Here is a 56,678-nt window from a genome sequence, read left to right on the forward strand (position 1 = left end):
ACACGAGGTCGGGCTTCCAAATCGGCCGCAACCGCCGCGAGGCGGTTGCGGCACCTGCAAAAGCCGCGCGCTTACGCTGCGAGCAGCGAGCGCAGCACGAACGGCAGGATACCGCCGTGCTTGTAGTAGTCGACTTCGATCGGCGTATCGATGCGCAGCAGCACCGGCACGCGGGTCGTTTCGCCGTTCTTGCGGTGAATCACGAGCGTGACGTCCTGCTGCGGCTTGAAGTCGTCGCCGAGGCCTTCGATGTCGTAGGTCTCTTCGCCGGTGATGCCGAGCGACTGGATGCTGTCCGCGCCCTTGAACTGCAGCGGCAGCACGCCCATGCCGACCAGGTTCGAGCGGTGGATCCGCTCGAAGCTGCGTGCGATCACGGCCTTCACGCCGAGCAGCTGCGTGCCCTTCGCGGCCCAGTCGCGCGACGAGCCCGTGCCGTACTCTTCGCCCGCGAACACGACGGTCGGCGTGTCGGCGTCGACGTACTTCATCGCCGCATCGTAGATCGACAGCTGTTCGCCGCTCGGCTGGTGAATCGTCAGGCCGCCTTCGACGCGCGTGCCGTCCGCCTTCGCCGGGATCATCAGGTTCTTGATCCGGACGTTCGCGAACGTGCCGCGCATCATCACGTCGTGGTTGCCGCGGCGCGAACCGTAGCTGTTGAAGTCGGCCTTCTGCACGCCGTTCTCCTTCAGCCACTTGCCTGCCGGCGAGTCTTCCTTGATCGAGCCTGCCGGGCTGATGTGGTCGGTCGTGACCGAGTCACCGAAGATGCCCAGCGCGCGCGCGCCCTTGACCGTCGGGATCGAATCGGCCGGCTCCATCGAGAAGTCGTTGCCGAAGAACGGCGGCTCCGCGATGTAGGTCGACTTCGGCCAGTCGTAGACCTGGCCCGTCTCGCCCTCGATCTTGCTCCAGAGGTCGCCCTTCTTGGTCAGCTTCGAGTAGTTGTCCTCGAACTTCTTCGGGTCGAGCGCGAACTTGAGCAGCGCGTGGATTTCCTCGCTCGTCGGCCAGATGTCGCCGAGGTAGATGTCGTAGCCGTCCTTGCCCTTGCCGACCGGCTCGGTCATCAGGTCGCGCGTGATGTTGCCGGCGATCGCGTAGGCGACGACCAGCGGCGGCGACGCGAGGAAGTTCGCGCGGATGTTCGGGTGGATGCGCGCTTCGAAGTTACGGTTGCCCGACAGCACGGCTGCCGCGACGATGTCGTTCTTCGTGATCGCTTCGTTCAGTTCCGGCGTCAGGTCGCCCGCGTTGCCGATACAGGTCGTGCAGCCGTAGGCGGCGACTTCGAAGCCGAGCTTCGCGAGGTAGGGCAGCAGGCCCGTCTTCGTCAGGTATTCGGTGACGATGCGCGATCCCGGCGCGAGCGACGTCTTGATGTGCGGCGCGACGGTCAGGCCGGCTTCGACGGCCTTCTTCGCGAGCAGGCCGGCAGCCAGCAGCACGCTCGGGTTCGACGTGTTCGTGCACGACGTGATCGCGGCGATCAGCACGTCGCCGTTCTTCACGTCGACGCCGTTGCTCGTCGTGTACTGCGTGCCCAGGTCGTCCGCCTTCTTCGCGAAGCCGTTTTCCGCGACCGGCTTCGAGAACAGTTCGGTGAACGTCGACTTGACGTTGCCGATCTCGATGCGGTCCTGCGGGCGCTTCGGGCCGGCCAGCGACGGGGCGACCGTTGCAAGATCCAGCGTGACCGTCTTCGTGTAGTCGATGTCGCCGGCCTTCGGAATGCCGAACAGCTTCTGCGCCTTGAAGTAGTTCTCGAACGCGGCGATCTCCGCCTTCGTGCGGCCCGTGCCTTCGAAGTACTCGATGGTCTTTTCGTCGACCGGGAAGAAGCCCATCGTCGCGCCGTATTCCGGCGCCATGTTGCCGATCGTCGCGCGGTCCGGCAGCGACAGCGACTTCGTGCCTTCGCCGAAGAATTCGACGAACTTGCCGACGACCTTTTCCTTGCGCAGCATTTCGGTGATCGTCAGCACCAGGTCGGTGGCCGTCACGCCTTCGCGCAGCTTGCCCTTCAGCTCGACGCCGACGACGTCCGGCGTCAGGAAGTACACCGGCTGGCCGAGCATGCCGGCTTCGGCCTCGATGCCGCCCACGCCCCAGCCGACCACGCCGATGCCGTTGATCATCGTCGTGTGGCTGTCCGTGCCGACGAGGGTATCCGGGTAGTACACGGTGTCGCCGCCGTCCGTCTTCTTGTGGACGCCGCGCGCGAGATATTCGAGGTTCACCTGGTGGACGATGCCGACGCCCGGCGGCACGACCTTGAACGTGTCGAACGCCTGCATGCCCCACTTCATGAACTGGTAGCGCTCGTTGTTGCGCTGGAATTCCAGCTTCATGTTCAGGTCGAGCGCGTCCTTCTGGCGGAAGTAGTCGATCTGCACCGAGTGGTCGACGACGAGATCGACCGGGACCAGCGGCTCGATCTTCTTCGGATTCTTGCCCGAACGCTCCGCGACGCCGCGCATGGCCGCGATGTCGGCGAGCAGCGGCACGCCCGTGAAGTCCTGCAGCACGACGCGCGACACCACGAACGGAATCTCGTCGACGCGCTTCGCGGTCGGCTGCCAGTTCGCGAGCTGCTCGATGTGTTCTTCCGTGATCTTCTTGCCGTCGTAGTTGCGCAGCACGGACTCGAGCACGATACGGATCGACACCGGGAGGCGCTCGATCTTCGTCTTCAGTTCCTTGCCGAGCTGCGGCAGCGAGTAGAACTTGCCTTTGCCGGAACCGCTGTCGAATTCCTTGAGGGTCTTGTGGAGATTGTGGGCCATGGTGATTTTCCTGGGTTTAAGGCTAGGAAACAAAGAGTCCTGTAGATGACGGCTATATCACATACAAGTCGACGTACTCATCGACCGGCATCGCTTCGAGCTTTGCCTGGTCCAGCGACACGTCGAGAATCGCTTGTTGCTGCTTTGCCGGGAAACGACGGGCGAGGTTGGTCCGGAACTTCTCGACCAGGAGCGGGATGCCGTCCGCACGGCGTCGCTGATGGCCGATCGGGTATTCGACCGCTACTTCGGCAAGCGTCGACCCGTCCGCGAATTCGATCGTCAGCGCATTCGCGATCGACCGCTTGGCCGGGTCATGGTAATCCTTCGTGAACTGCGGATCCTCGACGCACACGGTTTTCGCGCGCAGCGCGTCGATGCGCGGATCGGCGGCGACCGCGTCTTCGTAATCGGCCGCGGTCAGCCGGCCGAACAGCAGCGGCACGGCGACCATGTACTGGATGCAGTGGTCGCGGTCGGCCGGATTGGCGAGCGGGCCCTGCTTGTCGATGATGCGGATCGCGGCCGCGTGCGTGCGGATCGTGATCCGGCTGATCTCGTCGGTCGTGCGGCCCGCCGCGGCGAGCTGCGCGTGCAGCTGCAGCGCGGCCTCGGCGGCCGTCTGCGCATGGAATTCGGCGGGGAACGCGATCTTGAACAGCACGTTCTCCATCACGTACGTGCCGTACGGGCGCTGGAAACGGAACGGCTTGCCGTCGAACAGCACGTCGTAGAAGCCCCAGGTTTTGGCGGTGAGCGCCGACGGGTAGCCCATTTCACCCGTTTTCGCGATCAGCGCGAGGCGCACCGCGCGGGACGTCGCGTCGCCGGCCGCCCACGACTTGCGCGAACCGGTGTTCGGCGCGTGGCGGTAGGTGCGCAGCGCGTGGCCGTCGACGAATGCGTTGGATACCGCGTTGATCAGCTCGTCGCGCGTGAGCCCGAGCAGGCGGCCGACGACGGCCGTCGACGCCACTTTCACGAGCAGCACGTGGTCGAGCCCGACTGCGTTGAATGAATTCTCGAGTGCGAGGCAGCCCTGGATCTCGTGGGCCTGGATCATCGCGACGAGCACGTCGCGCATCGCAAGCGGCTTCCTGCCGGCCGCGACGGCCGTGCGGGACAGCCAGTCGGCCGTCGCCAGGATTCCGCCGAGGTTGTCGGACGGATGACCCCATTCGGCGGCGAGCCAGGTGTCGTTGAAGTCCAGCCAGCGGATCATCGCGCCGAGGTCGAAAGCGGCCTGGACGGGATCGAGCTGGAAGGACGTGCCGGGCACCTTCGCGCCGTTCGGCACGATCGTGCCGGGCACGACGGGGCCGAGCAGCTTGGTGCAGGCCGGGTAGGACAGCGCCTCGAGTCCGCATCCGAGCGTGTCGATCAGGCAATGACGCGCCGTCACCAGCGCGAGCGCGCTGTCGATGCCGGTGTTCAGCACGTAGTCGACGATATCGACGAGTACCGTATCCGGAGCGGGGCGGACGTTGGAGACCGAGGCGGACATCGAGGAGCTCGGGAGAGCGCGCTTAGTTCGTTGCCGGCTTCAGCTCGTTCGATTGCGTCGGAGCCGGCGTGCCTTGCGCCATTTCCGCCGTCATGCATTCGTCGGCGAGACGCTCGCCGCCGTTCGCGTCGCTGAACAGCATCGCCTTGCTCGGGATCACGACCAGCTTGAAGCCCGCGGCCGGATCGTAGAACGTGTCGGCGCCCGTCGTCGTGGCCTGACGCGGCAGCTTGTAGTTCTTCTTCGCCCAGTGAACCGTGACGACCTGGTCACGCTTCATGTCGCCGGCGAGGTCGAACGACAGGCCGTCCTTGCACGACCACTTGGCCGCGCCGTCCGGTACCGGATCGACCTTGGCCGCGGCACGCGCCTGCGCCTTCTTGCTGCGCGGAACGATGCGCTTGGCCGGCGCCGGGCGCTTGGCCGTCTTCTTCGCAGTCGTCGCCGTATCCTGGGCGAACGCGCTCGGAGCCGACACCAGCATCGTGGCGGACAAGGCGCCGATGGCGGTAGCGATCAGGAGTTTCTTCATGGAGTCAGAACCTTTCGATAATCAGTTGACAAGGGCCGGCAGCTGACACCGCCGGCCGGTTTGAAACTGCACGCGCCCCGGAAGCGCGCAGCGGCCGCTATTTTCACCTATTTGGCCGCGCTCATATCAGGTTTTCGGGCTCCGTTACGTTTTTTGTCGTTTCGCCAACCCGTCTCGGGTTCGCGCCCCGGTGATTCGATGAAATTCGTGTGCCGGCGCGCGCTCACCGCGCGTCTCCGGCGGCCGGGCCGAACAGCGGCGCGGCCTCGGCCGGCACCGGCTGGCCGGTCGCCCGTGCGCGGCGCAGCACCGACCAGTAATAGCGGTAGCTCGCGCGATCGTGCAGTGTATCGCCGTGGCGCGTCGGGCCCCAGTCGGCGGCCTGCGCCGCCAGCAGGATCTCGGCGGCCAGCGCGACTTCATCGGTGCGCGGCGCGAACGCGTCGACGATCGGGCGGATCTGCGCGGGATGGATGCTCCACATCCGCGTGAACGCGAACTCGTCGCGCGCGCGGCGCGCGTCGCCGGCGACGACGGCCATGTCGCGCACTTCCGTCGTCACGTTGTGCGACGGCGTCTTGCCGTGCGCGTGGCAGGCGGCGGCGATTTCCAGCTTCGCGCGGCGCACGAGCGGATGGTCGAACTGGCCGGGCGAGCGCATCGCCGCATCGGGAATCGCGCCGTGATGCGCGGACACGAAGTCCATCAGCCCGAAGCTCAGCGTGCCGACCAGCGGCAGCGCGGCGAGCGCGGCCGCCTGGGCGAGCGCGCCGTGCGTCTCGACCAGCACGTCCACCGGAATCGGCTGCGCGAGGCCGAGCTCGCGGCGCGTGCCTTCGATGAACGCGACCATCTCGGCCGCGTCGGCGGCGCTCGCGATCTTCGGCAGCGTGATGTAGGCCGGCGCGCGCGCGGCGCGCAGCACGATGCGCACGTCGTCGCGCCAGTGGGGATGGGAAAAGTCGTGGATGCGGACGCCGACCCGCCCGAAGCGGTTCTCGGCGCCGCCGAGGCATTCGGCGACGAGCTGCGCGTGCGCGGCTTCCTGGCCGACGGCCGCGCCGTCCTCGCAGTCGAGCGTGATGTCGAACACGGGGCCGAGTTCGGCCTGGAGCGCGAGCGACTTGCGCATCAGCTTCTCGCTGCCCGCGTAGTGATCGCAGCAGGGCAGGATCGCGGGCGGGGACGCCCCGTCGTACAGCACTTGTGCAGGAGTGAGCGCGGACATCTCTTCTACGTCAAGGAAGCGGGCAACGTGGAGAAAATCGGATTCGGGCACGTTCTGGGCCGGCGCGCGGAGCGCCTGGAGCGGCAAAACGTGCGCGGATCGGATCGGGCGGCGGGGCCGGCTGCAGCCCCGCCGCCCGTGCCGTGGCCGGCCCGCCCGGAGGCGGCCCGGCCATGCAGCCTGCTTAGTTCTTCAGCAGGTGGGCGACGCCGTCGCGCTCTTCGAGCAGCTCGGCCAGCGTGCCGTCCATCTTCTCGCGCGAGAACGCGTCGATTTCGAGGCCTTCGACGCGCTTGTACTCGCCGTTTTCGCACGTGACCGGCACGCCGTAGATGATGTCTTCGGGGATGCCGTACGAGCCGTCCGACGGGATGCCCATCGTGACCCACTTGCCGTTCGTGCCGAGGACCCAGTCACGCACGTGGTCGATCGCCGCGTTGGCTGCCGACGCCGCCGACGACAGGCCGCGCGCTTCGATGATCGCTGCGCCACGCTTGCCGACGGTCGGGATGAACGTGTCGCGGTTCCACACGTCGTCGTTGATCAGCTTGAGCAGCGACTCGCCTTCGGCGGTCGCGAAGCGGAAGTCGGGGTACATCGTCGGCGAGTGGTTGCCCCACACGGCGAGCTTCTCGATCGACGCGACCGGCTTGCCCGACTTGGCGGCGAGCTGCGACAGCGCGCGGTTGTGGTCGAGGCGCAGCATCGCCGTGAAGTTCTTCTTCGGCAGATCCGGTGCCGACTTCATCGCGATGTACGCGTTGGTGTTCGCCGGGTTGCCGACGACCAGCACCTTCACGTCGCGGCTCGCGACTTCGTTCAGCGCAGCGCCCTGGACCGTGAAGATCTCGGCGTTCGCCGACAGCAGGTCCTTGCGCTCCATGCCCTTCGAGCGCGGACGTGCACCGACCAGCAGCGCGACGTCTGCATCCTTGAATGCAACCTTCGGATCGTCGGTGATCACGACGCCCGCGAGCAGCGGGAACGCGCAATCGTCGAGTTCCATCACGACGCCTTTGACGGCGGCTTGGGCTTGCGGGAGGTCGAGCAGTTGCAGGATGACCGGCTGGTCCTTGCCGAGCAGGTCGCCGTTCGCGATGCGGAACAGCAGGGAGTAAGCGATTTGACCTGCGGCGCCGGTGACGGCAACGCGCTTTGCGGGCTTAGCCATTGAAAATCTCCAGGACGGGTGAAGCGGTGGACGCTAGGCAAAACGCCATTCTATGCGCGTTACGCGTAGCGTTGCATTGAAGCAGGGCGGAGGACTCGCGAAAGGCAGACGCGGTGAACCTGGAGACGGCCGTGGCACGTAGCCGGGGACGCATTTTGCACCCGCGAACCCTTGCTCGCCCCGGAGTGTAGGAGCCGATGGACCCAAAGTCAAACGGTATCATATGTCTTATATAAGACAGATGTTTTGCGGAATTTGAGTGGACGGAAAAGCGCGGTTTGTGATGAAATGCGCGCCATGACATCGAACCAGGCGAACAACGCGAATCCGACCGGCGCAGGCGGCCCAGGGCAGCCGGGCGCGGGCGATTCCGTGCCGGCGCCTGCGCCGGCCGCTTCGCCGTCGCCGACCTTCAGTCCGTTATACCAGCAGATCAAGTCATTGATCACGCAAAGTCTCGAATCCGGCGAATGGAAGCCGGGCGAGATCATCCCGAGCGAGGTGGAGCTGGCTGCTCGTTACAAGGTCAGCCAGGGCACCGTTCGCAAGGCGATCGACGAACTGGCCGCGGAAAACCTCGTGGTCCGGCGGCAGGGCAAGGGCACTTTTGTTGCGACGCACAATGAAGATCGCGCGCAGTTCCGCTTCCTGCGGCTGCTGGCCGACGACGGTGCCGAGCATCCGCACGTGAGCCGCCTGCTCGAATGCCGGCGCCTGCGCGCGCCGGCCGAGATCGCGCGGCAGCTCGACCTGAAGCCGGCCGATCCGGTCGTGCAGGTGCGCCGCCTGCTGGAGTTCGAGAACGAAGTGACGGTGCTCGACGAGATCTGGCTGCCGGGCGCGATGTTCCGCGGGCTCACGTTCGAGCGGCTGAGTGAATACAAAGGCCCGCTCTACGCGATGTTCGAGACGGAATTCGGCACGCGGATGATCCGCGCGACGGAGAAGATCCGCGCGGTGGCGGCGGAGCCGGCGGTGGCCGACCTGCTGCACGTGCCGGCGGGTTTTCCGTTGCTGTCGGTCGAGCGCGTGTCCTATACATACGGAGACCGGCCGGTGGAAGTGCGGCGCGGCTGGTATGTCACAACCGGGTATTACTATCAGAATGACTTGAGCTGACGACGGATCGGCACAAGCAGCGTGCACGCGGGTTTCCCGTTTTCGCGTAGCACGTTTCGGGCCGCCTTTATTCCCGTTCGCGTAATGATCCAGAGCAGACTTTCGCTGCAGCGCGATATAAAAAGGCGCTAAAATCGCGGATTAGTGTGACAACATAGTAGGGGTCTAGCATGACTGACGCAGTAAGAAAGCCGAGGCCGGAATACCGGAACATCGGGATCGGCGACATCACGTTGAAATATCGCATGCCGCTGGCGGCGACATTGTCGATTCTCCATCGAGTCAGCGGCGCGCTGCTGTTCCTGTTCCTGCCGTTCCTGCTGTTCCTCTTCGACCAGAGCCTCACCTCCGAGCTCAGCTTCGAAGGCTTCAAGCTCTTCCTCTCCAACATCGTCGTCAAGCTGATCGTCCTCGCGTTGTCCTGGGCGTTCCTCCACCATTTCTGCGCCGGCATTCGCCACCTGCTGATGGACGTCAACCACGACGCCGTCTCGAAGGAAGGCGGCAAGCGGACGGCCGTCGTCGTCTTTGTCGTCTCGATCGCGCTGACGATCGCCATGGCACTCAAACTGTTCGGAGCATTCTAAGAAAATGGCAGCCAATAACCGAATCGGCTCGAAGCGCCTCGTCGTCGGCGCTCACTACGGCCTGCGCGACTGGCTCGCGCAGCGCGTCACCGCCACGATCATGGCGGTCTACACGGTCATTCTGCTCGTCCTGTTCTTCGGCGCGCATGACTTCTCGTACGAAGGCTGGGCATCGATCTTCGCCGCGCAATGGATGAAGCTCGCGACCTTCGTGACGCTGCTCTCCCTCTTCTACCACGCATGGGTCGGCGTGCGCGACATCTGGATGGACTACGTGAAGCCCGTCGGTGTGCGCCTGCTGCTGCAATCGCTGACCATCGTCTGGCTGCTCGCATGTGCGGGCTACGCCGCGCAGATTCTCTGGAGAGTGTAAAGAATGGCTGCAATCAAAACTTCCCTGCCGCGCCGCAAGTTCGACGTGGTGATCGTCGGCGCGGGCGGCTCGGGCTTGCGCGCAGCGCTGCAACTGTCGCGCGCGGGCCTGTCGGTCGGCGTGCTGTCGAAGGTGTTCCCGACCCGTTCGCACACGGTGGCCGCACAGGGCGGCATCGGCGCGTCGCTCGGCAACATGAGCGAAGACAACTGGCACTTCCACTTCTACGACACGATCAAGGGTTCCGACTGGCTCGGCGACCAGGACGCGATCGAGTTCATGTGCCGCGAAGCACCGAACGTCGTGTACGAACTGGAACACTTCGGCATGCCGTTCGACCGTAACGCGGACGGCACGATCTACCAGCGTCCGTTCGGCGGCCACACCGCGAACTACGGCGAGAAGCCGGTCCAGCGCGCATGCGCGGCCGCCGACCGTACCGGTCACGCGCTGCTGCACACGCTGTACCAGCAGAACGTCGAGGCGAAGACGCAGTTCTTCGTCGAATGGATGGCGCTCGACCTGATCCGCGACGCGGACGGCGACGTGCTCGGCGTGACGGCCCTCGAGATGGAGACGGGCGACGTCTACATCATGGAAGGCAAGACGACGCTGTTCGCGACGGGCGGCGCAGGCCGGATCTTCGCGGCATCGACGAACGCGTTCATCAACACCGGCGACGGCCTCGGCATGGCTGCCCGCTCGGGCATCGCGCTGCAGGACATGGAGTTCTGGCAGTTCCACCCGACCGGCGTGGCCGGCGCGGGCGTGCTGATCACCGAAGGCGTGCGCGGCGAAGGCGGTATCCTGCGCAACGCGAACGGCGAGCGCTTCATGGAACGCTACGCACCGACGCTGAAGGACCTGGCGCCGCGTGACTTCGTGTCGCGTTCGATGGACCAGGAAATCAAGGAAGGCCGCGGCGTGGGTCCGAACAAGGATCACGTGCTGCTCGACCTGTCGCACATCGGCGCCGAGACGATCATGAAGCGTCTGCCGTCGATCCGCGAAATCGCGCTGAAGTTCGCGAACGTCGACGCGATCAAGGAACCGATCCCGGTCGTCCCGACGATCCACTACCAGATGGGCGGCATCCCGACCAACATCCACGGTCAGGTCGTCGGCACGTCGCGCGGCCACAAGGATCCGGTCAACGGCTTCTACGCAGTGGGCGAGTGCTCGTGCGTGTCCGTGCACGGCGCGAACCGCCTCGGCACGAACTCGCTGCTGGACCTCGTGGTGTTCGGCCGTGCGGCCGGCAACCACATCGTCGAGCACGTCAAGAACCAGAAGGAACACAAGCCGCTGCCGGCCGATGCAGGCGAATTCTCGCTGGCGCGTCTGAACAAGCTCGACAAGTCGAGCTCGGGCGAGTACACGCAGGACGTCGCGAACGACATCCGTGCGACGATGCAGAAGCACGCAGGCGTGTTCCGCACGTCGGCGCTGCTGAAGGAAGGCGTCGACCAGATGGCCGGCCTGAAGGCCCGCGTGGAAAACATCCACCTGAAGGACAAGTCGAAGGTGTTCAACACCGCGCGCGTCGAAGCGCTCGAGCTGGAGAACCTGATCGAAGTCGCCCGCGCGACGATGGTGTCGGCGGAAGCGCGCAAGGAAAGCCGCGGCGCGCACGCCCACAGCGATTACGAACACCGCGACGACGACAACTGGCTGCGCCACACGCTGTGGTACAGCGAAGGCGATCGCCTCGACTACAAGCCGGTTCAAATGAAGCCGCTGACGGTCGACTCCGTGCCGCCGAAGCCGCGCACGTTCTAAGCCGAGTCAAAGGAATCCGAAATGGCAAAACGCATTTTTGAAGTCTACCGCTACGATCCGGACAAGGACGCGGCACCGCGCATGCAGACGTACGAGCTCGAGATCCAGCATGAGCGCATGCTGCTCGACGCACTGGTCAAGCTGAAGGCCGTCGACGAGACGCTGTCGTTCCGCCGTTCGTGCCGCGAAGGCGTGTGCGGTTCGGACGCGATGAACATCAACGGCAAGAACGGTCTCGCGTGCCTGACGAACCTGAACGACCTGCCGCAGAAGATCGTGCTGCGGCCGCTGCCGGGCCTGCCCGTCGTGCGCGACCTGATCGTCGACATGACGCACTTCTTCAACCAGTATCACTCGATCAAGCCGTACCTGATCAACGACGCGCCGCCGCCGGAGAAGGAACGCCTCCAGTCGCCGGAAGAACGCGACGAGCTCGACGGCGTGTACGAGTGCATTCTGTGCGCGAGCTGCTCGACGTCGTGCCCGAGCTTCTGGTGGAACCCGGACAAGTTCGTCGGCCCGGCCGGCCTGCTGCAGGCTTACCGCTTCATCGCGGATAGCCGCGACACCGCTACCGGCGAGCGTCTCGACAACCTGGAAGACCCGTACCGTCTGTTCCGTTGCCACACGATCATGAACTGCGTCGACGTTTGCCCGAAGGGCCTGAACCCGACGAAGGCGATCGGCAAGATCAAGGAACTGATGGTTCGCCGCGCGGTTTAAGTTTGTGATGAGCGACGATTCGCATCAATCCGACCCGCACCGTCGCGCGCGCCTCCGCTGGCGCGCGCGGCGGGGTCTGCTGGAAAACGACATCGTATTCGAGCGTTTCTTCAGCAGATACGAGCATGACCTCACCGATGCAGACGTAGGCGCGTTGTCGCGCCTGCTCGATCTGAGCGACAACGACCTGATGGACTTGCTCCTCGCGCGCAAGGAACCAGAGGGCGACCTAGACAGCCAGGATATTCACCGGCTGTTGGAGATGCTGCGCAACGTGTAACGCCAAGGTGTAACGCGCTGTGCCCGTTATCGAATCCCGTTTCTATTTTCGATTGAGGATGTGCCATGACTCCGTCTGATGTTAAAGCCACGCTATCGTTCAGCGACAACTCGCCGAGCGTCGAAATGCCGATCTACAAGGGCACGATGGGCCCGGACGTGATCGACATCCGCAAGCTGTACGGCCAGACCGGCAAGTTCACGTACGACCCGGGCTTCATGTCGACGGCAGCTTGTAATTCGGCGATCACGTACATCGACGGCGACAAGGGCGAACTGCTGTACCGCGGCTACCCGATCGACAACCTCGCGCAGAACGCCGACTTCCTCGAGTCCTGCTACCTGCTGCTGAAGGGCGAGCTGCCGAACGCCGCGCAAAAGAAGGAATTCGTCGACACCGTCACGAAGCACACGATGGTGCACGAGCAGATGCACTTCTTCTTCCGTGGCTTCCGCCGCGACGCGCACCCGATGGCGATCCTGGTCGCCGCGGTCGGCGCGCTGTCCGCGTTCTACCACGACTCGCTCGACATCAACGACCCGCGTCACCGCGAAGTGTCGGCGATCCGCATGATCGCGAAGCTGCCGACGCTCGTTGCGATGGCGTACAAGTACAGCATCGGCCAGCCGTTCGTGTATCCGAAGAACTCGCTGTCGTACAGCGCGAACTTCATGCACATGATGTTCTCGAACCCGTGCGAAGAGTACAAGGTCAACGACGTGCTCGTCCGCGCACTCGACCGTATCCTGATCCTGCACGCCGATCACGAGCAGAACGCATCGACGTCGACGGTCCGCCTCGCCGGCTCGTCGGGCGCGAACCCGTTCGCGTGTATCGCAGCCGGTATCGCGTGTCTGTGGGGCCCGGCGCACGGTGGTGCGAACGAAGCCGCGCTGAACATGCTCGAGCAGATCGGTTCGCCGGACAACATCCCCGAATTCATCAAGCAGGTGAAGGACAAGAATTCGGGCGTGAAGCTGATGGGCTTCGGTCACCGCGTGTACAAGAACTACGACCCGCGTGCGAAGCTGATGCGCGAAACGTGCTACGAAGTGCTGAACGAACTCGGCCTGCACGACGACCCGCTGTTCAAGCTCGCGATGCAGCTCGAGAAGATCGCGCTGGAAGACGAATACTTCGTGTCGCGCAAGCTGTACCCGAACGTCGACTTCTACTCGGGTATCGTCCAGCGCGCGCTGGGCATCCCGACGTCGATGTTCACGTGTATCTTCGCGATGGCACGTACGGTCGGCTGGATCGCGCAGTGGAACGAAATGATCGCGGATCCGGAACAGAAGATCGGCCGTCCGCGTCAGCTGTTCATCGGCGACACGCCGCGCGAAGCGAAGCCGATCGACGCACGTTAAGTCGTGCGCGGCGCGAACGGCCGCAAGGCCGCTCGCGTCCGGCAACCGCAACGCCCCGACACCCCGGTGGGACATCCCGCCGGGGTGTTTTCATTTGCGCGGCCGACGCTGGCCCGAGCCGGCGCGGCGTTCCAGCGACGGCGGGCGTGTGTCGAGCGGCGGCGCGTCGGTGCCGGTGTCGCTGTCGGGCGCGTGGCCGTGTTGCGCGAAGAACTGCCGGTATGCGCCGGGCGTCATCCCGCGCGCGGCGAGGAACTGGCGGTTGAAGTTCGCGGCGTTCGGAATGCCGCAGCGCGCGGCGACCGTCGCGATCGGCCAGTCGGTGCCGACCAGATGGCGGCACGCATGCGCGAGCCGCAGCCGCTGCACGTAGCGGCCGACGCTTTCGCCGAGGTGCCGTACGAACAGCCGCTGCAGCGTGCGTTCGGACATGTGCGCGACGGCCGCGAGCGCATCGATCCGCAGCGGCTTGTGGAACTGCCGGTCGATCGCGTCGAGCACGCGATCGAGGCGCTCGGCTTCGGGCGCGGCCGGGTCGGCCGCTGACGCTGCTGCATCGGGCCGGTCGTAGGCCTGTGCGGTGGCGAGCGGTTCGCCGCCGGCTTCCGCGAGATCGGCGAGCGTGTCGAGCGCGGCCGCGAGGCGAATGCGCGGCGAAGGGTCGAGCAACTGCGGCAGCCGCGCGCGCATCGCACGGGCCGTATCGGCGTCGAATGCGAGGCCGGGCGCCGCGCGCCGCAGCAGCGAGCGCAGCGGCGCGTACTCGGGGCAGCAGTCGGCCACGCGTCGTGCCCAGTCACCGTCGAACCAGACGACGAGCGCGACTTCCGGCGCCGCGCGATCGATGCGCGCATTCGACGACCACGTATGCGGCAGGTTGGGCGGCACGAGCACCAGGTCGTCGTCCGCATAGCGCGCGACGTGATCGCCGATGAAGCGCTGGCCGCGGCTGTTCAGCGTCAGCGTCAGTTCGTACTCGGGATGACGGTGCCATTCGAACGGAATGCGCGCGAGCTGGCGGTGGTACACGCGGATCGAACAGCCGGGGGCGAACGTCACGTGCTCGTACTGCGGTTTCATCGCGGCCTCCGGGCGAGGGCGGGCAGCGCGCCGTGGCATGATCGTGATCGATCGTCACGACGGAGCGATGCCATGTTTTCACATGTTTGCGTGGGCGTCAGCGATACCGCGCGCGCGTACGACTTCTACGCGCCGCTGTTCGCGGAACTCGGGCTGCGGCTGAAGTTCAGCGAGCCGGACGGCTGGTCGGGCTGGATGCCGGCCGATACCGACCGGCCGCTGTTCTTCTTCGGCCGGCCGCTCGACGGCCGCGCGCCCGAACCCGGCAACGGCCATACGATCGCATTCGACGCGCCGACGCGCGCGCAGGTCGACCGCTGCCACGCGCTCGCGCTGCAGCAGGGCGGCACCTGCGAAGGGCCGCCGGGCCTGCGGCCGCACTATCACCCCGACTACTACGGCGCGTATTTCCGCGACCCGGACGGCAACAAGCTGTGCGTGGTCTGCCATCGTCCCGAGTAGCGCGCGGTTGTCAGGATTGTATCGATAGTTGGCCGGATAGTGTCGATGGCGGTGATGCGTCCGCCGTACGCTGAATGCTCATCACGACACGATTCAGCGAGGAGACGACGATGCACCTGACGATTGACGATCTGCCGGTTGCGATCCGCACGGCGAAAAGGGCGCTGCGCGCCGATCTGCCCGGTTACGCGGCCACGTTCCGCGAACTGGAGGGCGATATCGCGCGGCAGGTCGACGCGATCCGTCGCGCGCACGCGCACGGCCGCGACGTGATCCCGGTGTTGCGATTCGCGGATATCGCGAACGGCACCGTCGATCCGCGGGCGATCGCCGCGATCCGCACGCACGGCGCCGCAGTGATCCGCGGCGTGTTCGACGCGCAGCAGGCGCACGACTGGAACGACGAGATCGGCGCCTATCTGGATGCGAACCGCTTCGCCGAGCGGCTGCATGCACGCGCCGAGGATCGCTACTTCGGCAATCTCGCATCGGGCAAGCCGCAGATTTACGGCGTCTACTGGTCGAAGCCGCAGGTGGCCGCGCGGCAGTCGCCGGCCCTCACGCAGGCGCGCGTGTTCCTGAACCGCCTGTGGCGTCATGCGGACGCCGCGCGCAGGCATTTCGACCCGGACCAGGTGCCGGCCTATGCCGACCGGATCCGCCGCCGGCCGCCGGGCTCGACGTCGCTCGGGCTGTCGCCGCATGTCGACGGCGGCTCCGTCGAGCGCTGGCTCGGCGCGAATTTCCGGCAGGTCTATCGTCACGTGCTGGCCGGCCGCTGGCGCGATTACGATCCGTTCGACGCGGCGTTCCGCCCCGACGTCGAGGAGATTCCATCGCCGGCCGTGTGCTCGATGTTCCGTACGTTCCAGGGCTGGACCGCGCTGACGCCGCAAGGGCCCGGCGACGGCACCCTGCAGCTGATTCCGGTCGCGAACGCGATGGCGTATGTCGTGCTGCGCGTGCTGCAGGACGACGTCGCCGACGACGACCTGTGCGGCGCGCGTCCGGGCCGCGCGCTGTCGATCCTGCCCGAATGGCATGCGCTGCTGCTCGACGCGCTGGTGCCGATCCCGCATATGGCGCCGGGCGACGCGGTGTTCTGGCACGGCGACGTCGTGCATGCGGTCGAGGATGCGCATCGCGGCAGCGGCGACAGCAACGTGATGTATATCGCGGCCGCGCCCGGGTGCGCGAAGAACGACGCGTACCTGCAGCGCCAGCGGCTCGCGTTCCTGCGCGGCGACAGCCCGCCGGATTTCCCGGCCGATCATTTCGAGGTCGACTTCGACGGATGCGGCGGCGAGGGCGATCTCACGCCGCTGGGCCGTGCGCAAATGGGGTTCGCGCCGGTAGCCGCCTGACTGACGCGCCGCATGCATCGGCCGCATCCGCACCGCGCGGAACGGCCGTTTGCGCCGCGCCCGGCGGCCGTCTGCCGAATCCGCTGCATCCTGCCTGCAATTCGACGCGATCGGCTGCGGGCGCGCCCGAATTCGACGCGAATTGCGCAATTTGGCTTCCGATAATGGTCCGGACACAACGCAGCTGCCCCGTGCGCCGCACGGGGGCAGCGTGACCATGGAGAAGTCGATGCAATTCACGCAAGCGATCGTTCGCCGTCCCGCGCCGTCCTGCGGCGCGGGTCTCACCACCGCGGCGCTCGGCGCGCCCGACTACGACAAGACGCTCACGCAGTTCCACGCGTACTGCGACGCGCTGCGCGGGCTCGGCGTCGAGCTGACCGAGCTGCCGCCGCTGGACGCGTTTCCCGATTCGCACTTCGTCGAGGACGTCGCCGTCGTCACGCCCGAATTCGCGGTGATCACGCGTCCCGGCGCACCCGCGCGACGCGGCGAGACGGTGCACATCGAAGCGGCGCTCGCCGCGCATCGCGACCTGCTGCCGATGCAGGAAGGCCGTCTCGACGGCGGCGACGTGATGCAGGTCGGCAAGCGCTTCTACATCGGCCTGACGGGCCGCACCGATGCCGAGGGCATCGCCGCATTCGAGTCGCTGGTGGCGCGCTACGGCTATTCGGTCGTCGCGGTGCCGGTCGGCGCGGGGCTGCATCTGAAATCGGTCGTCAACGCGCTCGGCGACGACACGCTGCTCGTGACCGAGGCGCTGGCCGCGCATCCGGCGTTCGCCGACTATCGCCGCATCGCGATCTCGGCCGCCGACGAATACGCCGGCAACACGCTGCGCGTGAACGGCACGCTGATCACGCCGGCCGGCTATCCGCGCGTGCACGACGCGATTCAGTCGCTCGGGATGCCGCTGCACGTGATCGACACGAGCGAGTTCCGCAAGATGGACGGCGGCCTGACCTGCCTGTCGCTGCGGTTCTAGCCGATTGGCGTGCGGCCGCTTCGGCCGGATAATGTGGCCCCCGCGCGGAACCGGAGGAGACGCTCCGCGCACCAGCCACGACCCGACCGGAGCGAACGCGGATGACCGACAAGAAGATGCAGCTCGACAAGATCGATCTCCGGATCCTCGACATCCTGCGTACCGACGGGCGGATTTCCTACCGGAAGCTGTCCGAGCTCGTGAACCTCACGCCGCGGCCCTGCCAGGCGCGCGTGGAGCGGCTCGAGGCGCTCGGCGTGATCGAAGGCTACCGCGCGGTGATCAAGGCGCCGCGCGCGACCAAGCCGATCGTCGTGATCGCGCAGATCGTGCTGGCCGACCACGGGCGTTCGCAGGCCCCGTTCGAGGACGAGATGCGGGCCAATCCGGCCGTGCTCGATTGCTGGCTCGTCAGCGGCACGTTCGATTTTCTCGTGCGGCTCGCGTGCGAGGATCTCGACGAATACCGGCGAATCGCGAACGCGTGGCTGGAAAGCCCGCGGTTCCGGATCGAGAAGATCGTGACGACGGCCGAGCTGCAGGCGATCAAGCGCAGCGTCGTCTGACGCGGCCGTGCCCGGCCGTGCGCATCCGGGCCGCCGGCATCGGACGCGCGACCCGGCGGCAGGACCGTTTTTTGACGCGAATAACCGGGCCGATCGATCGGTATTCCGAATCAATTCGAGCGGCCCGAATCCAACAGGGTGAACACTATGGATGCTTTGCAAGCGGCGGCGCAGACGGCCGCGCCGTCCGGAACGGCGCTCAAGCGCCGGCTGCGGAGCCGCCACATCGCGATGATCGCGATCGGCGGCTCGATCGGCACGGGGCTGTTCGTCGCATCGGGCTCGTCGGTCGCGCAGGCGGGGCCGGGCGGCGCGATCGCCGCGTATATCGCGATCGGGCTGATGGTCTACTTCGTCGTCACCGGGCTCGGCGAGATGGCCGCGCTGATGCCGGTGTCGGGCTCGTTCGCGATCTACGGCGAGAAGTACGTCGACGCAGGCTTCGGCGTCGCGCTCGGCTGGACCTACTGGTACAGCTGGGCCGTGACGATCGCGATCGAGCTGGTCGCCGCGCAGATCGTGATGCGCTACTGGTTTCCGGCGGTGCCGGGCGTGTGGTGGGGCGCCGGGTTCCTGGTGCTGATCTTCCTGCTGAACACGCTGTCGGTGCGCGGTTTCGGCGAATCCGAGTACTGGTTCTCGCTGATCAAGGTCGTCACCGTGATCGCGTTCATCGCGGCGGGCTTGCTGATCGCGGCCGGCCTGCTCGGCAACGGGCAGCCGGTCGGCTGGCGCAACTTCAGGACCGGCGACGCGCCGTTCGTCGGCGGCGTGCACGCGATGATGAGCGTCGCGCTGATCGCGGGTTTCTCGTTTCTCGGCACCGAGCTGGTCGGGATCACGGCCGGCGAATCGGAAAACCCGCGCAAGACGATCCCGCGCGCGGTGAAGCAGATCTTCTGGCGGATCATGCTGTTCTACGTGCTCGCGATCTTCGTGATCGGCCTGCTGGTGCCGTACACCGATCCGAACCTGCTCAAGAGCGACGTGACCGATATCGGCGTCAGCCCGTTCACGCTCGTGTTCAGCCATGCGGGCTTTCCGCTCGCCGCGGGCGCGATGAACCTCGTGATCCTGACGGCCGTGCTGTCGGCCGGCAACTCGGGCACGTATGCGGCCACGCGGATGCTGTACAACCTCGCGGCGGAAGGCCGTGCGCCCGCGATGTTCGCGACGCTGTCGCCGGGCGGCGTGCCGCGCAACGCGCTGTACGCGACGATGGCGGTGGGCGGGCTGTGCTTCCTCACGTCGCTGACCAACAATCAGCGGATCTATCTGTGGCTGCTCAATACGGTCGGCATCACCGGCTTCATCGCGTGGCTCGGCATCGCCGTCTGCCACTACCGGTTCCGCAAGGGCTTTCTGAAACAGGGCTACCGGCTCGAGCAGCTGCCGTATCGCGCGAAGTGGTTCCCGTTCGGGCCGCTGTTCGCGACCGCGGTATGCATCGTGATCTCGCTCGGGCAGGATTACCAGGCGTTCTTCGCCGCCCGCATCGACTGGATGGAAGTGCTGTCGATCTACGTGTGGATCCCGCTGTTCGTCGCGATCTGGTGGGCGTATCGCCGCGTGCGCAAGAGCCGGCTCGTGCGGTACGAGGAGATGGAGATCGGGCCGTGGCTCACGCGCTCGGTCGAGGCCGTCGATGCGGCGGTCGCGCGGCACGGGCAGCCGCACTGAGCGTGACGCGGCGCATGCCCGGTGACGGGGCCGGCTCGCGCAACGCGGCCGGCGCCGGTGAAGCAAGCGTGACGACGCGCAGCGGGCAGCACGCGTGCTACCGCTGCGCCTTCATGAAATCCACCCACGCGGGAGGCGTGGCGCCGCTACTTGTCCAGCTCCGGGTAGTGCCGGAAGATCCCCATGTCGTTGAACGGGATGCGGCGTTCCGACTCGAGATAGCGCGCGACGGGCGGATGCGCCGCGATGCGGTCGTGCAGGCCGACGAGCCCCGCGACCTTGCGTTCCTCGCGCTTCATCGCCTTCGGGAACGCGTAGCGCAGGCCTTCGATCAGCTGGAAGATCGACAGATCCACGTAACTGAGCGCGCTGCCGGCGATGTGCCCGCCTTTGTGCGGATTCTGCGCGAGCACGCGATCGAAGTAGCCGAGGAACTTCGGCAGCCGGTGTTCGAGAAAATCGGCCGCGCGCTCGGCGGCTTCGGCCTTCTGGTCCTCGTAGTAAAGGCCGCTGCCGATCGGGTGATGCGTGTCGTGGATCTCGGTGACGAAATCGGCGACGGTCAACTGAAGCTGATGCACCCACAGCCGGCCGGCTTCGTCGTCGGGCGCGAGCCCGAGCCGCGCGCCGAGAAACAGCAGGATGTTAGCGGCCTGCCCGACGACCATGTCGCCGGCCTTCAGGAACGGCGGCGCGAACGGCACGCATTCGGCCTTCGTGCTGTCCATCAGACGCATCATCGCCGACACGCCCATGCCGCGCCCCGATTCGCGCGCGACGTCGACGTAGTCGGCCTCGGCCGCTTCGAGCGCGAGCCGCACGTACTCGCCGCGGCCCTGGATTTCGGGCCAGTAATAGAGTTCGTATCGCATGCAGTGCTCCTGTCCGGTCGATGCGTCGGGCGATGCCCGCATCGTGATGGCGGGAAGGGCGGCCGCGCGCCGCCCGTTGCGAATAGACAGTCTAGGAGATCGTGCGGGAAGTGCGGTGCTTGTCGCGCGTCATGCGCCGCGTTCGTCGCGCTCGCCGCCTTCCGGGCCGTAGAAGAACACCCAGGCCGAGAAGTCGTCGGAGAAGCCGACGAAGCGGTGCGCCGCGAATGCGGGGACGAACAGCACGTCGCCCGTCGCGACACCACATTCGCGCCCGTCGACGATGAACCGCGACGTGCCGGCGGCGATCACGTAGACCTCGTCGCGCGTGTGCGGCGTCTGCAGATCCTCGCCGCGCGGCCGGTACAGCTCGACGTCGAGCGTGCCGTGGCGAAACAGCGTCGTGAACAGCGTGCCTTCATCGTCGAGGCGGGCGAGCGATTCGTTGATGCCGAGCTTCATCGTCGTGGGCTCCGGGTTGCGGATCGTGGGAACGAGGGCATGCGGGTTGCACCATCGTAGCGCGAAATCCGCAGCTCGGCCGGCGGTGCGACCCTGCCTGCGAATCGTGTCGCGCGCCATCGATGAAACGGCGGCACCACGATCTCACCACCGATGAAACGAATCGGTCCGCCGGTGAAACGGCGCGGCGATCGTCGGCATGCGTGCGACAGCTTCACCGCAATTTAATAAACGCGCACTACGATCGCGCATCGTCAATCGATGGAGCGTCGTGCTGCGTTTCACGCTTCGACGCTGCCGCCCGTCGCGGATCTCCGCGATTCGCCAGATTGCCATTTCCCGTGACCCCGCGATTTGCACCGCCGCGCCATGCCGCCGCATGCGATTCGCATTGTTTCGTATTGCTTATGAATTCGAATGCATCGACTGCTTCACGCAGAAAATTCCTTGCCGCCGCACCCGGCATCGCAGCGGTGCCGCTGTTGAGCGCATGCGGTGGCGACGACGTCGCATCGGCGCCGCTCACCGATGCAGCGCTGGCCGCGCAGATGTCCGCGAAGCTGAACGCGCAGCTCGGCGATGCGGCGACGGTCGACGCGATCCTGCCCGCGCTGGCCGATGTCGGCTTCACCTGGGACCTGCCGACGGTCCCGGCCGCGCAGATCGGCGCGATCGTCGCGTACAGCTTCGGCAATCGCCCGAACGCCGCGAGCGGCAACACGTCGAGCACGGGCGGCAACCAGTCCGCGCTGCCCGATCCGGGGCCCGTCAACGAAGCGCTCGCGGACGTCGTGTACCGCATCCGCCAGCTGAAGCCGGTCAAGGTCTACGCGCAGTGGGAAATCGCGCGCTTTCTCGTGTCGAAATACGGGATGGGCGCCGACGTGCTGTCGTCGGTCGAACCGGTGATCGCGAGCGACGGCACGATCGTGTACCTGAGCACGGCCGGCGTCGCGGCCGAGGCGGTTACGCGCGCGGGCGGCGCGGCTGCGATGGGCACCGTCGCCGTGGTCGGCCATCGCGACCATGCGAAGCGCTGCATCCAGACCTCGCAGCAGGCCGGCATGAAGGCGGCCGCCGTCGCCGAGGTGCCGCTCCCGACCGTGTACGACCCGCAATCGGGCCAGCCGTGGACGCGCAACCGCAGCCTCTACCTCGTGCACGACATGTATGCGCAGATGCTGACCCGCGCGATCGCCGCGACGATGCAGGCGTTTCCGAAGGGCTGATGCCTGCCGTTCTCCACTCGAATCTCATGACCATGACGACCCGCCGCCATTTCCTCGCTTCCTCTTCGCTGCTCGCTGCATCGTGCGCCGCCGTCGCGCCCGCGCGCGCGATCGGTGCTCCCGTGTCCGATGCGGAACTCCAGCGCCAGATGCTCGGCAAGCTGACCGACGAACTGAACGATCGCGCGACCGCGGCCGACGAGACCGGCTACCTGCTCGACACGTTGTTCTCATGGACGCCGCCGGGCGTCGATGCGGCCGCCATCAACACGATCGCTGCGTTCGGCTTCGGCAGCCGCGCGGGCGCGTCCGGTGCCGCGCCCGTCCCGGGCCCGGTGAACGAGGCGATCGCCGATGCGGTGTTCCAGCTTCGGCAAAAGGCCGCGGCGCCGATTTACGCGCAGCAGGAAGTCGCGAGCGTGCTCGCGTCGAAGTACGCGCTGACGGCCGGCGTGACGTCGATCGCGACGCGGGCACCGGCCGCCGGCAGCCCGATCCCGACCCCCGACGGCGTCGTCGCCGCGATCGTCCGGCAGGCCGGCTCGGCCGCGGCGCTCGGCAAGGTCGGCATCGTCACGCATCGGGATCAGGCGTCGCTCGCCGTGCGCGTGTCGAGCGCCGCGGGGATGCAGGCCGCGGTGCCGGCCGGGCTGACGCTGCCGGTGTTCTACGACGCCGCCGCGCAATTGCCCGCATTGCGGCGTCGCGATCTCTACCTGCTGAGCAGCGCGGGCGTGCAGCTCGGCATGCTGCGGCTCGCGCTGATCAACCGCGAATACCCGAACGGCTGACGTTCCCCGTTTGGCTGGTAATGCCGATACAGGTATTGGCACTACCAGCCAAACCACTGTTTTTAATGGGTTTTTTCGCGCCGCGCCCGCGCCGCGGCGCGTTCTGCGTGGCATAATCGACCGCATCCGCAAGGCTTGTAGTCACAACGACCCCGCATACCCATGGCACAGACTCTCTACGACAAACTGTGGAATACCCACGTCGTCCACACCGAGGACGACGGCACGGCATTGCTCTACATCGACCGTCAGCTGCTGCACGAAGTCACGAGCCCGCAGGCGTTCGAAGGGCTGAACGTCGCGCACCGCCCGGTGTGGCGCATCAGCGCGAACCTGGCCGTGTCGGACCACAACGTCCCGACCACGGATCGCAGCCACGGCATCGCCGATCCGGTCTCGAAGCTGCAGGTCGACACGCTCGACGCGAACTGCGATGCGTTCGGCATCACGCAGTTCAAGATGAACGACGTGCGCCAGGGCATCGTGCACATCATCGGGCCGGAGCAGGGTGCGACGCTGCCGGGCATGACGATCGTCTGCGGCGACTCGCACACGTCGACGCACGGCGCGTTCGGCGCGCTCGCGCACGGCATCGGCACGTCGGAAGTCGAGCACGTGCTCGCGACGCAAACCTTGCTGCAGAAAAAGAGCAAGAACATGCTCGTGAAGGTCGAGGGCACGCTGCCGCGCGGCTGTACCGCGAAGGACATCGTGCTCGCGATCATCGGCAAGATCGGCACGGCCGGCGGCACGGGCTACGCGATCGAATTCGGCGGCTCGACGATCCGCGCGCTGACGATGGAAGGCCGGATGACCGTCTGCAACATGGCGATCGAAGCCGGCGCGCGTGCGGGCATGGTCGCCGTCGACGACACGACGATCGACTACCTGAAGGGTCGTCCGTTCGTGCCGACCGGCGCGGAATGGAACCAGGCCGTCGAGTACTGGCGCGAATTCAAGTCCGACGAAGGCGCGCAGTTCGACCGCGTCGTCGAGCTGAACGCGGCCGAGATCGTCCCGCAGGTCACGTGGGGCACGTCGCCGGAAATGGTCACGTCGATCGATGGTCGCGTGCCCGATCCCGAGCGCGAGAAGGATCCGGTCAAGCGCGACGCGATGGAGCGCGCGCTGGCCTACATGGCGCTCGAGCCGAACACGCCGATCGAGTCGATCAAGGTCGACAAGATCTTCATCGGTTCGTGCACGAACGCGCGCATCGAAGATATCCGCGCAGCCGCCTACGTCGTGAAGAAGCTGAACCGCCGCATTGCATCGAACGTGCGGCTCGCGATGGTCGTGCCGGGCTCGGGCCTCGTGAAGGCGCAGGCCGAGCGCGAAGGCCTCGACAAGGTGTTCACCGATGCGGGCTTCGAATGGCGCGAGCCGGGCTGCTCGATGTGCCTCGCGATGAACGCCGACCGGCTCGAGCCGGGCGAGCGCTGCGCGTCGACGTCGAACCGCAACTTCGAAGGCCGGCAGGGCGCGGGCGGTCGCACGCACCTCGTGAGCCCCGCGATGGCGGCGGCGGCGGCGATCGAAGGCCATTTCGTCGACATTCGCCAGCTGGGGTAACGCGTGACGGCATCGAAGCTCATCGCGCGGCTGGTGGCCGCGCTGGCGCTCGCGGGGCTGGGCTTCGGCCTCGCGGGCTGCAATACCGTCCGAGGCTTCGGCCAGGACGTCAACGCCGCCGGCAATGCGCTGCAGCGCGCCGCGGACTGACGCCCACCGAGAATTTGTCGATGTGCGCCGGCTGACTGCCGGCCCTCCAACCGGATAGACGGATCATGGAAAAATTCACTGTACATACCGGCGTCGTGGCGCCGCTCGATCGCGAGAACGTCGACACCGACGCGATCATTCCGAAGCAGTTCCTGAAGTCGATCAAGCGCACGGGCTTCGGTCCGAACGCATTCGACGAATGGCGTTACCTCGACCACGGCGAGCCGGGCCAGGACAACTCGAAGCGCCCGCTGAACCCGGACTTCGTGCTGAACCAGCCGCGCTACCAGGGCGCATCGGTGCTGCTGGCACGCAAGAACTTCGGCTGCGGCAGCTCGCGCGAGCACGCGCCGTGGGCGCTGCAGCAGTACGGCTTCCGCGCGATCATCGCGCCGAGCTTCGCCGACATCTTCTTCAACAACTGCTACAAGAACGGGCTGTTGCCGATCGTGCTGACCGAGCAGCAGGTCGATCACCTGTTCAACGACACGTATGCGTTCAACGGCTATCAGCTGACGATCGACCTCGATGCGCAGGTCGTGCGCACGGGCGACGGCCGCGAGTATGCGTTCGACATCACCGCGTTCCGCAAGTACTGCCTGCTGAACGGTTTCGACGATATCGGCCTGACGCTGCGTCACGCGGACAAGATCCGCCAGTTCGAAGCCGAGCGGCTCGCGAAGCAGCCGTGGCTCAACAACAAGCTGGTCGGCTGAGATTGCCTCCGGGCGGGCGCGCATGACGCGCGCTCGCCGACCTGCCACCCATACCTATCCAGTCAGGAATAACGCATGAAGATTGCAGTGCTGCCCGGCGACGGCATCGGTCCGGAAATCGTCAACGAAGCGGTCAAGGTGCTGAACGCCCTCGACGAGAAGTTCGAGCTCGAGCAGGCGCCGGTCGGCGGCGCGGGCTACGAGGCGAGCGGTCATCCGCTGCCGGACGCGACGCTGAAACTCGCGAAGGAAGCGGACGCGATCCTGTTCGGCTCGGTCGGCGACTGGAAGTACGATTCGCTCGAGCGCGCGCTGCGCCCCGAGCAGGCAATCCTCGGGCTGCGCAAGCATCTCGAGCTGTTCGCGAACTTCCGCCCCGCGATCTGCTATCCGCAGCTCGTCGATGCGTCGCCGCTGAAACCGGAACTGGTCGCGGGCCTCGACATCCTGATCGTGCGCGAACTGAACGGCGACATCTACTTCGGCCAGCCGCGCGGCGTGCGCGCGGCACCGGACGGCCCGTTCGCCGGCGCGCGCGAAGGCTTCGACACGATGCGCTACTCGGAACCGGAAGTGCGCCGCATCGCGCACGTCGCATTCCAGGCCGCGCAAAAGCGCGCGAAGAAGCTGCTGTCGGTCGACAAGTCGAACGTGCTGGAGACGTCGCAGTTCTGGCGCGACATCATGATCGACGTGTCGAAGGAATACGCGGACGTCGAGCTGTCGCACATGTACGTCGACAACGCGGCGATGCAGCTCGCGAAGGCGCCGAAGCAGTTCGACGTGATCGTGACCGGCAACATGTTCGGCGACATCCTGTCGGATGAAGCGTCGATGCTGACGGGCTCGATCGGCATGCTGCCGTCGGCGTCGCTCGACAAGAACAACAAGGGTCTGTACGAGCCGTCGCACGGTTCGGCGCCGGACATCGCGGGCAAGGGCATCGCGAACCCGCTGGCGACGATCCTGTCGGCCGCGATGCTGCTGCGCTATTCGCTGAATCGCGCGGAGCAGGCCGATCGCATCGAGCGCGCGGTGAAAACGGTGCTCGAACAAGGCTATCGCACCGGCGACATCGCGACGTCGGGCTGCCAGCAGGTCGGCACGGCGGCGATGGGTGACGCGGTGGTCGCCGCGCTGTAAGCGCGCAGCAAGGCAACAGGCAGTCAAGATGGAAAAGGGCGCGAACGGGCCGCGAAATCGGCCGGTTCGCGCGCGGTTGGCCGTTGTGCGGGCAACCGGCTTTGTGTAGACTCGAACGATGGCGCTGATTTCCCTGATCTCCCCGGTCCTGAAACTCCACGGCAACACTGCCCGTGTGGGTACGCGCGCCATCGTCATCACGAAAACCATTACCACGAAAACGATCATTAAACGCTGATCGCCGTCGTGCCCGCCTGTTTCCCCGCGCGGTCACGCGGGGACGGAAATGGCGGGGAAGCTCCATTCAAGCAAAGGGTTAGTCATGAACGTAGGTCTCGTAGGTTGGCGCGGCATGGTCGGCAGCGTGCTGATGCAGCGCATGCAGGAAGAAGGTGATTTCGACCTGATCGAACCGGTGTTTTTCAGCACCAGCAACACGGGCGGCAAGGCGCCGTCGTTCGCGAAAAACGAGACCACGCTCAAGGACGCGACCAACGTCGACGAGCTGAAGAAGTGCGACGTGATCATCACGTGCCAGGGCGGCGACTACACGAACGACGTGTTCCCGAAGCTGCGCGCGGCCGGCTGGAACGGCTACTGGATCGATGCGGCCTCGTCGCTGCGGATGAACGACGACGCGGTCATCATCCTCGATCCGGTCAACCTCGACGTGATCAAGGACGCGCTCGTCAAGGGCACGAAGAACTTCGTCGGCGGCAACTGCACGGTCAGCCTGATGCTGATGGCGCTCGGCGGCCTGTTCCGCGAGAACCTCGTCGACTGGATGACGGCGATGACCTACCAGGCCGCATCGGGCGCGGGCGCGCAGAACATGCGTGAACTGCTGTCGCAGATGGGCACGCTGCACGGTTCGGTGCAGGAACAACTCGCCGATCCGGCTTCCGCGATTCTCGACATCGACCGCCGCGTGCTCGCGACGATGAACAGCGACGCGATGCCGACGAGCCACTTCGGCGTGCCGCTCGCCGGCTCGCTGATTCCGTGGATCGACAAGGATCTCGGCAACGGGATGTCCAAGGAAGAGTGGAAGGGCGGCGCGGAAACCAACAAGATCCTCGGCAAGCCGGCCATGGGCGAGCCGGGCTCGATCCCGGTCGACGGCCTGTGCGTGCGGATCGGCGCGATGCGCTGCCACTCGCAGGCGCTGACGATCAAGCTGAAGAAGGATGTCCCGCTCGACGAAATCAACGGCATCCTCGCGTCGGCGAACGACTGGGTGAAGGTCGTGCCGAACGAGCGCGAAGCGTCGATGCGCGACCTGTCGCCGGCGAAGATCACCGGCACGCTGACGGTGCCGGTCGGTCGCCTGCGCAAGCTCGCGATGGGCGGCGAATACCTGTCGGCGTTCACGGTCGGCGACCAGCTGCTGTGGGGCGCGGCCGAGCCGCTGCGCCGCATGCTGCGCATCCTGCTCGACAAGTAAGTCGGGCCGCGCCGCGCAGTGCGCGCGTGACGCGAAACGCCTGCCAGCCCTTTGCGGGGCGGCAGGCGTTTTTTTTGTCCGGCGTCAGGTCTTGTGCGGACCCCCACTGCGCGAAAGTACCGAACCGCTCGCGCGGCCGGGGCTTTTCCTGCATTGCCATCCGTTGGCACGAGGAATCGATGCGACGCGAAGTACAAGGAGGGGCCGAATTCGTTCCGGAACCCGATACCGTCGTCCGGTTTTTCATCGATTGATGATCCTCTTTTGACAAAACCGGCGCGTGCGATTCAGTGCCCGGATCGGCGATGCCTTCGCGCGATTCGCACACCGACGGCCCGATGCGATCGGCCGCGGGGTTACGGCTCGGGCGCGGACGGCCGCATCCGCAGGCGACGAATTCGGCCGGAACGCGATCGTGTGAAGTAAACTATGCGGCTACGACGCGCAGAGCCGCCCAAAGCGTCGCGTTCTGCGCGACGCTTTTGCATTTCTGCGGCGACTTTATTGACGCTTTCCTACGCGAATCCGAGCCGCGCCCGCGCGCGGCGATAGAGCCTACGATGTCCCGAATTTCCTTGTTTCCGCGTCAGTCCCGTCTGGCGTGCGCCGTGCGTGGCGCGCTGGCGATCCTGGCGCTCGGCGCGGCCGCTTCGGCCTGGGCGGCCGGGGCCGGCGAGCTGCCGGCGTCCGCCGCCGGCGGTGCCGCGCCGCTCAACGTGACGGTCCAGCCGGGCCAGTCGTTGAACGACCTCGCGAAAGCCGCGACGCAATCGCACGATCCGGGCGTGCTCGCGCGCGCCGGCCGCGCGCTGTTCGACGCCAATCCGCAGGCGTTCATGAAGCACGACCCGAGCCGCCTGAAAGTCGGCGCGACGCTGACGGTGCCGGCGCTCGATGCGACCGGCGCGGCGCTCGTGCCGGCTGCTGCGTCGGGGGCGTCGGCTGCGTCCGCGCCGGTTGCCGCGTCGGGCACGGCGGCGGTCACGCAGCATGGCGCGTCCGCGCCGCATCCGGGGGCGGCCGTGCAAACCGCGCCGGCCGTATCGGCCGCGCATACGGCGCCGGTCAGCGGGGCGAGCGTCACGGTCGCAGCCGGGGTAGCGGCAGGCGCGTCGGCTTCGAGCGGCGCGTCCGCCGCGCACGGCGCGTCGACGGTCGAATCCGTCCAGTCGCCCGCGGCTGCGGCCGGCGCAAGCGGGCCGCACGTGTGGAACGGCGCGATCCAGTCCGCACCGTCGTCCGCCAGCGAGGCCGCGACGCAGGCCGGACCGGGCGGTGCGGCTCAAGGGATGCACGAACCGTCCGCGACAGCGCCCGTCGCGGGTGCGTCGCAGCCGCGGCCGTCGAGCCTGCAGCAATTGCTCGCGCTGAAGAACCGCGTGCTGATGGAACTGCAGAAGCACGGGATCGGGAAGCCGGCCGCGACGAACAATGTTGCACCGGCGCCGGCGCCCGCTGCGCCGCGTCCCGCTGCGAACGGCACGAACGGCACGAACGGCACGAACGGCGCGAACGGCGCGAACGGCGCGAACGGCGCGAACGGCGCGAACGGCGCGAACGGCGCGAACGGCGCGAGTGATGCGGCGGCGTCAGCTGCCGCGTCGTCGTCGGCTGCGAGCGAAGCGGCGTCCGGCGTGGCCGCGAGTGCGGTGCAGCCGGCATCGGCGCCCGTGCAGCCGGCCGTGCCGGCGGCGACCGCTGTGCCTGCACGCGGTTCGGAACAGATCGACTGGCGTCCGGCCGTAGCGGCCGGCGCCGCCGTGGTCGTGCTGGCGGCCGGTTTTGCGTGGCGCAAGCGCCGGAAAGCGCGGCCGACCGACGAAACCGCACCGGCATCCGGCGGGACGGCTGTTGCCGACGACGAGGCATCGTCGTCGCCTGTCGCGTCCACCGAGCCAGTGCCGCCGGTTCTCCCCGAGACGCCGTTGGCCCGCGACGCGGCCGCCGATGTGGGTCTGGTCACGGCCGCCGCCGCAGCGGCGGAGACGTTCGAGACGCACGAACCCGAAATCCCGTCGCCGTCGGAAACGGCGCAGCCGCACGACGTTCGGGCGGAAGCATCGTCCGCGCATGTCGCACCCGAGCGCGACGCAACGCCGGCCCCGCACGACGAGAAGCCTGTCGCGGAACCGGCCGCGGACGAGCCGCTCGTCACGCCCGCCGCACCCGCGACGAACGACGCGCAGCACGCAGCGCTGATGCAGAACGCGATTAGCGCGCTCAACAGCCTCGACATGCCGCTGCCGCCGCGTACGGCCGATGAGCCGCCCGCACGCGAAGGGCAAGCCGAAGGCGAGCGAATCGCAACTAACGGTCAATCCGCCGCGCACCCGCCGGTCGGCGCGACCGATCCGTCCCCGGAACATCCGGCCGACCACGACGACGAGTTCGACTGGGATCCGGACGCGGCAACGCCAGCGCCTCACACGGGCGGTGCCGCCGCGCCGTCGTCGCTGCCGCCGCTCGGCGTCGCGCAGTTCGGCGCGCTGAAGCTGGATTTCGATCTCGACCTGCCGTCCGCGCCGGGTGCCGTGCTGCCCGCGCTGACGCCGGAAGAACTCGCCCGCATCGCCCGCAACAAGCTGGATCTCGCGTCGGAGTACGTGCAACTGGGCGACCTGTCCGGCGCTCGCTCGCTGCTGCAGGAAGTGGTCGACGCGAACGACGCCGCGACGCGCGACGATGCGCGTGCGCTGCTCGCGAAACTGGCGGACGAGGCGTGATGCGGATCGCGCTCGGGATTCAGTACGACGGCGCCGCGTTCTGCGGCTGGCAGGCGCAGCCGCACGGCAAGACCGTGCAGGATGCGCTCGAGCGCGCACTCGGCGCATTCGCGTGCGTGCCGCTGCACACGACGGTTGCGGGGCGGACCGACACGGGCGTGCACGGGCTCGGACAGGTCGTGCATTTCGATACGGCGCTCGATCGCGCGGATTTCTCGTGGGTGCGCGGCACCAACGCCTTTCTGCCGCCGACCGTGTCCGTGCAGTGGGCGAAGCCGATGCCGGACGCGTTCCACGCGCGCTTCTCGGCGTTCGAACGCACGTACTACTATGCGCTGTACGTGCATCCGGTGCGCTCGCCGATGCTGGCCGGCCGCGCGGGCTGGATCCACACGCCGCTCGACGACGACGCGATGCGCGCGGCCGCCGCGCATCTGATCGGCGAGCACGACTTCTCGTCGTTCCGGTCGTCGGAATGCCAGTCGAAGACGCCGGTCAAGCACCTGTACCAGATCGACGTGCGGCGCGCGGGCCACTTCATTCATTTCCGCTTCCGCGCGAACGCGTTCCTGCACCACATGGTGCGCAACCTGATGGGCTGCCTCGTGGCAGTGGGGCGCGGCCGCTATCCGGCCGACTGGCTTGCCGACGTGCTGGCCGGGCGCGATCGCAATCTCGCGGCGCCCACGTTCATGGCCGACGGGCTGTACCTCGCCCATGTCGGCTACCCGGCGGAATTCGCCGTCCCGCCCGCGCAGCTCGGCAGCGTGCCGTGGAGCAGCGTCTGGGCCGACCTGGACCCACAACCATGACGGATCACGCCGTGTCTTCTTCGACCTCCGCCGCGGCCGGCCTCGCGCCGCGCACGCGCATCAAGCTGTGCGGCCTGTCGCGCCCCGAGGACGTGCTGCATGCCGCCGCGCTCGGCGCCGACGCGATCGGCCTCGTGTTCTATCCGAAGAGCCCGCGCGCGGTGTCGATCGCGCAGGCGGCCGAACTCGCGAGCCTCGCACCGCCGTTCGTGTCGGTGGTCGGGCTGTTCGTGAACGCGACCGAAGCCGAGATCGAGGCGGTCGTGCGCGACGTGCCGCTCACGATGCTGCAATTGCACGGCGACGAGACGCCCGAGCAGTGCGACGCCCTCGGCCGCGCGGCGCGCTTGCCGTGGTTGCGCGCGGTGCGCGTCGGCCCCTCGACGCAGCCGGCCGATTTGGTAGAATCGGCTCTTCATTATTCGAAAGCGCGCGGCCTCCTGTTCGACACCCTGGTGCCGGATTACGGCGGTAGCGGCAAGGTCTTCGATTGGTCACTTATTCCCGCAGAGCTCGCGCATCGGGCCGTTTTGAGTGGTGGCTTGAACGCGCAAAACGTCGGTGATGCGATCCGCCAGTTGCGTCCGTTTGCTGTCGATGTCTCGAGTGGCATCGAAGTGGAGGGCGCGAAGGGCGTGAAGGATCATGCCCGAATGGCGGCGTTCGTACGCGCGGTGCGCGCAGCGGACGCCGGGTGATGCAAGCCGGTGCGGCCCCGACGAGCGGGGCGCACCGACCGATCGAGAGTGACACCATGTACAACCTTCCTGATGATCGGGGCCACTTCGGCCCGTATGGCGGCGTGTTCGTCGCCGAAACGCTGATTCACGCGCTGGACGAACTGCGCACGGCGTATGAAAAATTCCGCAATGACCCCGATTTCGTCGCCGAATACGAGCGCGAACTGAAGTACTTCGTCGGCCGTCCGTCGCCGATCTATCACGCGCAGCGCTGGAGCGAGACGCTCGGCGGCGCGCAGATCTACCTGAAGCGCGAGGACCTGAACCACACCGGCGCGCACAAGATCAACAACGTGATCGGCCAGGCGCTGCTCGCGAAGCGGATGGGCAAGAAGCGCGTGATCGCCGAGACCGGCGCCGGCCAGCACGGCGTCGCGACGGCAACGATCTGCGCGCGCTTCGGCATGGAGTGCATCGTCTACATGGGCGCCGAGGACGTGCGCCGCCAGGCCGCGAACGTCTACCGGATGAAGCTGCTCGGTGCGACGGTCGTGCCGGTCGAATCGGGTTCGCGCACGCTGAAGGACGCGCTGAACGAAGCGATGCGCGACTGGGTCACGAACATCGAAAGCACGTTCTACATCATCGGCACGGTCGCGGGCCCGCACCCGTATCCGGCGATGGTGCGCGACTTCCAGCGCGTGATCGGCGACGAGTGCAAGGTGCAGATGCCGGAACTCGCCGGTCGGCAGCCGGACGCGGTGATTGCGTGCGTCGGCGGCGGCTCGAACGCGATGGGCATCTTCTACCCGTACATCGACGATGCTTCCGTGCAGCTGATCGGCGTCGAAGCGGCCGGCGACGGCCTCGACACCGGCCGTCACGCGGCGTCGCTGATCGCCGGCAGCCCCGGCGTGCTGCACGGCAACCGCACGTACCTGCTGCAGGACGACAACGGCCAGATCATCGAGACGCATTCGGTGTCGGCCGGCCTCGACTATCCGGGCGTCGGCCCCGAGCACGCATGGCTGAAGGACAGCGGCCGCGCGCAGTACGTGCCGATCACCGACGACGAGGCGCTGAAGGCGTTCCACGACTGCTGCCGGATCGAGGGGATCATCCCCGCGCTCGAGTCGAGCCACGCGATCGCGTACGGCGTGAAGCTCGCGCCGACGTTGCCGAAGGACAAGATCCTGCTCGTCAACCTGTCGGGCCGCGGCGACAAGGACATGCACACGGTCGCCGAGCGATCGGGCATCGCGCTCTGACCCCGACCGATGCGTGACCTGATCGAACAACCGGGCGGCGGCGCCGCGAGCGAAGCGGAGGCGGTGCAGCCTGCCGTCGCCGTGCCGCGCGCACGGCCGTCCGGGATCGAGCTGCACAACCGCGATTTTCTGACCGAAGCCGCGCGCCTGCCGGATGCGTCGATCGACTTGATCGTCGCCGATCCGCCGTACGGGCTCGGCAAGGACTACGGCAACGACTCGGACAAGCGTTCGGGCGACGATTTCCTCGCGTGGACGCGCGAGTGGCTCGAGCTCGCGATTCCGAAGCTCAAGCCGAGCGGGTCGATGTACATCTTCTGCACGTGGCAGTACGCGCCGGAAATCTTCAGTTTCCTGAAGACGAAGCTCACGATGGTCAACGAGATCATCTGGGACCGGCGCGTGCCGAGCATGGGCGGCACGACGCGCCGTTTCACGTCGGTGCACGACAACATCGGCTTTTTCGCGGTTTCCAAGGCGTATTACTTCGATCTCGATCCGGTCCGCATCCCGTACGACGCCGACACGAAGAAGGCCCGCTCGCGCAAGCTGTTCGAAGGCAGCAAGTGGCTGGAGATGGGCTACAACCCGAAGGACGTCTGGTCGGTCTCGCGCCTGCATCGGCAGCACGCGGAGCGCGTCGATCATCCGACCCAGAAGCCGCTGGAAATCATCGAGCGGATGGTGCTCGCAAGCTGCCCGCCGGGCGGCCGCGTGCTCGATCCGTTCATGGGCAGCGGCACGACCGCGGTGGCCTGCGCACGGCAGGGGCGCGACTTCGTCGGCTACGAGATCAACGAAAGTTATTGCGCGATCGCGCACGAGCGCGTGAGCGCGCTCGCCGCGCCGGCGTGCGCGTGAGTCGCGCCGCCGAGTCGCCGATCGCATCAAGGAAAATTGCCATGTCCTCCCGTATCCAGCAGACCTTCGCCGCACTCGCCGAACAAGGCCGCAAGGGCCTGATCCCGTTCATCACGGCCGGCGACCCCGATCCCGCGAAGACCGTCGAATTCATGCACGCGCTCGCCGAAGGCGGCGCCGACGTGATCGAGCTCGGCGTGCCGTTCTCGGACCCGATGGCCGACGGCCCCGTGATCCAGCGCTCGTCGGAACGCGCGCTCGCGCGCGGCGTCACGCTGAAGAGCGTGCTCGCCGACGTGAAGCGCTTCCGCGAGACCGACCCGAAAACCCCCGTCGTGCTGATGGGCTATGCGAACCCGATCGAGCGGATGGGCGTCGACGCGTTCGCGACCGAGGCGCAGGCGGCCGGCGTCGACGGCGTGCTCGTCGTCGACTATCCGCCCGAGGAAGCGGGCGTGTTCGCCGAGAAAATGCGTGCCGCGCAGATCGATCCGATCTTCCTGCTCGCGCCGACGTCGACCGACGAACGCATCGCCGACGTGGGCAAGATCGCGAGCGGCTACGTGTATTACGTGTCGCTCAAGGGCGTGACCGGCGCCGGAAATCTGGATGTTTCGAGCATTGCGGGTAAAATCCCGGCCATCAAGTCGCGCGTGCCGGTTCCGGTGGGCGTCGGCTTCGGCATCCGCGACGCCGAAACGGCGCGCGCGGTGGCCGAAGTGTCGGACGCCGTCGTGATCGGCAGCCGCCTGGTGCAGTTGCTCGAGAGCGCCGCGCCGGAGGGCGCCGCCGCCGCGCTGAAGACTTTCATTGCCGAGCTGCGCGCCGCCCTGGACGGCGCCGGCAACACGGCGCGATAAACACAACACAGGAAGCGGGAACGGGCCGGTCGGCCCGTCCCGCCACGGAACAGGAAACCATACGATGAGCTGGCTCGACAAACTGTTGCCGCCGAAGATCAAGCAGACCGACCCGAAAAGCCGCAAGGGCATTCCGGAAGGCCTGTGGGTCAAGTGCCCGTCCTGCGAGGCCGTGCTGTACCGCAACGACGTGGACGCGAACCTGCACGTATGCCCGAAGTGCGATCACCACATGCGCATCGGCGCGCGCGAGCGCCTCGACGGGCTGCTGGATCCGGAAGGCCGCTATGAAATCGGCCAGGAAATCGTGCCGGTCGACTCGCTGAAGTTCAAGGACAGCCGCAAGTACCCCGATCGTCTGAAGGAAGCGATGGACGAGACGGGCGAGACCGACGCGATGGTCGTGATGGGCGGTGCGATCCACACGCTGCCCGTCGTCGCGGCCTGCTTCGAGTTCTCGTTCATGGGCGGCTCGATGGGCTCGGTCGTCGGCGAGCGCTTCGCACGCGGCGCGCAGAATGCGCTGGAGCAGCAGGTGCCGTTCATCTGCTTTACCGCTTCGGGCGGCGCCCGGATGCAGGAAAGCCTGCTGTCGCTGATGCAGATGGCCAAGACCACCGCGATGCTGACCAAGCTGGCCGAAGCCAAGCTGCCGTTCATTTCGGTGCTGACCGACCCGACGATGGGCGGCGTGTCGGCGAGCTTCGCGTTCCTAGGCGACGTCGTGATCGCCGAGCCGAAGGCGCTGATCGGCTTCGCCGGCCCGCGCGTGATCGAGCAGACGGTTCGCGAAAAGCTGCCGGAAGGCTTCCAGCGCGCGGAATTCCTGCTGAAGACGGGCGCGATCGACATGATCGTCGATCGCCGCAAGATGCGCGACGAGATCGCGCAACTGCTCGCGCTGCTGCAGCGACAGCCGGCCGACGCGCTGGCCTGATTGGCGCGGCGTTGTGAACTGCGCGCGTCGCCCGGCTGAACCGCCGGGCGGCGCGTTTCGTTTTTTGGCGTAGTGGCGGTACCGATTCAGATTTGATCCGATGAGCACTTTTCCCACTCTCGACGCGTGGCTTTCGCATCTCGAACGCGCGCACCCGGTCGGCATCGACATGGGCCTCACCCGCATCGGGCAGGTCAAGGCGGCGCTGCAGCTCGAATTCGCGTGCCCCGTGATCACGGTCGGCGGCACGAACGGCAAGGGTTCGACCTGCGCGTTCCTCGAGGCGATCCTCGTTCACGCGGGCTACAAGGTCGGCTGCCACACGTCGCCGCACCTGCTCGAATTCGGCGAGCGGGCGCGCGTGAACGGCCAGCAGGTCAGCGACGCCGAGCTGCTGCCGCACTTCGAAGCCGTCGAAGCGGCGCGCACGTCGCTGCCGGAGCCGGTGTCGCTCACGTATTTCGAATTCACGACGCTCGCGATCCTGCACCTGTTCGCGTCGCGCGGGCTCGATGCGGTGATCCTCGAAGTCGGCCTCGGCGGCCGGCTCGATGCGGTCAACATCATCGATGCCGATTGCGCGATCGTCACGAGCATCGACATCGACCATACCGAATACCTCGGCGACACGCGCGAGAAGATCGCGTTCGAGAAGGCGGGGATCTTCCGCGCGGGCAAGCCGGCGATCTGCGGCGATCCCGCAGTGCCGAACACGCTCGTCGAGCATGCCGAAGCGATCGGCGCCGACCTGTGGCTGGTCGGCCGCGATTTCCGCTACGAAGCGCAGCCGGGCGCGGAGCGCCAGCAATGGAGCTACCTCGGCCGCGAGAAGCGCTATCCGGCGCTCGCTTACCCGGCGCTGCGCGGTGCGAACCAGCTGATCAATGCGTCGGCCGCGCTGGCCGCGCTCGAGGCGCTGCGCCCGCTGCTGCCGGTGTCCGCGCAGGACATCCGGCTCGGGCTCGCGAACGTCGAGCTGCCGGGGCGCTTCCAGGTGCTGCCCGGCAAGCCGGCGATCGTGCTGGACGTCGCGCACAACCCGCATGCGGCGGCCGTGCTCGAGCAGAATCTCGGCAACATGGGCTTCTTCCCGTACACGTACGCGGTGTTCGGCGCGATGCACGACAAGGACATCGACGGCGTGCTGCGGCACCTGAAGGGCGAGATCGACCACTGGTGCGTGACCGACCTGCCGCTGCCGCGCGCGGCGAGCGCGGAGCAGCTCGAAGCCGCGCTGCGCAAGGCCGGCGTGGAGGACGGGGCCGATTCGAGCGTGACGCGGTACGCGTCGCCCGCCGAAGCGTTTCGCGATGCACTAAAAAGAGCATCCGAGAATGATAGAATCGTGGTTTTCGGCAGTTTCCATACGGTGGCGGGTGTGATGGCCTACCGGAAATCGCAGCAACACTGACTGAAGGGCAGTTTCGGACTCAGCCATTCATGGGAATTTTCTCGTTCGGCAAGAAAGACGACGACGCGCCCCCGCGGCGCGGCGGTCGTACCGGGGCCTCCCGGAACGTGCGCACGGAGCGCACTGAACGCGTCGAGCGGCGCACGCGCCGCACCGAGCGTCCGGAATCGGACGCGCTGCTCCTCGATCCGACCCTTCCTGAAAAGCAACGCGCCCGCCGGCGCCTCGTCGGCGCGATCGCGCTCGTCGTCGCCGCGGTGATCGTGCTGCCGATGGTGCTCGATTCGCACCCGAAGCCGGTGACGGACGACATCGCGATCGACATTCCGAACCGGCCCGCGCATCAGGCGGTCGCGCCGCGTGACGACGACGCGTCCGACGTGCAGGCGGGCGTCGCGCACGACGAGCCGCCGGCCTCCGACGCCGCGGTGGCGGCCGCTCCGGCCCCCGCGGAGAAGGACATGGCCAAGCCGGCCGCGAAGCCCGAACCCTCGACGACCACGGCGAGCGTGACGCCGCCGAAGCCCGCTGCGAAGCCGGCCACGGCCGCGCCCGCACCCGCGGCGAAGCCGGCCGCGCCGAAGCCGGCGCCCGCGGCGGTCGCGAACGCCGACGCCGCGGCCGACAGCGGCGACGCTTCGTCGCCGGCCTCGCCGGCCGGTGCGCGCTTCGCGGTGCAGCTCGGCTCGTTCAAGGACGACGCAACGGCCCGTTCGTGGGCCACCAAGTTGAAATCGGCGGGCGTGCCCGCATATGTCGAGCATCGCAAGCAGGCGGACGGCAGCACGGCTAGCCAGCTGCGTGCCGGACCGTTTGCGGATCGCGCGGCGGCGTCCGCCGCGATCGCGAAGGTGCGCGAAGCCGGACTCACGCAGTAACGTGCGATGCTGACGGCTTTCGACTACGCTGTATTGGCGGTGATCGCGTTGTCTGCGCTGCGTGGCGCGTGGCGCGGTTTCGTCTCCGAGATTTTCGGGCTGATCGGCTGGATCGCGGCGATCGCGATCGCCGCCCGCTATGTCGGACTGGTCGTGCCGTATATCCCGGCGAACTGGCCGGGCGGCGCGCTGACACAGTGGGTGATCGCGTTCGCGCTGATCGTGATCGGCGTCGTGTTCGTCGCGGGTGTCGCGAACGCGCTGTTGTCGCGGATCGCGCAGGCGACGGGCCTCGGCGGGGTCGATCGCTCGCTGGGCATGATGTTCGGGCTCGTCCGCGGCTGCGTGCTGGTGGTGCTGCTGGTCGCGGCGGCCGGGCTGACCGAATTGCCCAAACAGGATTTCTGGCGCAATGCGCTATTGCGTCCTTTCGCCGAACAGGGCGTGCACGAGCTGAAGCAGCTCCTGCCCGACGGCATGGCCCAGTATGTACGCGTGTGACGACGCGGCCGGGCAGGACGGAACCGATTTTGTCATCTTGAAGGACATGCCATGTGCGGCATCGTAGGTGTTATCTCCCAAGCCCCCGTCAATCAGCTGATCTATGACAGCCTGCTGCTGCTGCAGCATCGCGGTCAGGACGCAGCGGGCATCGCGACGGCGGACGGCAGCAATTTCCACATGTACAAGGCGAACGGCATGGTGCGCGACGTGTTCCGCACGCGCAACATGCGCAGCCTGCCCGGCACCTTCGGCATCGGCCAGGTCCGCTATCCGACGGCCGGCTCGGCGTCGAGCGAAGCCGAGGCGCAGCCGTTCTACGTGAACGCGCCGTTCGGGATCATCCTCGCGCACAACGGCAACCTGACGAACTGGGAACAGCTGAAGGACGAGATGTTCCGGATCGACCGCCGGCACATCAACACCAATTCCGACAGCGAAGTGCTGCTCAACGTGTTCGCGCACGAGCTGCAGCTGTCGACGACGGGCCTCGAACTCGATCCGGCCGCGCTGTTCAAGGCGGTCGAGGGCGTGCATCGCCGCCTGCAGGGCTCGTACGCGATCGTGTCGCTGATCGCCGGCTACGGCCTGGTCGCGTTCCGCGATCCGTTCGGCATCCGCCCGCTCTGCATCGGCAAGCTCGAGACCGAACACGGCACCGAATGGATGGTCGCGTCGGAGTCGGTGGCGGTCGAAGGCATCGGCTTCGAATTCGTGCGCGACGTGCAGCCGGGCGAAGCGATCTTCATCGACAAGGCCGGCAACTTCCACAGCCAGCAGTGCGCGGAGAACCCGACGCTGAATCCGTGCATGTTCGAATACGTGTATCTCGCGCGTCCGGATTCGTGCCTCGACGGCGTGCCCGTCTACAACGTGCGCCTGCGCATGGGCGACTACCTCGCCGAGAAGATCAAGCGCGAGCTGCCGAACGTGCCGATCGACGTCGTGATGCCGATTCCCGATTCGTCGCGTCCGGCAGCGATGCAGGTCGCCGCGAAGCTCGGCGTCGAGTATCGCGAAGGCTTCTTCAAGAACCGCTACGTCGGCCGTACCTTCATCATGCCGGGCCAGGCCGTGCGCAAGAAGTCGGTGCGCCAGAAGCTCAATGCGATGAGCATCGAGTTCAAGGACAAGCATGTGCTGATCGTCGACGACTCGATCGTGCGCGGCACGACCTCGCACGAAATCGTGCAGATGGCGCGCGATGCGGGCGCGAAGTCGGTGATCTTCGCGTCGGCGGCGCCGCCCGTGAAGTTCCCGAACGTGTACGGCATCGACATGCCGACGCGCGGCGAGCTGGTTGCACACGGCCGCACCGACGAGGAAGTCGCGAAGATCATCGGTGCCGACCACCTGATCTATCAGGACGTCGACGACCTGCGCCGCGCGGTGCGCGACATCAACCCGAAGCTCGAGGGCTTCGAGGCGTCGTGCTTCGACGGCAACTACATCACCGGCGCCGTGACGCCCGAGTACCTCGATGCGATCGAGCGCGCCCGTCTCGCACCGGCGTCGCAGGCCGATCGCGACACGGCAGGCGACACCGCGCGTTCGCAGATGAACCTGCAGCTGTCGGTCGAGTGATGCCGGCGCACGCTTCGGATGAAGCGTGATAGGATGTGGCCTTGCGTCGATTTGATTCAGCTTGCGGACGCGGGGCGACTTCCCAAAACAGCTAAAGCGAAGGCCGGCGGCAGCCGGCCCGAGTCGATCGCTGTCGTACCGCACCGAAGCCCGCTGATGCCGACGCATAGCGGGCTTTTTGTTTTGGCCTGATTTTTGTGGCTGGGCGCGCGCCCGATGCACGACCCTCGGCGCGACCCCTCGAATACGGATAACGGAACATGGACGACTCCCTCAACTTCGACACGCTCGCCGTGCGCGCGGGCACGCTGCGCAGCAGCGACTTCAACGAGCACTCGGAAGCGCTGTTCCTCACGTCGAGCTTTTGCTTCACGAGCGCGGCCGAGGCAGCCGAGCGCTTCGCGAATTCGGAAGACTACTTCACCTATTCGCGCTTCACGAACCCGACCGTCACCATGTTCCAGGATCGTCTCGCCGCGCTCGAAGGCGGCGAGGCCTGCATCGCGACGGCGTCGGGCATGGCCGCGATCATGTCGGTCGTGATGTCCGCGCTGCAGGCGGGCGATCACCTCGTCAGCTCGCGCAGCCTGTTCGGCTCGACGCTCGGGATGTTCTCGCAGATCTTCAGCAAGTTCGGCATCACGACGACCTTCGTCGATCCGACCGACCTGAACGCATGGCAGGAAGCGGTGCGGCCCGAGACGAAGATGTTCTTCCTCGAAACGCCGTCGAACCCGCTGACCGAACTCGCCGACATCGAGGCGATCGGCAAGATCGCGAAGGCCGCGAACGCGCTGTTCGTCGTCGACAACTGTTTCTGCAGCCCGGTGCTGCAGCAGCCGCTGAAGCTCGGCGCGGACGTCGTGATGCACTCGGCGACGAAGTTCCTCGACGGCCAGGGCCGCGTGCTCGGCGGCGCGCTGGTCGGCTCGAAGGAATTCATCATGGGCAAGGTGTTCCCGTTCGTGCGCAGCGCGGGTCCGACGCTGTCGGCGTTCAACGCGTGGGTGCTGCTGAAGGGGATGGAGACGCTGTCGCTGCGCGTCGAGAAGCAGTCGGCGAACGCGCTGGAAATCGCACGCTGGCTCGATTCGCATCCTGCGGTCAAGCGCGTGTTCTATCCGGGGCTCGAATCGCATCCGCAGCACGAACTCGCAAAGCGTCAGCAGAAGGCGGGCGGCGCGATCGTATCGTTCGAGCTGAAGGGCGACACGCCGGAGCAGCAGCGCGCGAACGCGTGGCGCGTGATCGACAGCACGAAGCTGGTCTCGATCACCGGCAACCTCGGCGACACGCGCACGACGATCACGCATCCGGCGACGACGACGCACGCGCGCATCACGCCGGAAGCGCGTGCGGCCGCGGGGATCACCGAAGGGCTGATCCGCCTCGCGGTCGGCCTGGAAAACGCGGGCGACCTGCGCAACGATCTCGCGCGCGGCCTCGAGGGCTGAGCGGGCGGCGCCGGTTTCAGGGTCGGCATGACGACGGGCCGCTCGACATGAACTGCACCCCAAAAGTTGGACTAGATCCAATCTTTGGGGTGTTTTTCATGACGAAGTACGACGAGCGTTGCCGGAATCAGCCGGCCCGCGCGTCGCGCATCGCGTCCATCATCCAGCGCAAGGTTTCGTCGAGCGGCGTCACGGGCAGCTCGCCCACCGCGCGCCGCAGCTTGTCGCGCGACCCGCTCAGGCTTTTTACTTCGTTATGCCGAACGAAGCGCGGATCGATCGTCACGTCGATCACGTAGCCGGCGATTCGCGACAGCATCGCCAGCACTTCCTTCAGCGAATACGCGCGCTCCGAGCAGATGTTGAACGTCTCGCCGGCCGGCGCGGCTTCGAGCAGCTTCAGATAGGCGGCCGTCACGTCGCGCACGTCGGAGAAATCGCGGCTCACGTCGAGATTGCCGAGCGAGATGCGCGGCGCGTTGCGCGCATAGTGCGACACCAGCTTCGGCAGCAGATAGGCATCGTCCTGGCCGACGCCCGTGTAATTGAACGGCCGCGCGATCACGATCGGCAGGCGGTCGGCCCACAGCTTCGCCGCGTATTCCATCGCGAGCTTGCTGACCGCGTAGTCGTTCGCGGGCGCGGGCGCGACGCTTTCGTCGAGCACGCCGGCCGTCGAATTGCCGTAGATGTTCGCGCTGCTGGCGAGCAGCACCGCCGACGGGCGGCGGTCGAGGCCCGCGAGCGCGGCCAGCAGGTTGCGCGTGCCGACGATGTTGACCGCGTAGGTCTGCGACGGCTCGTCCTGCGCGACGTGCGCGCGCGCGGCGAGATGCACGACCGCATCGGGCCGCGCATCGGCGAGCGCCGCACGGGTCGCGTCCGCATCGAGCAGGTCGACCGGCAGCAGCGTGCAGTGGGCGAGCGCCGGATCGTCGGGCCGCGCCGCGCCGGGTGCCACGGTGCCCCACACGTCGTAGCCGGCCGCAGCGAGCCGCTGCGCCATGTAGCGGCCGGTGAAGCCCGCCAGGCCCGTGACGAACGCCCGGCGCGACGGGCGCCTGGCTTCAGTACGTGTCATGGTGCCGGTTCCGCGTCAGGTCCGCTTCGACCATCATCTGGCAGAGCTGTTCGAGCGTCGTCTCCGGCGCCCAGCCCAGCTTGGCTTTCGCCTTCTCGGCGGAGCCGATCAGCAGGTCGACTTCGGCAGGGCGGTAGAACTTCGGATTCACTTCGACGAGCACGTTGCCGTTCGACGCGTCGAGGCCGCGTTCCTGCTCGCCCTTGCCGGTCCATTCGATCTGGTAGCCGGCGGCCGCGAACGCCATCTGCACGAAGTCGCGCACGGTCTCGGTGCGGTTGGTCGCGAGCACGTAGGTGTCGGGCTCGTCGGCCTGCAGCATCCGCCACATCCCTTCGACGTATTCGAGCGCGAAGCCCCAGTCGCGCTTCGCGTCGAGGTTGCCGAGCTCGAGCCGGGTCGCCTTGCCGAGCTTGATCTTCGCGACGGTGTCGGTGATCTTGCGCGTGACGAACTCGCGGCCGCGCAGCGGCGATTCGTGGTTGAACAGGATGCCGCTGCAGCCGAACAGGTCATAGGACTCGCGGTAGTTCACGGTCATCCAGTGCGCGTACAGCTTCGCGACGCCATACGGGCTGCGCGGGTAGAACGCGGTCGTCTCCGTCTGCGGGATCGCTTGCACCTTGCCGAACATCTCGGACGTCGACGCCTGGTAGAAGCGCGTCTTCGGGCTCACCACGCGGATCGCCTCGAGCAGGTTCAGCGGGCCGACGCCCGTGACCTCGGCGGTCGTCGCCGGCTGGTCGAACGACACGCCGACGAAGCTCTGCGCGGCCAGGTTGTACAGCTCGTCGGGCTGCGTGCGTTCGAGCAGCCGCAGGCTGGAGCCGGCATCCGTCAGGTCGTGCTCGACGAGCGACAGGTTCGGGTGCGTGTCGACGCCGAGCTCGGCGATGCGCCAGAAGTTGACCGAGCTGGTGCGGCGGTAGGTGCCCGTGACTTCGTAGCCCTTGTCGAGCAGCAGCTTGGTCAGGTAGGCGCCGTCCTGCCCGGTGATCCCCGTGATGATGGCCTTCTTGCGAGTTTGGCTCATGGCAATGTCCTGGTCGAAACGATGGATTGAGAAATTCAGGCGGTCGTGCGCGCGGCGGCGGGTACCGTGCTGCGCGCGGGGCCGCGGGTCAGGCGCCGCTCGAAGCCGTACCAGCTCACGGTGGCGTACACGAGCGTGATGGCCAGCGCGAGCGCGGCCGTGACGAAGCGGTTCAGGTGCAGCGGCCACAGCGCGTACAGCACGCTCAGGTGAATCAGGTAGACGGTGTAGCTGACGGTGCCGACGTACACGAGCAGCGGGTTCGTCAGCACGCGCTGCACGAGGCCGCGTCCGCGCAGCGCGATCACGACGATCGACGTGCACAGCAGCAGCGAGATGCTGTAGAGCGCGGCGTTCGACAGCGGCGTGTTCGCGGCGCGGAAACGCGGGAACGACAGGTGCAGCCAGCCGAGGATCGCGAGCGACACGAGCGCGCCGACGATCGCGAGCGGATAGAACGGCTCCAGCGCGCGCCGGTCGCGGCGCAGCACGATCGCGAGCAGCGCGCCCGCGGCGAGCAGGTCCATCCGGAACGGCGTCAGGTAGTAGATCGGCCAGAACGAATCGAACCACGGTGTCGCGATCGCGCGCAGCACGGGCGCCGCGACGATCAGCGCGGCGGCGATCCAAAGCAGCGCGCGCTCCGAACACCACAGCACGACGAACGGCCAGAAGATGTAGAACTGCTCCTCGACGGCGAGCGACCACAGCACGTTCAGGCTGTCGTGGCCGATGCTGCCGAGCGACAGCCCGATGTTGGTCGAGAAGAACGCGAACCACGGCCAGTGCGGCAGCCAGCTCGCGCCGAACAGCAGCGTCGACACGACCAGCAGCAGCACATACGGCGGCAGGATCCGGCGCACCCGGCGCGCGTAGAAGTGGCTGAAGTACGACTGTCCGCGCGCCTTGCGCTCGAGCAGGATGCCGGTGATCAGCAGGCCGCTCAGCACGAAGAACAGGTCGACGCCCATCCACAGCGGCGCCTTCAGCGCGTGTTGCAGGAACACGGCGCCGACGGCGATCGCGCGCAGCCCGTCGAGCTGCACGATGCGGCCGTGTTGCGGCGGGGCGAGGTCGGCGGTGCGCGAGATGCCCGTCATCGCGCCGCTCCTTCGCGACGCGCGGCCGATGCCGCGGCGCGCCGCGCATCCGATGCGTGAACGTAATGCATGCGTTTAAAGGGAATATTGATTCGAAATCGATTCTAGGGAAAAGAAATCGGCAAAAAAACGCATGTCATTTATTCGGCTGAAAACATTCAAATGCCGGTCGTTTCAATCACGAGATGAAAGATTTGCAGGCCAGGGAGGCCGTCGGGCGGGCCGGAGCGGAATTTTCTACGGATCGCCGCGTGAAAGGCGGTCGTTATTTCCGTTTCGCCGGGGCTATTCCGGACGATTCCGGTTCAATATTTCAGGCGGAAACATCCCCAAATATTTCCAAATTTCTTGTGATTATTTTCGCTTGTAACCTGCATCGCGACGTTTGAAACCCATTTAGCGACAGGTCATCCGGGCAGGCAGCACGCCACGGCGCCGGTCGCTTTCGCATCGAGTCTGGAGAGCGCATTGCGACGTCTGATTCTGGTTGGCATGACGGTATGCGCGGCGTTGTCCGTGAGCGCCGCACCGGCTGAAACCGTGTTGCCCGCGACCACGTCGTGGATCGGCAACACGTTCGGCTATGGCGACGGCAGCTGGACGCAGATCGACATTCGCGCGATCGCGGTGACGCCCGACGGCAAGGTGTATACGAACGCGCCGTGGGACGAGAGCGGCGCCGAGGCGAGCGTCTACCAGGACGGGAAGATGCTCGGCTTCGCGGGCGGCACGCATGGCTGGGGCAATCTCGGCGGCAACGCGGTCGCGGTGAACGGCAAGTATGCATACGTCGCGATCGGCGTCGGCAACGAGCGCGGCCATCTGCAGTCGCCCGGCATCTGGCCGGACAAGGGCAAGCAGTGGTACGGCATTTCGCGGCGCACGGTCGGCGACATGAAGCAGCCCGCGCCGTTCCGCGCGGCGCCGCAGGTCGCGCCCGGCGGGCGCGCCGATGCGGGCCGGGCGCGGATGGCCGCGAGCTTCATGGTGATGAACGAGGTGGCGGCGCCCGCGCGGTCGGAAGTCGGTGAGCTGAAGGCGGAAGTGGGCGGCCTCGCGGCCGACGACAAGACGTTGTTCGCGACGAATCCTTCGCATGACGAAGTCGACGTGTACGACGCCGAAACGATGCAGAGGAAAGGCACGTGGAGTGCGCATGAGCCGGGCCGCATCGCGCTCGCCGGCGACGGCACGCTGTGGCTGCTCACCGATACGCTCAACGGGCCCGCGCACCTCGTGCACGTGCGCGCGGACGGCCGCAAGCTCGACGACGCGCCCACGCTGCCCGAGGGGACCGACGCGGTGGACGTGGCGGTCGACGCGAAAGGGCGCGTGCTGGTCGCGGACAACGGCCCGCGCCAGCAGGTGCTGATTTTCTCGAAAGGCGGCAACGGCTATGCGCCGTCCGGCACGCTCGGCGAGCGCGGCGGGATCTTCGCGGGCCCGGTGCCGGGCCGCCCCGGGCCGCAACGTTTCAACGGGCTGACGGGCGTGGGCGTCGATCGCGCGGGCAACGTGTACGTGTCGATGAACGGCATCGGGCCGCGCCACGACACGATCGGCGCGGGGCTCGGCGCGGTGCTCGAGAGCTACACGCCGGACGGCAAGCTGCGCTGGCAGGTGCAGGGGCTGCTGTTCGTCGACGGCGCGTGGCTCGATCCCGCACGGCCGAACAGCGTGTACACGGGCAACAAGCGCTTCGAGCTCGACCTGTCGAAGCCGCCCGGCCAGGGCTGGAAATACGCCGGCTTCCTGTCGAACCGTTTCAAGTATCCGGACGATCCCGTGTTCCACACGGACCAGTACCCCGGCATGCCGTTCGCGCGGCGCGTCGACGGCCGCACGTTCCTGTACCTGACCGACATGTACGCCGATCACCTGAAGATCTACCGGTTCGACGCGAAGCGCGACGGCGAGGTCGCGATTCCGTCGGGCCTGATCGCGGGCCGTGCGCGGCCGGTCGACAAGGTGCCGAACAAGCCGCCGGGCGGCGACTGGATCTGGCGCGACGCGAACGGCAACGGCCGGCTCGACGAGGACGAGTTCACGACCAACACGACCGGCAAGGCGAAGGCGGGCGGCTGGGGCTGGTGGGTCGACACGAAGGGCGACATCTGGCGCACGAGCGACGTGCGCGGCATTCACCGCTTCGGCTACGGCGGCGTCGACAAGGCCGGCAACCCGATCTATTCGTACGACAAGGTCACGACCTATCCGATGCCGCAGCCGTTCACGCAGCTGCGCCGCGCGATCTACGAGCCGCAGACGGACACGCTGTACGTGACGGGCTACACGGCCGACGCGCCGCCGCAGCCCGGCATCAACAAGGAAATCGGCCGCGTGCTGGTGCGCTTCGACAAGTGGTCGAGCGGCTCGCCGGTGGTGCGCTACACGGTCGCGCTGCCGTGGCAGCTCGACGCGAAGCCGATCCTCGACCTGATCGGCATCACGGTCGAGGGCCGCTACATCTTCACGGTGGAGCCGGTCGGGAAGATCCACGTGTACGACAAGGAAACCGGCAAGGAAGTCGGCGTGATGAGCCCGGGCGCCGAGGTCGGCAAGGCGTCGGGCTGGGTCGACGTGCCGTTCGGCATCAGCGCGTTCCGGCGCGAGAACGGCGAATACCTGGTGTTCGTCGAGGAAGACGCGCGCGGCAAGGTGCTGATGTATCGCTGGAAACCGTGACGGGCGGCGCACCGTCGTTGCAGTCGCCGTCACACAAGGCAGAAGCATGGACAAAGGCATACTCAAGAACGTTTCGATCAACTTCATCGGGCTGATCCTGCCGACCTTCGTGTCGCTGGTGACGGTGCCCGCGTATATCCACGCGCTGGGCGTCGAACGCTACGGCGTCGTCAGCCTCGTGTGGACGCTGATCGGTTATTTCGGGATCCTCGATCTCGGGATGAGCATGGCCGCGCAGAACCACATCTCCAAGGCGCTCGCGAGCGGCAACGCCGACGAAAGCGCGCGCGTGTTCTGGAGCGCGTTCTGGCTGAATCTCGGCACCGGCGTCGTCGGCGGGCTGCTGATCTATTTCGGCGCGTTCATCTACACCGAGTACTTCACGAAGGTGTCGGCGGCGATGCAGCACGAGGTGTATCTCGCGCTGCCGTGGCTCGCGCTCGCGATTCCGCTCGCGAACGTGTCGTGGGTGTTCGCCGGCGCGATCAACGGCGCCGAGCGGTTCGGCGTGTTCAACACGAACCAGACGATCGGCACGTTCCTGTTCCAGCTGCTGCCGCTCGGCGCCGCGTGGTGGATCGCGCCGAACCTGCAGACGGTGCTGGCCGCCGCGGTCGTCGCGCGGCTGATCGCGGCGGTGATGCTCGGTCACGCGAGCATCAAGGTGCTCGGGATCCGGCGCATCGACCCGCCGCAGTGGGGCACCGCGAAAGGGCTGTTCAACTTCGGCGGCTGGATGCTGATCGCGAGCACGGCGAGCATGGTCGCCGATACGCTCGATCGCGTGATGCTCGGCGCCGGCATGGGCGCGAAGTTCGTCACCTACTACACGGTTCCGCAGAACCTCGTCACGCGGCTGAACATGCTGCCGAACGCGCTGGTGCGCACGCTGTTCCCGCGCCTGTCGGCGGTCGGCCGCGATCACGCGGACACGCTCGCGCGCCAGTCGCTCGAATTCCTGAACGGCGTGTTCACGCCGGTCGGCATCGTCGCGATCTTCGCGCTCGCGCCGTTCCTCACGCTGTGGGTCGGCGCCGATCTCGCCGCGCATTCCGCGCCGGTCGGGCGCGTGCTGGTGATCAGCGTGTGGCTCGTCGGCCAGGCGAGCGTCACGCGGATCCTGATCCAGTCGCAGGTCAACCCGGCGCGCGCCGCGTTCGCCGGGCTCATCGAGATGCCGTTCTTCGTCGGCGGCCTGTGGTTCGGCATTCATCACTTCGGGCTGATCGGCGCGGCGGTGGTCGTCGCGACCCGCGCGCTGGTCGACTACGGCGTGCTGCTTTACCTGTCGGCGATCCGGATGCGCGCGATCGTGCTCGACATGCTCGCGCATCTCGCCTTCCTGCTCGCGAGCCTGTTTCTCGCGCAAGCGTGGTCGGGGCTCGGCGAGTCGATCGGCCTCTGCGCGGTCGTGCTGGCGCTGAACCTGGCGTGGTCGTTCACGATGACGCCGGCCCTGCGCGCGCTGGTGCGTGACCTGTTCGTCCGTCTCAATGCGAGGAAAACCATATGAATCGCGATCTGGCGGAACACGCCATCCTGAACCTCGCCACGGCCGATGCCGCCGCGGCCGAAGCCGGCGACGCAGCCACGCTGCGCCGGGCCAAACCGGCCGGGCAGGCGAGCGCGCGCGATGCGTCGCGCCCGCTGCGCGTGGCGATCGTCCACGACTGGCTCGTCACGTACGCCGGCGCCGAGCGCGTGCTCGAACAGATCGTCGCGTGCTTTCCCGACGCGGACCTGTTCAGCCTCGTCGATTTTCTCGACGACCGCGCGTTCGTGCGCGGCAAGCCGGTGACGACCTCGTTCATCCAGAAGCTGCCGTTCGCGCGCACCAAGTACCGCAGCTACCTGCCGCTGATGCCGCTCGCGATCGAGCAGCTCGACGTGTCGGACTACGACCTCGTGATCTCCAGCAGCCACGCGGTCGCGAAGGGCGTGCTGACCGGGCCGGACCAGATGCACATCAGCTACGTGCATTCGCCGATCCGCTACGCGTGGGACCTGCAGCACCAGTATCTGGAACAGTCGAACCTGACGCACGGGCCGAAGTCGCTGCTCGCGCGGATGATCCTGCATTACATCCGCAACTGGGACACGCGCACCGCGAACGCGGTGGACGGCTTCGTCGCGAACTCCGCGTTCATCGCGCGACGCATCCGCAAGGTGTATCACCGCGATGCGGCGGTGATCTTCCCGCCGGTCGACGTGGACGGCTTCTCGCTGAACGAGGCGAAGGACGATTTCTACCTGACGGCGTCGCGGATGGTGCCGTACAAGAAGATCGACCTGATCGTCGAAGCGTTCTCGCGCACGCCGGAGCGCAAGCTCGTCGTGATCGGCGACGGCCCGGAGATGCAGAAGATCCGCGCGAAGGCAGGCCCCAACGTCGAGATCATGGGCTACCAGCCGTTCGCGGTGCTGCACGACCGGATGCGGCGCGCGAAGGCGTTCGTGTTCGCGGCCGAGGAGGATTTCGGGATTTCGGTGGTCGAGGCACAGGCGTGCGGCACGCCCGTGATCGCGTACGGCAAGGGCGGCGCGCTCGAGACCGTGCTCGAGCCGCGCGCGCACGCGCAGCCGACCGGGCTGTTCTTCGACGAACAGACGCCGCATGCGATCGTCGCGGCGGTCGACGATTTCGAGCGCGCGCCGCAGCGCTTCACGGCGCACGCGTGCCGCGCGAATGCGGAGCGCTTTTCCGCCGACACGTTCCGGCGGCGCTTTCTCGATTACGTGGAGACGGCGCTGCCCGGCTCGACCGCGCAGCGCGGCACGGCCGTCGCGCCGATGCCGGCCGCGCGCGGCCCGGCGACGCTCGTGCTGGACCAGAGCGGCGTGCTCGGCGGTGCGGAGCTGTCGCTGCTGGAGATCATGAAGCACATGCGCGCGAACGCCGACGTGCTGCTGTTCGACGACGGCCCGTTCCGCGCGGCGCTCGACGAGATCGGCGCGCGCGTCGACGTGCTCGACCAGGGCGCGCTCGCCGGGGTGCGCAAGCAGGGCGGCGTGTCGGCCGGCGCGTTGAAGCAGCTGGTCGCGCTCGTGCGCGACGTCGCGCGGCGCGCACGCCGCGCCGAGGTGATCTACGCGAACACGCAGCGCGCGATGGTGGTCGCCGCGCTGGCCGGGCGGCTCGCGCGCAAGCCGGTGGTCTGGCACCTGCGCGACATCGTCAGCGGCGACCATTTCGGCAGCAAGCAGCTGATGGCGATCAAGTACTGCGCGCGGCTCGGCGTCACGCGCGTGATCGCGAACTCCGACGCGTCCGCGCAGGCATTTCGTGCGCTGACGGGCTTCACGCCGCAGCACGTCGACGTCGTGTTCAACGGCATTTCGGCCGAACCGTTCGACGCGCTGGACGATGCGAGCCAGGCCGCGCTGCGCGCGCGCTTCGGGCTGCCCGAGCACGCATGGCTGGTCGGCTCGTTCAGCCGCCTCGCGCACTGGAAGGGGCAGCACCTGCTGCTGGAGGCGGCGGCTCGCCATCCCGACATGCACGTGGTGCTGGTCGGCGCGCCGCTGTTCGGCGAGGACGAATACGCGGCGCAGCTGCACGAGGTCGTCGCGCGTCACGGGATGGACGACCGTGTCCATTTCCTCGGCTTCCAGCGCGACGTGGCCGCGTGCATGAAGGCGGTCGACGTGGTCGCGCATACGTCGATCACGCCGGAGCCGTTCGGGCGCGTGATCGTCGAGGGCATGCTCGCGCGGCGGCCGGTGGTCGCGGCCCGCGCGGGCGGGGTCGTCGAGATCATCGAGGACGGCGAAAACGGGCTGCTCTGCGAGCCGGGCAACGCGGCCGCGCTGGCCGATGCGCTGGGCAGGCTGCAGCACGACGCCGCGCTGCGCGAGCGGCTCGTCGTGAGCGGGCGGGCGACCGCGGTGCGCCGGTTCGGCACCGAAACCTATGTGGCGCGGGTCGAGAAGATCCTCGCGGATACGGCGAAGGCCGCGAAGGCGAAGAAGCGGTAGGTGGCGGCCGGCGGCGGCATGTGAAGCGTGTCGTCGTGAACCCGCGGAACCGGGCCCCCATGCGGTGATGCGCTGCATGGGGGCTTTGCGCTTTGGGCGGAGCCGAGCCTGTCGCGCATCTGGCACGCCGTACGTGACAAATCCGTAATTCGCGCAAAGGCGAGCGATTGCGTGAGCGTGAGCGGCGGAATCCGGGGCCGGCCCGGATCGCAGGATGGAGGCTGCACCGACGATGCGCTCGGGCGGCGGAGCGATGCGTTGCAGCGGGCGTGAATCCGGCCGCCGCCCGGCTCGGAATCGCTGCGCGGGACGCCAGGAGCGGCGCCGTGTGGTCCTGCCGCGGATCGCGTGAGGGGTTGGGCGACGCGACCGCCGTGCAGCCGCCCAGGCGGCGCATGACGCCGCGGCTTGCGTACTTCGGTACGTCGTACCCGCCGCGCCGCGCAAATGCATCCTCGCGCCGTCCTGCCCGTAAAAAAGCCCCCGCGCAGCCTGACGCCGGGCGGGGGCCGCGAGCGCGCGAACGGCGCCGTTCAGGCAGCCCGTTCGGGTGCCGGTGCGACGACGCGGGCGGTACGGGTCGGCTTCAGGCTGGCCGACCACATCATCGCCGGGCGTTCGAACAGCCGGTAGAACACGTAGGCGACCGGAATCGCGGCGGCCATGAACGCGATCGACGGCCAGATCGACAGTTGCAGTTCGGAGTGGAACAGCACCGAGCCGAGGCAGACGAACAGCGGCAGATGGATCAGGTACAGCGAGTAGCTGAAGTCGCCGAACCAGCCGAGCACGCGCAGCAGCGGCGTCGGGCGCGGCGGGCAGGCGAGCGCGCGGTACAGGAAGCACGCGAAGCCGGCTGCCCACAGCTGGAACGCGCCGTACTGGCCGAAACGGAACGCGCCGCAGCCCGCGGCCAGCAGCACGGCCGCCGCGAGGTACCACGCGCGCGACGGCACGGCGGCCGTGCCGCGCGCCGGCTGCGCGCGCACGTCGGCGATCCACGCGCCGACGGTCCAGGACAGCCAGTACGACGTGAAGAACTGCAGGTCGTGCCGTTCGAGCAGCCACGCCGACGCGACGTTGACGAGCGCGACGGCCACCACGATGGCCGGCATGCCGATGCGCCGGCGCAGTGCGAACAGCAGCGGGTAGATTGCGTAGAACTGCACTTCGAGCGACAGCGTCCACAGCGCGCCGTTCGACCCGTACGTGTAGCCGGCGACGCCTTGCAGCGAGAACAGGTTCACGAGGAACGCGGTGATGCCGACGTCGCGGATCTTGTGGCTGACCGGCGCGATCTGCAGGCTGACCGCGTCCATCGCGAGCGTGAACAGCAGCGCGGCGAGCAGCACCGGGTAGATGCGCGCGAAGCGGCGCGCCCAGAAGTTCGGCGCGTCGAGCCGGTACGCGGGGTTGGCCGCGAGCTTGAGCGCTGCATTGCGGTGGATGCAGTAGCCGCTGATCACGAAGAAGATCGGCACGCCGGCGGAGCCCCATGCGAACGGGAAGGTCAGGTAGCCGGCGATCACGCTCGGGTTCAGTGCATGACCGTAAGCTTGATGGAAGCTCTGCATGCCGACCCAGACGACCTGGCGGCAGTGGAAATAGGCGACGAGCAGCGCCGCGAACCCGCGCATCGCGTCGATCACGTGTTCCTTGTGGTCGGCGACGGGCGGCGCAGTCAAAGACGATCCGCTGAAAGCTTGCATGCGATTCGATTCCTTGCGACGGATGAAGGGGATGGTCCAATCGTAATGCGCAAGAATTCGCTCGAATCAATAAAAAAATCGCGCCGGGAAATAGCGGTATTTCAGATAGTGGTGTTATTCCGGTCTGAAAGCGGTTTCGCCGCCGTCACAATTATTTGCCGATTTTTTTCTGATAGTTTGAAGCTCCAGTTGATTGATGCAAGGAGCGGCAAGATGGACATGCATTGGATCGCGAGCGCGGCAGTACTGCTGGTCATGGCCGTGCTGTCGGCGTACCGCGAGGCGCTGAAGAACGAGCCGATTCGCCCGGGGCTCGAGCGGGGCGGCGTCCCGTATATCGAGGAATTCGAATCGTAAGAATTTGTATCCGGAAAATCGGTAATTTGTTTCTGTATCGGTGCCGGGTTCGGCAATATCGACCGGATGCGCAGATTATCTCTTTTCCGAAAAACCTGGGCAATCGGTCCATATCGAAAATGAGCGGAGTGGAATTGGCCGTGCCGTCGGTTCTCGATATGCCGTTCGGAAAACAATCGCGCCACGTCGTCCAGCGACGCGGCGCAGTCAACGCAATCAGGATGCGAACATGTTGAAAGTCACCAAGGCCGTGTTCCCCGTTGCCGGTCTCGGCACGCGGTTCCTCCCGGCAACGAAGGCGAGCCCGAAGGAAATGCTGCCCGTCGTCGACAAGCCGCTGATCCAGTACGCGGTCGAGGAAGCGATCAACGCCGGTATCACCGAGATGATCTTCGTGACCGGGCGCAGCAAGCGCGCGATCGAGGATCACTTCGACAAGTCGTACGAGATCGAGGCCGAACTCGAGGCGCGCGGCAAGGAGAAGCTGCTCGAACTCGTGCGCGGCATCAAGCCGAGCCACGTGAACTGCTTCTACGTGCGCCAGCCGGAAGCGCTCGGCCTCGGCCATGCGGTGCTGTGCGCGGAGAAGCTCGTGCACGGCGAACCGTTCGCGGTGATTCTCGCCGACGACCTGCTGCATGGCGAACAGCCGGTGCTCAAGCAGCTCGTCGACGTGTTCGACCACTATCACAGCTCGGTGATCGGGGTCGAGACGATCCCGCGCGAGGACAGCCGCTCGTACGGCGTCATCGAAGGCCGCGAGTGGGAAGAGGACATCATCAAGCTGTCGGGCATCATCGAGAAGCCGGCGCCGGAAGACGCGCCGTCGAACCTCGGCGTGGTCGGCCGCTACGTGTTCATGCCGACGATCTTCGATCACCTGCGCAAGCTCAAGCCGGGCGCGGGCGGCGAGTTGCAGCTCACCGACGCCGTCCAGTCGCTGCTCGCGAACGAACAGGTGCTCGCGTATCGCTACTTCGGCACGCGTTTCGATTGCGGCAGCAAGATCGGCTACCTCAAGGCGACCGTCGAACTCGCGCTCCAGCATCCGGAAGTGAGCCGCGAATTCGAGGCGTACCTGCGTACCTGCCTGCCCGCGCTGGCTGCTGTCGCATAAGCAGCCGCGCTGCTCCGCTGTTTCAGGTGGTGGTTGTTCCGTTGGCCCCGGCTGCCTTGTGCGCCGGGGCTTTTTTGCGTGCATTCGCCGCGCAGGCGTAGGGCCGCGGGTGATCGGCGGCGCTGAATCCGGGCGGCGTCGAACGGATGCGTGCGCGACGATTGCGGTGTGCCTCCGGACGGCGATGCCGGTTCGCGTGCACGTTGCACCGTGTTGCGCGGTGCGTCGGATCCCGGACACCGTGGCGATGAAACCGGTGCCGACGCGTCGGTCGCGTGCGGCGTGATGAGCGGCGGTCGGGCGGTGCGATAGCCGTCGGCGTGCCGGGTCAGCGCGTCGATTTGCAATGGCGTTCGATCGCGCTTCCCCGTGCCGCGGGGGAGCGTCTGTCCGCCGATGTCGCGTGCGTCTCGAACCGATGGGCGAACCGGGCCGATGGCCGCACCGTTTCGGCGCGCGGCATCGCCGGCCCCGACGCACATGTTCCGGTTGCGTCGCGTCCGTCGCGGTGCTCCGCTCAGCGCGGCGAGGTGCCCGGCCGTGCGACGAAGTACCGGGCCAGCATCGCGGCGATCGGCTTCTTGAAGTCGAGCAGGCGCTTTTCCAGATAGCGCCACGACAGATGCGCGAGCAGCACGGCGAGCGCGAACTGCAGCAGTTCCGGCAGCACGTCCCGGACGATCGCGGGCATCGGCACGTGCGCGAACAGCGTGGGCATCTCGCCGAGACGTGCCGGAATCAGGTTGTGGAACAGGTAGAAGCCGTAGCTGATCGTGCCGAGATAGACGAGCGGCGCCCAGTCGAGCAGTGCGACGGCCGGGTGGTCGGGTTCGGTGACGATCCACAGCATCAGCGCGCCGAGCGACGCGGACAGGCCGAGATCCGTGAGCCCCGTGACGACGTCCGGCAGCGTCGTGAACGCGGGCAGCGCGAGGAAGAACGCGACGCCGGCGGCGCCGAGCCAGCCGGGCGGAATGCGGCGGACGACGTCCTCGCCGCGATCGGCGAGCGCCATTGCGCCGACGCCGCCCAGCGCGATCAGCGCGAAATTCCACGGGGAAAACGCGTAGATCAGCACCGGCGATGCGTCGAGCGCGTAGAGCGCGAGATGCGCGAGCGCGCACAGCGCGACGGCCGCGACGCCGAGCGCGACGTGGCGCGCGGCCGGCACCGCGAGCAGCGTGAGCGGCGCGATCAGATAGAACTGCTGCTCGACCGCGAGGCTCCAGAAGTGCGACGTGGAGCCTGGCCAGCCGTCCTTGACGACGCCGATCCAGTAGTTCGACAGGAACGTGGCGTGCCACGCGAGCCCGAGATTGACGCCGCGCTGGTAGAACAGCGCGTGCGCGATCGCGAGCGCGGCGAGCAGCAGGTAGTAGACGGGAAAGATCCGCAGCGCGCGCTTCGCGAGGAACAGCGCCAGCGCATGGCGGCGCGTCATCGTGCCGCTCTCGATTGCCTGACGGTTGCGATGCAGTTCGCCGACGATCAGGAATCCGCTGATGAAGAAGAACGTCCACACACCGAGCTTGCCCACGTCGACAGCGAGGACGTGGCCCTTGTGGGACAGGAAAACGAGGATGACGGCGAGGGCTCGCAGGCCGTCGAGTCCTTTGACGTATCTGACTTCGCGCATGAAGGCATCCGGGGCACTGAGCGAAGTCAGTATAGGTGCGCAAAT

Annotated in this window: 51 protein-coding genes; 38 read left to right on the top strand and 13 right to left on the bottom strand. The window is 67.0% G+C overall.

What is annotated here, in order from left to right:
- Positions 1 to 71: 71 nt before the first annotated feature.
- The 5 genes from acnA to NQV17_RS28845 all read right to left on the bottom strand — a co-directional run bounded on the left by acnA (position 72) and on the right by NQV17_RS28845 (position 7,224).
- Entirely contained in the window at positions 72 to 2,789 is a 2,718-nt protein-coding gene (gene acnA / locus NQV17_RS28825) for an aconitate hydratase AcnA (protein ID WP_257774885.1), read from the bottom strand.
- 52 nt (positions 2,790 to 2,841) lie between these two features.
- Positions 2,842 to 4,293: a bifunctional 2-methylcitrate dehydratase/aconitate hydratase gene (locus NQV17_RS28830; protein ID WP_257774886.1), complete on the bottom strand. Its 1,452-nt coding sequence runs from the start codon at positions 4,291 to 4,293 to the stop codon at positions 2,842 to 2,844.
- A gap of 22 nt (positions 4,294 to 4,315) precedes the next feature.
- Positions 4,316 to 4,825 (bottom strand): hypothetical protein, encoded by a 510-nt coding sequence (locus NQV17_RS28835; protein ID WP_257774887.1) that lies wholly within the window; start codon positions 4,823 to 4,825, stop codon positions 4,316 to 4,318.
- Between the two features lie 223 nt (positions 4,826 to 5,048).
- Positions 5,049 to 6,053, bottom strand: coding sequence for a CoA ester lyase (locus tag NQV17_RS28840; RefSeq protein WP_257774888.1), 1,005 nt, complete (start codon positions 6,051 to 6,053; stop codon positions 5,049 to 5,051).
- Positions 6,054 to 6,237: 184 nt separating this feature from the next.
- Positions 6,238 to 7,224, bottom strand: coding sequence for a malate dehydrogenase (locus NQV17_RS28845; RefSeq protein ID WP_006487742.1), 987 nt, complete (start codon positions 7,222 to 7,224; stop codon positions 6,238 to 6,240).
- A 288-nt stretch (positions 7,225 to 7,512) separates the two neighbouring features.
- Here NQV17_RS28845 and NQV17_RS28850 point away from each other — a divergent pair, with 288 nt between their 5' ends.
- The 7 genes from NQV17_RS28850 (at position 7,513) to gltA (ending at position 13,452) form a co-directional block, all read left to right on the top strand.
- Positions 7,513 to 8,343: a GntR family transcriptional regulator gene (locus NQV17_RS28850; RefSeq protein WP_082088449.1), complete on the top strand. Its 831-nt coding sequence runs from the start codon at positions 7,513 to 7,515 to the stop codon at positions 8,341 to 8,343.
- A 170-nt stretch (positions 8,344 to 8,513) separates the two neighbouring features.
- Positions 8,514 to 8,930, top strand: coding sequence for a succinate dehydrogenase, cytochrome b556 subunit (gene sdhC, locus NQV17_RS28855; RefSeq protein WP_257774889.1), 417 nt, complete (start codon positions 8,514 to 8,516; stop codon positions 8,928 to 8,930).
- 4 nt (positions 8,931 to 8,934) lie between these two features.
- On the top strand, positions 8,935 to 9,303 hold the full coding sequence (gene sdhD, locus NQV17_RS28860; protein ID WP_124495478.1) for a succinate dehydrogenase, hydrophobic membrane anchor protein: 369 nt from the start codon (positions 8,935 to 8,937) through the stop codon (positions 9,301 to 9,303).
- A gap of 3 nt (positions 9,304 to 9,306) precedes the next feature.
- Positions 9,307 to 11,082: a succinate dehydrogenase flavoprotein subunit gene (sdhA, locus tag NQV17_RS28865; RefSeq protein WP_044843800.1), complete on the top strand. Its 1,776-nt coding sequence runs from the start codon at positions 9,307 to 9,309 to the stop codon at positions 11,080 to 11,082.
- A gap of 21 nt (positions 11,083 to 11,103) precedes the next feature.
- On the top strand, positions 11,104 to 11,805 hold the full coding sequence (locus NQV17_RS28870) for a succinate dehydrogenase iron-sulfur subunit (protein WP_011658352.1): 702 nt from the start codon (positions 11,104 to 11,106) through the stop codon (positions 11,803 to 11,805).
- A 7-nt stretch (positions 11,806 to 11,812) separates the two neighbouring features.
- Positions 11,813 to 12,085 carry a succinate dehydrogenase assembly factor 2 gene (locus NQV17_RS28875; protein ID WP_044843801.1) on the top strand — a complete coding sequence of 91 codons (273 nt, stop codon included), beginning with the start codon at positions 11,813 to 11,815 and terminating at the stop codon, positions 12,083 to 12,085.
- A gap of 65 nt (positions 12,086 to 12,150) precedes the next feature.
- A complete protein-coding gene (gene gltA / locus NQV17_RS28880; protein WP_257774890.1) occupies positions 12,151 to 13,452 on the top strand; it encodes a citrate synthase in 1,302 nt (433 codons plus the stop codon).
- A 90-nt stretch (positions 13,453 to 13,542) separates the two neighbouring features.
- On the opposite strand, the gene NQV17_RS28885 is transcribed toward gltA, so the two are convergent.
- Positions 13,543 to 14,532: an AraC family transcriptional regulator gene (locus tag NQV17_RS28885; protein ID WP_257774891.1), complete on the bottom strand. Its 990-nt coding sequence runs from the start codon at positions 14,530 to 14,532 to the stop codon at positions 13,543 to 13,545.
- Positions 14,533 to 14,604: 72 nt separating this feature from the next.
- Here NQV17_RS28885 and NQV17_RS28890 point away from each other — a divergent pair, with 72 nt between their 5' ends.
- The 5 genes from NQV17_RS28890 (at position 14,605) to NQV17_RS28910 (ending at position 19,592) form a co-directional block, all read left to right on the top strand.
- Positions 14,605 to 14,994 (top strand): VOC family protein, encoded by a 390-nt coding sequence (locus tag NQV17_RS28890; RefSeq protein ID WP_124486399.1) that lies wholly within the window; start codon positions 14,605 to 14,607, stop codon positions 14,992 to 14,994.
- A 110-nt stretch (positions 14,995 to 15,104) separates the two neighbouring features.
- Positions 15,105 to 16,358, top strand: a complete 1,254-nt coding sequence (locus tag NQV17_RS28895) for a DUF1479 domain-containing protein (RefSeq protein WP_257774892.1) — start codon at positions 15,105 to 15,107, stop codon at positions 16,356 to 16,358.
- Positions 16,359 to 16,587: 229 nt separating this feature from the next.
- Positions 16,588 to 17,346 (top strand): dimethylarginine dimethylaminohydrolase family protein, encoded by a 759-nt coding sequence (locus NQV17_RS28900; RefSeq protein ID WP_044843999.1) that lies wholly within the window; start codon positions 16,588 to 16,590, stop codon positions 17,344 to 17,346.
- 101 nt (positions 17,347 to 17,447) lie between these two features.
- On the top strand, positions 17,448 to 17,912 hold the full coding sequence (locus NQV17_RS28905) for an Lrp/AsnC family transcriptional regulator (protein ID WP_044843805.1): 465 nt from the start codon (positions 17,448 to 17,450) through the stop codon (positions 17,910 to 17,912).
- A 147-nt stretch (positions 17,913 to 18,059) separates the two neighbouring features.
- A complete protein-coding gene (locus tag NQV17_RS28910; RefSeq protein WP_257774893.1) occupies positions 18,060 to 19,592 on the top strand; it encodes an amino acid permease in 1,533 nt (510 codons plus the stop codon).
- 146 nt (positions 19,593 to 19,738) lie between these two features.
- Here NQV17_RS28910 and NQV17_RS28915 read toward each other — a convergent pair whose 3' ends face one another.
- Positions 19,739 to 20,464 carry a glutathione S-transferase gene (locus NQV17_RS28915; protein WP_257774894.1) on the bottom strand — a complete coding sequence of 242 codons (726 nt, stop codon included), beginning with the start codon at positions 20,462 to 20,464 and terminating at the stop codon, positions 19,739 to 19,741.
- Positions 20,465 to 20,593: 129 nt separating this feature from the next.
- Positions 20,594 to 20,926: a cupin domain-containing protein gene (locus NQV17_RS28920; RefSeq protein WP_257774895.1), complete on the bottom strand. Its 333-nt coding sequence runs from the start codon at positions 20,924 to 20,926 to the stop codon at positions 20,594 to 20,596.
- 407 nt (positions 20,927 to 21,333) lie between these two features.
- On the opposite strand from NQV17_RS28920, the gene NQV17_RS28925 reads away from it, so the two are divergent.
- The 20 genes from NQV17_RS28925 to NQV17_RS29020 all read left to right on the top strand — a co-directional run bounded on the left by NQV17_RS28925 (position 21,334) and on the right by NQV17_RS29020 (position 41,940).
- On the top strand, positions 21,334 to 22,155 hold the full coding sequence (locus NQV17_RS28925; protein ID WP_257774896.1) for a hypothetical protein: 822 nt from the start codon (positions 21,334 to 21,336) through the stop codon (positions 22,153 to 22,155).
- Positions 22,156 to 22,187: 32 nt separating this feature from the next.
- On the top strand, positions 22,188 to 22,946 hold the full coding sequence (locus NQV17_RS28930; RefSeq protein WP_257774966.1) for a Tat pathway signal protein: 759 nt from the start codon (positions 22,188 to 22,190) through the stop codon (positions 22,944 to 22,946).
- Between the two features lie 162 nt (positions 22,947 to 23,108).
- Positions 23,109 to 24,518: a 3-isopropylmalate dehydratase large subunit gene (gene leuC, locus NQV17_RS28935; protein ID WP_044843810.1), complete on the top strand. Its 1,410-nt coding sequence runs from the start codon at positions 23,109 to 23,111 to the stop codon at positions 24,516 to 24,518.
- Positions 24,519 to 24,521: 3 nt separating this feature from the next.
- Positions 24,522 to 24,668 carry an entericidin A/B family lipoprotein gene (locus tag NQV17_RS28940; protein ID WP_011658379.1) on the top strand — a complete coding sequence of 49 codons (147 nt, stop codon included), beginning with the start codon at positions 24,522 to 24,524 and terminating at the stop codon, positions 24,666 to 24,668.
- Positions 24,669 to 24,733: 65 nt separating this feature from the next.
- The gene (gene leuD, locus NQV17_RS28945; protein WP_044843811.1) at positions 24,734 to 25,384 is read left to right on the top strand and encodes a 3-isopropylmalate dehydratase small subunit; all 651 of its coding nucleotides are present in this window, start codon (positions 24,734 to 24,736) and stop codon (positions 25,382 to 25,384) included.
- Positions 25,385 to 25,459: 75 nt separating this feature from the next.
- Entirely contained in the window at positions 25,460 to 26,527 is a 1,068-nt protein-coding gene (leuB, locus tag NQV17_RS28950) for a 3-isopropylmalate dehydrogenase (protein ID WP_257774897.1), read from the top strand.
- 118 nt (positions 26,528 to 26,645) lie between these two features.
- Positions 26,646 to 26,765, top strand: coding sequence for a 3-isopropylmalate dehydrogenase (locus tag NQV17_RS28955; RefSeq protein ID WP_124628490.1), 120 nt, complete (start codon positions 26,646 to 26,648; stop codon positions 26,763 to 26,765).
- An 84-nt stretch (positions 26,766 to 26,849) separates the two neighbouring features.
- Complete coding sequence (asd, locus tag NQV17_RS28960) at positions 26,850 to 27,971, top strand: aspartate-semialdehyde dehydrogenase (protein ID WP_057923940.1); 1,122 nt, start codon at positions 26,850 to 26,852, stop codon at positions 27,969 to 27,971.
- 560 nt (positions 27,972 to 28,531) lie between these two features.
- Positions 28,532 to 30,694, top strand: a complete 2,163-nt coding sequence (locus NQV17_RS28965) for a FimV/HubP family polar landmark protein (RefSeq protein ID WP_257774898.1) — start codon at positions 28,532 to 28,534, stop codon at positions 30,692 to 30,694.
- Complete coding sequence (truA, locus tag NQV17_RS28970) at positions 30,694 to 31,506, top strand: tRNA pseudouridine(38-40) synthase TruA (protein WP_257774899.1); 813 nt, start codon at positions 30,694 to 30,696, stop codon at positions 31,504 to 31,506. Before NQV17_RS28965 ends, truA begins: the two co-directional genes overlap by 1 nt.
- Positions 31,503 to 32,204 carry a phosphoribosylanthranilate isomerase gene (locus NQV17_RS28975; RefSeq protein WP_257774967.1) on the top strand — a complete coding sequence of 234 codons (702 nt, stop codon included), beginning with the start codon at positions 31,503 to 31,505 and terminating at the stop codon, positions 32,202 to 32,204. Before truA ends, NQV17_RS28975 begins: the two co-directional genes overlap by 4 nt.
- Before the next feature lie 56 nt (positions 32,205 to 32,260).
- Entirely contained in the window at positions 32,261 to 33,454 is a 1,194-nt protein-coding gene (gene trpB, locus NQV17_RS28980) for a tryptophan synthase subunit beta (RefSeq protein ID WP_044843817.1), read from the top strand.
- A 9-nt stretch (positions 33,455 to 33,463) separates the two neighbouring features.
- Positions 33,464 to 34,315, top strand: a complete 852-nt coding sequence (locus NQV17_RS28985) for a site-specific DNA-methyltransferase (protein WP_257774900.1) — start codon at positions 33,464 to 33,466, stop codon at positions 34,313 to 34,315.
- A 41-nt stretch (positions 34,316 to 34,356) separates the two neighbouring features.
- A complete protein-coding gene (gene trpA / locus NQV17_RS28990; RefSeq protein WP_014899950.1) occupies positions 34,357 to 35,175 on the top strand; it encodes a tryptophan synthase subunit alpha in 819 nt (272 codons plus the stop codon).
- 64 nt (positions 35,176 to 35,239) lie between these two features.
- On the top strand, positions 35,240 to 36,112 hold the full coding sequence (gene accD / locus NQV17_RS28995; RefSeq protein WP_044843820.1) for an acetyl-CoA carboxylase, carboxyltransferase subunit beta: 873 nt from the start codon (positions 35,240 to 35,242) through the stop codon (positions 36,110 to 36,112).
- 100 nt (positions 36,113 to 36,212) lie between these two features.
- Positions 36,213 to 37,523, top strand: a complete 1,311-nt coding sequence (gene folC / locus NQV17_RS29000; RefSeq protein ID WP_257774901.1) for a bifunctional tetrahydrofolate synthase/dihydrofolate synthase — start codon at positions 36,213 to 36,215, stop codon at positions 37,521 to 37,523.
- Positions 37,524 to 37,552: 29 nt separating this feature from the next.
- Positions 37,553 to 38,401: an SPOR domain-containing protein gene (locus tag NQV17_RS29005; protein ID WP_257774902.1), complete on the top strand. Its 849-nt coding sequence runs from the start codon at positions 37,553 to 37,555 to the stop codon at positions 38,399 to 38,401.
- Between the two features lie 6 nt (positions 38,402 to 38,407).
- Positions 38,408 to 38,902, top strand: coding sequence for a CvpA family protein (locus NQV17_RS29010; RefSeq protein WP_044843823.1), 495 nt, complete (start codon positions 38,408 to 38,410; stop codon positions 38,900 to 38,902).
- 51 nt (positions 38,903 to 38,953) lie between these two features.
- Complete coding sequence (gene purF, locus NQV17_RS29015; protein ID WP_044843824.1) at positions 38,954 to 40,486, top strand: amidophosphoribosyltransferase; 1,533 nt, start codon at positions 38,954 to 38,956, stop codon at positions 40,484 to 40,486.
- Between the two features lie 260 nt (positions 40,487 to 40,746).
- Entirely contained in the window at positions 40,747 to 41,940 is a 1,194-nt protein-coding gene (locus NQV17_RS29020) for an O-succinylhomoserine sulfhydrylase (RefSeq protein ID WP_044843825.1), read from the top strand.
- Between the two features lie 127 nt (positions 41,941 to 42,067).
- Here the strand turns inward: NQV17_RS29020 and NQV17_RS29025 are convergent, their stop codons facing one another.
- From NQV17_RS29025 to NQV17_RS29035, 3 genes are read right to left on the bottom strand one after another with little or no spacing between them, the layout of a single operon-like run.
- Positions 42,068 to 43,021, bottom strand: a complete 954-nt coding sequence (locus NQV17_RS29025) for an NAD-dependent epimerase/dehydratase family protein (protein WP_124521895.1) — start codon at positions 43,019 to 43,021, stop codon at positions 42,068 to 42,070.
- A complete protein-coding gene (gene gmd, locus NQV17_RS29030) occupies positions 43,008 to 44,054 on the bottom strand; it encodes a GDP-mannose 4,6-dehydratase (RefSeq protein WP_257774903.1) in 1,047 nt (348 codons plus the stop codon). The genes NQV17_RS29025 and gmd overlap by 14 nt, the downstream gene beginning before the upstream one ends.
- Positions 44,055 to 44,089: 35 nt before the next feature.
- Positions 44,090 to 45,154, bottom strand: coding sequence for an acyltransferase (locus NQV17_RS29035; protein ID WP_257774904.1), 1,065 nt, complete (start codon positions 45,152 to 45,154; stop codon positions 44,090 to 44,092).
- Between the two features lie 185 nt (positions 45,155 to 45,339).
- Between NQV17_RS29035 and NQV17_RS29040 the strand changes: the two genes are divergently transcribed.
- The 4 genes from NQV17_RS29040 to NQV17_RS29055 all read left to right on the top strand — a co-directional run bounded on the left by NQV17_RS29040 (position 45,340) and on the right by NQV17_RS29055 (position 51,814).
- Positions 45,340 to 45,543, top strand: coding sequence for a hypothetical protein (locus NQV17_RS29040; RefSeq protein WP_257774905.1), 204 nt, complete (start codon positions 45,340 to 45,342; stop codon positions 45,541 to 45,543).
- A 103-nt stretch (positions 45,544 to 45,646) separates the two neighbouring features.
- Complete coding sequence (locus tag NQV17_RS29045; protein WP_257774968.1) at positions 45,647 to 47,839, top strand: hypothetical protein; 2,193 nt, start codon at positions 45,647 to 45,649, stop codon at positions 47,837 to 47,839.
- A gap of 46 nt (positions 47,840 to 47,885) precedes the next feature.
- Entirely contained in the window at positions 47,886 to 49,352 is a 1,467-nt protein-coding gene (locus tag NQV17_RS29050; RefSeq protein ID WP_257774906.1) for a flippase, read from the top strand.
- Positions 49,349 to 51,814: a glycosyltransferase family 4 protein gene (locus tag NQV17_RS29055; RefSeq protein ID WP_257774907.1), complete on the top strand. Its 2,466-nt coding sequence runs from the start codon at positions 49,349 to 49,351 to the stop codon at positions 51,812 to 51,814. The genes NQV17_RS29050 and NQV17_RS29055 overlap by 4 nt, the downstream gene beginning before the upstream one ends.
- Before the next feature lie 533 nt (positions 51,815 to 52,347).
- On the opposite strand, the gene NQV17_RS29060 is transcribed toward NQV17_RS29055, so the two are convergent.
- A complete protein-coding gene (locus NQV17_RS29060; RefSeq protein WP_257774908.1) occupies positions 52,348 to 53,523 on the bottom strand; it encodes an acyltransferase in 1,176 nt (391 codons plus the stop codon).
- Between the two features lie 213 nt (positions 53,524 to 53,736).
- Here NQV17_RS29060 and NQV17_RS29065 point away from each other — a divergent pair, with 213 nt between their 5' ends.
- Together NQV17_RS29065 and galU are read left to right on the top strand one after the other, a co-directional pair.
- Entirely contained in the window at positions 53,737 to 53,880 is a 144-nt protein-coding gene (locus NQV17_RS29065; RefSeq protein WP_006479318.1) for a hypothetical protein, read from the top strand.
- Positions 53,881 to 54,109: 229 nt separating this feature from the next.
- Positions 54,110 to 54,997: a UTP--glucose-1-phosphate uridylyltransferase GalU gene (gene galU, locus NQV17_RS29070; protein WP_257774909.1), complete on the top strand. Its 888-nt coding sequence runs from the start codon at positions 54,110 to 54,112 to the stop codon at positions 54,995 to 54,997.
- A gap of 517 nt (positions 54,998 to 55,514) precedes the next feature.
- On the opposite strand, the gene NQV17_RS29075 is transcribed toward galU, so the two are convergent.
- On the bottom strand, positions 55,515 to 56,633 hold the full coding sequence (locus NQV17_RS29075) for an acyltransferase (protein ID WP_257774910.1): 1,119 nt from the start codon (positions 56,631 to 56,633) through the stop codon (positions 55,515 to 55,517).
- Between the last annotated feature and the right edge of the window lie 45 nt (positions 56,634 to 56,678).

Origin of the sequence: Burkholderia sp. SCN-KJ (assembly GCF_024656005.1) — a bacterium.
GTDB lineage: Bacteria > Pseudomonadota > Gammaproteobacteria > Burkholderiales > Burkholderiaceae > Burkholderia.

Coding starts and splice junctions, on each gene's coding strand:
- acnA (WP_257774885.1), bottom strand. CDS start 2,789: ATGGCCCACAATCTCCACAAGACCCTCAAGGAATTCGACAGCGGTTCC.
- NQV17_RS28830 (WP_257774886.1), bottom strand. CDS start 4,293: ATGTCCGCCTCGGTCTCCAACGTCCGCCCCGCTCCGGATACGGTACTC.
- NQV17_RS28835 (WP_257774887.1), bottom strand. CDS start 4,825: ATGAAGAAACTCCTGATCGCTACCGCCATCGGCGCCTTGTCCGCCACG.
- NQV17_RS28840 (WP_257774888.1), bottom strand. CDS start 6,053: ATGTCCGCGCTCACTCCTGCACAAGTGCTGTACGACGGGGCGTCCCCG.
- NQV17_RS28845 (WP_006487742.1), bottom strand. CDS start 7,224: ATGGCTAAGCCCGCAAAGCGCGTTGCCGTCACCGGCGCCGCAGGTCAA.
- NQV17_RS28850 (WP_082088449.1), top strand. CDS start 7,513: ATGCGCGCCATGACATCGAACCAGGCGAACAACGCGAATCCGACCGGC.
- sdhC (WP_257774889.1), top strand. CDS start 8,514: ATGACTGACGCAGTAAGAAAGCCGAGGCCGGAATACCGGAACATCGGG.
- sdhD (WP_124495478.1), top strand. CDS start 8,935: ATGGCAGCCAATAACCGAATCGGCTCGAAGCGCCTCGTCGTCGGCGCT.
- sdhA (WP_044843800.1), top strand. CDS start 9,307: ATGGCTGCAATCAAAACTTCCCTGCCGCGCCGCAAGTTCGACGTGGTG.
- NQV17_RS28870 (WP_011658352.1), top strand. CDS start 11,104: ATGGCAAAACGCATTTTTGAAGTCTACCGCTACGATCCGGACAAGGAC.
- NQV17_RS28875 (WP_044843801.1), top strand. CDS start 11,813: ATGAGCGACGATTCGCATCAATCCGACCCGCACCGTCGCGCGCGCCTC.
- gltA (WP_257774890.1), top strand. CDS start 12,151: ATGACTCCGTCTGATGTTAAAGCCACGCTATCGTTCAGCGACAACTCG.
- NQV17_RS28885 (WP_257774891.1), bottom strand. CDS start 14,532: ATGAAACCGCAGTACGAGCACGTGACGTTCGCCCCCGGCTGTTCGATC.
- NQV17_RS28890 (WP_124486399.1), top strand. CDS start 14,605: ATGTTTTCACATGTTTGCGTGGGCGTCAGCGATACCGCGCGCGCGTAC.
- NQV17_RS28895 (WP_257774892.1), top strand. CDS start 15,105: ATGCACCTGACGATTGACGATCTGCCGGTTGCGATCCGCACGGCGAAA.
- NQV17_RS28900 (WP_044843999.1), top strand. CDS start 16,588: ATGCAATTCACGCAAGCGATCGTTCGCCGTCCCGCGCCGTCCTGCGGC.
- NQV17_RS28905 (WP_044843805.1), top strand. CDS start 17,448: ATGACCGACAAGAAGATGCAGCTCGACAAGATCGATCTCCGGATCCTC.
- NQV17_RS28910 (WP_257774893.1), top strand. CDS start 18,060: ATGGATGCTTTGCAAGCGGCGGCGCAGACGGCCGCGCCGTCCGGAACG.
- NQV17_RS28915 (WP_257774894.1), bottom strand. CDS start 20,464: ATGCGATACGAACTCTATTACTGGCCCGAAATCCAGGGCCGCGGCGAG.
- NQV17_RS28920 (WP_257774895.1), bottom strand. CDS start 20,926: ATGAAGCTCGGCATCAACGAATCGCTCGCCCGCCTCGACGATGAAGGC.
- NQV17_RS28925 (WP_257774896.1), top strand. CDS start 21,334: ATGAATTCGAATGCATCGACTGCTTCACGCAGAAAATTCCTTGCCGCC.
- NQV17_RS28930 (WP_257774966.1), top strand. CDS start 22,188: ATGACGACCCGCCGCCATTTCCTCGCTTCCTCTTCGCTGCTCGCTGCA.
- leuC (WP_044843810.1), top strand. CDS start 23,109: ATGGCACAGACTCTCTACGACAAACTGTGGAATACCCACGTCGTCCAC.
- leuD (WP_044843811.1), top strand. CDS start 24,734: ATGGAAAAATTCACTGTACATACCGGCGTCGTGGCGCCGCTCGATCGC.
- leuB (WP_257774897.1), top strand. CDS start 25,460: ATGAAGATTGCAGTGCTGCCCGGCGACGGCATCGGTCCGGAAATCGTC.
- NQV17_RS28955 (WP_124628490.1), top strand. CDS start 26,646: ATGGCGCTGATTTCCCTGATCTCCCCGGTCCTGAAACTCCACGGCAAC.
- asd (WP_057923940.1), top strand. CDS start 26,850: ATGAACGTAGGTCTCGTAGGTTGGCGCGGCATGGTCGGCAGCGTGCTG.
- NQV17_RS28965 (WP_257774898.1), top strand. CDS start 28,532: ATGTCCCGAATTTCCTTGTTTCCGCGTCAGTCCCGTCTGGCGTGCGCC.
- truA (WP_257774899.1), top strand. CDS start 30,694: ATGCGGATCGCGCTCGGGATTCAGTACGACGGCGCCGCGTTCTGCGGC.
- NQV17_RS28975 (WP_257774967.1), top strand. CDS start 31,503: ATGACGGATCACGCCGTGTCTTCTTCGACCTCCGCCGCGGCCGGCCTC.
- trpB (WP_044843817.1), top strand. CDS start 32,261: ATGTACAACCTTCCTGATGATCGGGGCCACTTCGGCCCGTATGGCGGC.
- NQV17_RS28985 (WP_257774900.1), top strand. CDS start 33,464: ATGCGTGACCTGATCGAACAACCGGGCGGCGGCGCCGCGAGCGAAGCG.
- trpA (WP_014899950.1), top strand. CDS start 34,357: ATGTCCTCCCGTATCCAGCAGACCTTCGCCGCACTCGCCGAACAAGGC.
- accD (WP_044843820.1), top strand. CDS start 35,240: ATGAGCTGGCTCGACAAACTGTTGCCGCCGAAGATCAAGCAGACCGAC.
- folC (WP_257774901.1), top strand. CDS start 36,213: ATGAGCACTTTTCCCACTCTCGACGCGTGGCTTTCGCATCTCGAACGC.
- NQV17_RS29005 (WP_257774902.1), top strand. CDS start 37,553: ATGGGAATTTTCTCGTTCGGCAAGAAAGACGACGACGCGCCCCCGCGG.
- NQV17_RS29010 (WP_044843823.1), top strand. CDS start 38,408: ATGCTGACGGCTTTCGACTACGCTGTATTGGCGGTGATCGCGTTGTCT.
- purF (WP_044843824.1), top strand. CDS start 38,954: ATGTGCGGCATCGTAGGTGTTATCTCCCAAGCCCCCGTCAATCAGCTG.
- NQV17_RS29020 (WP_044843825.1), top strand. CDS start 40,747: ATGGACGACTCCCTCAACTTCGACACGCTCGCCGTGCGCGCGGGCACG.
- NQV17_RS29025 (WP_124521895.1), bottom strand. CDS start 43,021: ATGACACGTACTGAAGCCAGGCGCCCGTCGCGCCGGGCGTTCGTCACG.
- gmd (WP_257774903.1), bottom strand. CDS start 44,054: ATGAGCCAAACTCGCAAGAAGGCCATCATCACGGGGATCACCGGGCAG.
- NQV17_RS29035 (WP_257774904.1), bottom strand. CDS start 45,154: ATGACGGGCATCTCGCGCACCGCCGACCTCGCCCCGCCGCAACACGGC.
- NQV17_RS29040 (WP_257774905.1), top strand. CDS start 45,340: ATGAAAGATTTGCAGGCCAGGGAGGCCGTCGGGCGGGCCGGAGCGGAA.
- NQV17_RS29045 (WP_257774968.1), top strand. CDS start 45,647: ATGACGGTATGCGCGGCGTTGTCCGTGAGCGCCGCACCGGCTGAAACC.
- NQV17_RS29050 (WP_257774906.1), top strand. CDS start 47,886: ATGGACAAAGGCATACTCAAGAACGTTTCGATCAACTTCATCGGGCTG.
- NQV17_RS29055 (WP_257774907.1), top strand. CDS start 49,349: ATGAATCGCGATCTGGCGGAACACGCCATCCTGAACCTCGCCACGGCC.
- NQV17_RS29060 (WP_257774908.1), bottom strand. CDS start 53,523: ATGCAAGCTTTCAGCGGATCGTCTTTGACTGCGCCGCCCGTCGCCGAC.
- NQV17_RS29065 (WP_006479318.1), top strand. CDS start 53,737: ATGGACATGCATTGGATCGCGAGCGCGGCAGTACTGCTGGTCATGGCC.
- galU (WP_257774909.1), top strand. CDS start 54,110: ATGTTGAAAGTCACCAAGGCCGTGTTCCCCGTTGCCGGTCTCGGCACG.
- NQV17_RS29075 (WP_257774910.1), bottom strand. CDS start 56,633: ATGCGCGAAGTCAGATACGTCAAAGGACTCGACGGCCTGCGAGCCCTC.